The organism is Serratia sp. TSA_130.1, assembly GCF_052691795.1.
Window position 1 is genome coordinate 1,011,556 of sequence record NZ_JBQZFS010000002.1, and the last position, 56,213, is coordinate 1,067,768.

A 56,213-nucleotide genomic window follows, 5' to 3' on the forward strand; every position below is an offset into this window, starting at 1 on the left:
GGTTCACCGGGATCAGCTGATAATGCACCAGCTTCAGCTCGCCGTTGCGGAATTCGAAATCGGCGCGCCCGACGTATTTGCCCCACTCGTGCGCCTGCACGATCCAGGTGCCGTTCTGACGATCCGGCGAGCATGGCGTGCCCGGTACGTAATCCGCCTGTTTGCGGTTGTCACCGGCCATGCACACCGGATCCTGCGAGTGGCCGCCGACGATCATGTCGAGATATCCCGCCGGCAGGCTGCGCGCCATCTCCACGTCGCCCGGCGCGTTAGAGCCATGCTCGCCGTTGTCGTAGTGCCCCATATGGGTGGCGGCGATGATCACGTCCGGCTTCTCGTCCTTGCGCAGTTGCTCCACCACCTGCTTCGCTTCCTGCGCCGGCACGCGGAACTCCATGTCGGTGAAGTACTCCGGATTGCCTATCTTGGCGGTGTCGTCGGTCGTCAGGCCGATCACGGCAATCTTGATACCCTGCTTGTCGAACAAGGCGTAAGGCTTGAACAGGCGCTGGCCTGTGCTTTTCTGGTAGATGTTGGCGGACAAGAGCGGGAAGGTCGCCCACTTCTCCTGCTGGCGCAGCACGCTCAGTGGGTTGTCGAATTCGTGGTTGCCGATCGCCATCGCGTCGTAACCCACCAGGTTCATGCCGCGGAAGTCCGGCTCGGCGTCCTGCAGATCCGATTCCGGCACGCCGGTGTTGATATCGCCGCCGGACAGCAACAGCACACTGCCGCCCTGCGCCGCCACTTCGCGGCGAATGCCGTCCACCAGGGTTTTCTGCGCGCCCAGACCGTATTCACCGTGATCGTTCTGCCAGAAGTGACCGTGATGATCGTTGGTATGCAGAATGGTGATGGCGTAGGTCTTATCCTTTTCCCAGGCACTGGCGGCCCCCGACAGCAGCGTCAGGGATACGGCCAACGCGCATGCGGTGGTTTTCAGCGAAAAACGCATGGCGGATCTCCGTGTATTAAATGGCTTTTATGATGAGGGCGAAATTGTAGCGCGAATTAATGACAGCTGATTTCAATTTTTTGCGATGTGAGTCTGATTATTTCAGATATGGTAAAAATTGAACGCCCTGCCTAAGATGTCATCTCTGTGCTCAACAACTTATCAGGCTAATAATAATATGACCGACAGTAGCCAAAGCGCGATGCCGCCCGCCAAGGGCAGTACGGTAAAGAGGACCGCTTTCTCCATCCTTGGCGCCATCAGCGTGTCTCACCTGCTCAACGATATGATCCAGTCGCTGATCCTGGCGATTTATCCGATCCTGCAAGCCGATTTCCACCTCAGCTTCGTGCAGATCGGTATGATCACCCTGACCTATCAGCTCACGGCTTCCCTGCTGCAACCGCTGATCGGCTATTACACCGATAAACACCCGCAGCCTTACTCACTGCCTATCGGCATGGGCTTTACCCTGTCCGGCCTGCTGCTGCTGTCGGTGGCGAACACCTTCCCGCTGGTGCTGCTGGCAGCGGCGCTGGTGGGCACCGGCTCATCGGTATTCCACCCGGAATCCTCGCGCGTGGCGCGCATGGCCTCCGGCGGACGACACGGCCTGGCGCAGTCGCTGTTCCAGGTCGGCGGCAACTTCGGCAGCTCGCTCGGCCCGCTGCTGGCCGCGCTGATCATCGCGCCTTACGGCAAAGGCAACGTCGCCTGGTTCACGCTGGCGGCGCTGCTGGCGATCGTGGTATTGCTGCAGGTCAGCAAGTGGTACCAACATCAGCATCGGGCGGCGAAAGGGCAGCCGAAAAGCCCCGCAATGCTGAAACTGCTGCCAAAACGTACCGTCGCCTACTCGCTGGGCATTCTGCTGGTGCTGATTTTCTCTAAATACTTCTATCTGGCCAGTATCAGCAGCTATTACACCTTTTATCTGATACATAAGTTCGGCGTTTCGGTGCAGAATGCGCAAATTCACCTGTTCGCCTTCCTGTTTGCGGTGGCCGCTGGAACCATCATCGGCGGGCCCCTTGGCGACAAGATAGGGAGAAAATACGTTATTTGGGGCTCAATCCTTGGTGCAGCGCCATTTACGCTTATTTTACCCCATGCATCCCTGTACTGGACCGGCATTTTGACGGTGATCATCGGGATTATTCTCGCCTCAGCGTTCTCCGCCATCCTGGTCTACGCACAGGAGCTGATCCCCGGTAAAGTCGGCATGGTTTCCGGTTTATTCTTCGGTTTTGCTTTCGGTATGGGCGGGTTAGGCGCGGCAGTTCTTGGTTATGTCGCGGATTTGACCAGTATCGAGCTGGTCTACCAAATCTGTGCTTTCCTGCCGCTGATCGGCATTATTACCGCGCTACTGCCCAATATGGAGCATAAACCGCAATAACCCCGCGAACTGCCCGGATGAAAGTATTTATTCATCCGGGTTATCCTACGGATAAATCAATGTTATTTGGTTTATCTGGCACAAAACCCCCTCATTGACGCGCCTTAAGCGAAATCCTCTGCTTTTTTACAAAAAAGACCAAATTAGCCAAGCAAGCCGCGAACAAATGCAATAAACTAAATGTATCTTTTCGTAACTTTGTTGCGTTTCTCCCGTGCCGCGATGCATAGCCAGAAGGAGTATGGATGCATAATTCAACACCGCTCATCACCACCATCGTCGGAGGGTTAGTACTCGCCTTCCTCCTCGGTATGCTGGCGAACCGCCTGCGCATCTCACCCCTGGTGGGATATCTGGCCGCAGGGGTGCTCGCCGGCCCGTTCACCCCCGGTTTCGTCGCCGATACCTCACTGGCGCCGGAACTGGCGGAAATCGGCGTTATCCTGTTGATGTTCGGTGTTGGCCTGCACTTCTCTTTGAAAGACCTCCTCGCAGTAAAATCTATCGCCATACCCGGCGCCGTGGCGCAGATAGCCGTCGCTACCCTGCTCGGCATGGGGCTGTCCAAGCTGCTCGGCTGGGATCTGATCTCCGGCCTGGTGTTCGGCCTCTGTCTCTCCACCGCAAGCACCGTGGTGCTATTGCGCGCGCTGGAGGAGAGGCAATTGATCGACAGCCAGCGCGGGCAAATCGCCATCGGCTGGCTGATCGTCGAAGATTTGGCGATGGTGCTGACGCTGGTATTACTGCCCGCCTTCGGCAACATGCTGGGCAACGACAACGCCAGCAGCAGCCAGCTGCTGATGGAGCTGGCGCTGACCATCGGTAAGGTCATCGCCTTCATTGCGTTGATGATCGTGGTCGGCCGCCGCCTGGTGCCGTGGATCCTGTCGAAAACCGCCAGCACCGGCTCGCGCGAGCTGTTCACCCTGGCGGTATTGGCGCTGGCGCTTGGCATCGCCTACGGCGCGGTGAAGCTGTTCGACGTCTCCTTCGCGCTGGGCGCCTTCTTCGCCGGCATGGTGCTGAACGAGTCCGAGCTGAGCCACCGCGCGGCGCACGACACCCTGCCGCTGCGCGACGCGTTCGCGGTGCTGTTCTTCGTCTCGGTTGGCATGCTGTTCGATCCGATGATCGTGATTAACGAACCGCTGGCGGTGCTGGCGACGCTGGCGATCATCGTGTTCGGCAAATCCGCCGCCGCGTTCCTGTTGGTGAAAATGTTCGGTCACTCCAAGCGCACCGCGCTGACCATCTCCGCCAGCCTGGCGCAGATCGGCGAGTTCGCCTTTATTCTGGCAGGCCTTGGCATCGCGCTGGGCATGATGTCGGAACACGGGCGCAATCTGGTGCTGGCCGGCGCCATTTTGTCGATCATGCTCAACCCGCTGCTGTTCACCCTGCTGGAGCGCTATCTGGCCAAAACCGAAACCATCGAAGAGCAAATCCTCGAAGAGGCGGTGGAAGAAGAGAAGCAGATCCCGGTGGACATGTGCAACCATGCGCTGGTGGTCGGCTACGGCCGCGTCGGCAGCCTGCTGGGCGGCAAACTGGCCGAGGCGGGCATTCCGCTGGTGGTGATCGAGAACTCCCGCCCGCGGGTGGAAGCGCTGCGCGAGCAGGGTATCAAGACGGTGCTGGGCAACGCCGCCAATCCGGAAGTGATGGATCTGGCGCGGCTCGACTGCGCGCGCTGGCTGCTGCTGACCATCCCCAACGGCTATGAGGCCGGCGAGATCGTCGCCTCGGCGCGCGCCAAGCGGCCGAACATCGAGATCATCGCCCGCGCCCACTACGACGACGAAGTGGCCTACATCACCGATCGCGGCGCCAATCAGGTGGTGATGGGCGAACGGGAGATCGCTAACAGCATGCTGAACATCCTGCAGTTGGATACCCTGAGCGAAGAAGAAAAAATGGGGGGCTGCCCGATCTGAGGCACCGCGCACAAAAAAAGGTCCGGCATGCCGGACCTTTTCTTTTTCAGCGGGTTAACGCTCCCAATAGGACTCTTCCAGGCTGTCTTCGCGCTCCGGCAGGCCGCGAGTGAGACGCGGCGAATGCTGGTTCAACACCTGGTAGCTGACGCGGTTGGCGTATTTGCACACCTGCGCCAACGAAGAGTATGTCAGGTAACTGCGCACGTGCTTGCTCGAGTTCGGCACGTTGTGGCGGTGATAACCGTTGGCGGCGATATCGTGCAGCAACGCCGACAGCGCGCCGTCGCCGGCGCCGTTGGTGTTCATGATCTTCTCCGGCCCGCCCATATACGGCGCGATGTGCGAGTAAACGCGCAGCGGATGCTCACAGTGTTCGCGACGCATGGCGCGGCTGAACTCGTAGCGGTTGAACTCGGCGATATGCCCCGGCAACAGCGGGTGCTGGGTCTGACGCTTGTTGGCCTCTTCGGTGTAGCCCGCCATATACAGGCCGTTCGGCCCGGCGGTGCACAGTACCAGATCCACCCACTCCAGCGCCATGTCCGAGGCGGTCAGCGGATCGCTCAGCCCGGTCAGCTCCAGCGCTTCGTCTTCGTTCATCGCCAGAATCGTCACGTTTTCCTTCAGGAAGTCGCGCCACCACTGCGGGTTGTCGGCGATCACGTACTTGGTGCCCAGGGTCAGCACCACCGGCACATCGTGCTTTTTAGCGTATTTGATCGCCTGCAAGGTCGCGTCCTTTATCGGCTCCCCTTCCTTGCAGCGCACCAGATAAGAGCTCAGCACCAGCGCCGACGCGCCGGCGATCACCTCTTCAGGGATGCTTTCCGGGCGCAGCTGGTTCATCTGGCCGGGGTTGATGGCGAAGGTGCGCTCGCCGCTTTCGCCGATCAGCGTGAAACAGCGGCCGATGGCGCCGTCAACGCCCTGCAGATAGTTAAGATCGGTGCGGCTGGAGGTATTGCACAGATAACGGTAGGCGTAGCTGCCGATTTTCACGTTGCTGCACATCACGCCGAGCAGCACCGAGCGGTCGTCCGCCAGCACCGAATAGTTGTGCATGGTGTTGCCGATGGTGCCGCCGGCGAACTGATGGGTGACCAGGTTGTTTTCATTCAATTCCTGATACAGCGCCTCGGCGACGTCATCTTCGATCACCAGAGAGTGGCCCAGGCTCAGGCCGTAGCGCTGGACAAAAGCGTCGTCCACTTTCGCCTCGATATCCACCAGCGTCTGGTCGATGCCGACGATATACGAGGTGCTGATTTCACTTTCGGGCTGGGCCTGCTGCAGAAGCGGATCGCGGGCGCTCACCGGGAAATAGTGTTTGGACTTGCGTTTACCAGGAAATTTCATGTGATTGGTGGTGGCGGCGGTTTAACAAGCGGAGAATGTTAACACATCCCCGCCCGATCACGATGCACCTAATAGACAGATTATGGATGATTACAGACGCTGCGCCACCAACTGCTGCATCATATCGATATGCGCCGGCTCGTCGTTCAACGCTGAGATGTATTCAAACTTCTCGCCGCCGGCTTTAAGGAAGATCTCGCGGTTCTGCTCTTTAATCTCTTCCAGCGTTTCCAGGCAGTCCGCCGAGAAACCGGGGCAGATCAGCTGAATGTGCTTCACGCCCTGCGCCGGCAGCCCTTTTAGGGTCTCATCGGTATACGGCGTCAGCCAAGGCTCGCGGCCGAAGCGCGATTGGTACGTCATCATCACCCGCTCCGGCGTCAGCGGCAGCGTCGCGCTCAGCGCACGCAGCGTATCCTCGCAGCGCTGCGGGTAGTCGTCGCCCAGCCGCGCATAACGTTTGGGGATGCCGTGGAAAGACAGCACCAGCCGGTCCGGCTGGCCGTGCTCGGCGAACGAGCGCTCCACGCTTTGTTGCAGCGCGGCGATATAGGCCGGGTGTTCGGCGTAATCGCGAATGAAGGCCACCGACGGCAAGCGGCGATAGCCTTTCAGCACCCGCGCCACGCCATCCCATACCGCCGCGCTGGTGGAACAGGAATATTGCGGATAGAGCGGCAGCACCACCAGGTTGGTCACGCCCTGCGCCAGCAGCTTGTCGATGGCTTCCGCCAGGCTCGGCGAACCGTAGCTCATGCCCAGCTCCACCGGCGTATTCGGCATGCGCGCCGCCAGCGCCCGCTGTTGGCGGCGGCTGTACACCAGCAGCGGCGAACCCTCTTCCATCCACACCGACTGATAGAGTTTAGCCACGCGCGGCGAACGGATCGGCAAGATCGCGCCGTTGAGGATCGGCCACCAGATCAGCGGCGCCGTGTCGACCACGCGATCGTCACTGAGGAATTCCTTCAGATAGCGTTTGACCGCCGACGAGGTCGGCGCATCTGGCGTGCCCAGGTTCACCAGCAATACGCCGTGTTTCTCTTGCTTCATCTCAGTTCCCCTCATTTCCTTTCCGGCCGGCATTCCGTTCTGGGTCGGGATGTCAGCAGCCATTAATGCCGGCTATTGTAACGGAAAAGTCCTGCGTCGAAACCGATAACAGCAACAGGCTATGCCTGTGGGCATCTTCCTTGCGCCAGCTGCCATACCGCCGCCACATTGCGCGCCGTCACCTGCAGATTGCGATCGGCGTCCGCCAGCGCGTCTTCCAGCGTCACGATGCGATCGAGCACCGAAAACGCCGCATCGATGCCGTGTTGATGCACCACCGGATAATCCGGCGCCAGGCTGCCGGCAATGGCGATCACCGGCACGCCGTGACGCTTGGCTACCCGCGCCACGCCGATCGGCGTTTTACCGTGGACAGACTGGCTGTCCAGCCGCCCTTCGCCGGTGATCACCAAATCGGCATCGCGCACCGCTTCATCCAGGCGCAGGGTTTCAGTGACGATTTCGATGCCCGGCCGCAAACGCGCGTTGAGCATGCCGAGCAGCGCCGCCCCCATGCCGCCCGCCGCACCCGCCCCTGGCTGGCTCAGCACGGCGCGGCCGGTTTCCCGTTCCAGCAGTTCGCCATAGTGGTGCAACGCCGCATCGAGCTGCGCCACCATCTCCGGCGTCGCCCCTTTCTGCGGCCCGAATACCGCCGACGCGCCCTTTGTGCCGCACAGCGGGTTATCCACGTCGCAGGCGGCGGTTACGCTCACCCGCTGCCAACGCGCGTCCAGTCCGGCGAGATCAAGATGCGCCAGTTGCGCCAGCGCCGCGCCGCCCATTGGCAGCGGGCGACGATCCTTATCCAGCAATTTAACGCCCAGCGCCTGCATCATTCCGGCGCCGCCGTCGTTGGTGGCGCTACCGCCGATACCGAGAACGATCGCCTTCACGCCGCGATCCAACGCCGCCAGCATCAATTCGCCGGTGCCGTAACTGGTGGTGATGCGCGGATCGCGCCGGTTGGGCGGCGCCAGATGCAGCCCGGAGGCGGCGGCCATTTCAATCACCGCGGTTTCGCCATCGCCCAACAAGCCATAGAACCCCTGCACCGGCTCCCCCAGCGGGCCGGTGACCGTCACCTGAACGATTTCACCGCCGGTGGCCGCCACCATCGACTCCACCGTGCCTTCACCACCGTCCGCCATCGGCAGCTTCACGTAGTGCGCCTGCGGGTAAATCTGACGGAATCCCCGCTCAATGGCGTCGGCGACGCCGAGCGCGCTCAGGCTCTCTTTGAAAGAATCCGGGGCAATAACCACTTTTTTCAGCGTTTTCATCACTGTTCCTTATCCCGCCAGGTTAAATACGCCAAACATCAGCGCCGAGATTGCCGCGATGGTGAACCCCACCAGCGTTTCATACGGCAACAGCTTGAGCCGCTCGTGCACCGCCATATTGACGCTGCCGCCGGTGGCGTGGAAGAAGCTGCCGTGCGGCAGGTGATCCAGCACCGTGGCGCCCGCATGGATCATCGCCGCGCCGGCCAATCCGCTCACCCCCAGCTCAAGCAGCGTGGAGCTGAACACCCCGGAGGCGACGGCGGTGCCGGCAGTGGTCGAGGCGGTCGCCATCGACATCAGCGCGCCGGACAGCGGCGCCAGCAGCCAGGCCGGCAGCCCGGTGTGCGTCAAACCGGTAATCAAGACATCCTTCAGCGCCGAGTTGGCGATAATGCCCGCCAGCGTGCCGGTACCGAGCAGCATGATCGCCACCGGCGCCATGCGCGACAGGCCAGATACCATAAACTGATTGCACTGACGAATTCGCCCCATCAGCAGCGCGCCCGCCAAACCGCCGGCCGGCAGCGCGATCAGCGGATCGACGGCGATACCGGCGATCGGCCGCAGCGACAGCAGCAGGATCGCCACCAGCGGCGCGCTGATCGCCGCTGCGAAGCCCGGCCGCGCCCCTTCGGCATGCTGAGTCAACTCTTCAGCCATCACCCTGCCGCCTTTATCGCTCAGGCGACGCGCCAGCAGATAGGCCACCACCAGGCCGCACAGCCCCGGCACGATGCCGGCCATCATCACCGAGGTGAGCGGCACGTGGAAGTTGTCCGCCGCCGCGATGGTGTTCGGGTTGGGCGACATCACGTTGCCGGCCTTGCCGCCGCCGATCATCGCCAGCAGGATCGCCGCACGAGAAATGCCGGCCTTTTGGGCGATCGACAGCGCGATCGGCGCGACGGTGATCACCGCCACGTCGATAAACACCCCCACCGCCGTCAGGATCAGTGTAGCCACCGCCAGCGCCAGCAGCGCGCGGGTTTCCCCCACCTTGCGTACGATAGTTTCGGCGATGGTGTGCGCCGCGCCGGATTCGATCAGCACCCCGGCCAATACCCCCGCCGCCAGAATGCGCATCACGGCGTTGGTGATGCCCTGCGCCCCGCCGATCATCAGCGTCACGGTCTGCACCAGATCGGCGCCGCCGCACAGCCCGCCCGCCAGCGCGCCGGCAATCATGCCGTAAGCCGGTGGAACCTTGCGTAGAATCAGGACGATGGCGACGGCTAACGCCACCAGCGCCCCCAGAGTGGATACGGTTGTCATTGTTGTTTTCTCCGTGGTTGATGTGCAGGCCAACATATCCCGCGCGCCCGGCGTTGGCCTGAGGGGAAACAACAAAAAATCGCCGAAGGAACGGCGCGGAATTTGTGGGTTGGCACAACTCAGTCGTGCATCAGCATGCCGATATACAACCGCAGAGAGTCAGTTAATTGATTGATTTTCATACCGGTTATGGCTTCGATGCGCTGCAGGCGATAGCGCAGGGTATTGACGTGAATATGCAGCTGCGCGGCGGCCTGCGTCTGATCACAATTCTGCGAAAAATAGTGGCGCAGCGTGGCGCGCAGCACGCCTTTTTCATCCTGTTCCTCCAGCGTCCGCCAGGGGCGCCCCAGCTCTTGCGCTCGCCAGTCCTCCCCGAGATCGCACAGCAGCGACGGCAGCGGATAGTCGTGGTAGAACAGCGTGGCGTGGCGCAATTTCAGGCGCTGCGCCATCGCCTGGGTGGCGCGCGCGGTCAGGCTGGAGCGGTAGGCGCTTTGCGGATCGTCGTAGAAACCGCCGACGATCAGCCGCACCCGAAAGCGGTGCTTGAGCTGGTTTTGCAGACGCTGCGCCTGTTGGCGCTCCAGCTTCAGGCTCCACTCGCCTTGCGCCATGCTGGCCGGGCGCAGCAGGGTCATTTCATTGAAGCCGGTAATGGCGATCAACGCATCGCGCTGGGTGGCCTCCAGCTCAGCCAGCAGTTCGCGCAGCAGGTGCGGCTGCGCCTCTTGCAGCTCGACGATCCAGACGATGCGCGCCTGGCGCAGATCCAATCCCAGATACGCCGCCATCGCTTCCAGCGACGCCGTGTTCGGCTGCGGCTGCAACAGCTGGTTCGCCAGCTCTTCCCGGTAGCGTTTTTCCCACTGGTGCTGATCCAGCAGCGCCGCCTGCTCCACCATCATCTCCGCCGCCATTTTGACCAACTCGGCGTAGGCGCGCACCTCGGCCGGCTCGCCGGAAATGCCGATCACTCCCACCCGCTGATTGCGAAAGCTGAACGGCAGGTTGATGCCGGGCCGCACGCCCTTCAGGTGTTCGGCGGTGGCGCGGTCGATTTCCACCACCCGATTCTCCGCCAACGCCAGCACTGCGCCTTCATGGCGCTGGAACAGGCGCTGTGGGTTGCCGGAAGCGATGATCACGCCGTTGCTGTCCATCACGTTGACGGAATGGCTGATGATGCCCATCGCCCGCTGGACGATCTGGCGCGCGGTGGCTTCCGCCAGAAGTTTGGTCTGTCTGAGCATGCCCGGCTCCCTGCTGAGGATGAAAACGCAGGCTTGTTATACGCCATTTGGCGCGGGCGATTAACGGTCACGGCCGCAACAAGCCGCCGCGATCACAATTTAACGGGAAAACGGCAAAAAAAACGCCGGGCCACAGGCCCGGCGTCATGCACAGCCAGCTTGCTATCAACCGAGGATAGTCGCCAGCTCTGCGCTCACTTCGGCCACCTTGCGGGTGCCGTCGATTTTGCGGTATTGGGTGTTGCCCGCTGCCGCTTCTTTGCTGTAGTAAGAGATCAGCGGCGCGGTCATCTGATGGTATTCCACCAGGCGCTTGCGCACGGTCTCTTCCTGATCGTCCTTGCGCGTGGTCAGCTCTTCGCCGGTCACGTCGTCTTTGCCTTCCACCTGCGGCGGATTGAACTTCACGTGGTATACGCGGCCGGACGGCGCGTGCACGCGGCGGCCAACGATGCGGTCAACGATCAGCTCGTCCGGCACGTCGAACTCCAGCACGAAGTCCACGTTGATGCCGGCTTCTTTCATCGCGTCAGCCTGCGGAATGGTGCGCGGGAAGCCGTCCAACAGGAAGCCCTTGCGGCAATCTTCCTGAGCGATGCGCTCTTTGACCAGCGCGATCACCAGCTCATCGGTCACCAGCTTGCCGGCGTCCATGATCTCTTTCGCCTGCTTGCCCAGTTCACTGCCGGCCTTCACGGCTGCGCGCAACATATCACCGGTGGAGATTTGCGGAATGCCGTATTTCTCCATGATGAATTGAGCCTGAGTACCTTTACCAGCGCCCGGAGCGCCCAGCAGAATGATACGCATTGCGTAAATCCCCTTGCTATGTAGTTTTTATAAAATTGCGAAAACGCTCAACGATACCATTTCAGGGGGGGCAGGCTCAAGGCGCGCGAAGGAAATCGATTGCGGAACATGCAAAAATTCAAGCGAACAAAAGAGGGGAAAATGCGGGGAAAAACCGGAAATGCGCCCCTAACGGTGCCGTTAAGGGCGCATATAATCAACTTCAGGCGGACAGCAACTTGTTCATGCGGCGGATGAACAGGTTCGGATCCTCCAGCGTGCCGCGTTCAGCCAACAGCGCCTGATCCAAAAGCAGGTCGATCCACTCGGCGAAATGTTCGTTATCGCCCACGTCGGATGCGCGTTTGACCAACGCATGCTCAGGATTAAGCTCGAAAATGTACTTCACTTCCGGCGCCTGCTGGCCCGCAGCGGCGAACAGCTTGGCCATCTGGGTGCTCATCTCGTCGGCGTCGGTCACCACGATCGCCGGCGTATCGGTCAGGCGGTGCGTCAGACGCACATCCTTCACGCGCTCGCCCAGCAGGGTTTTCACGCGTTCGATGAACGGTTCCAACTGCTTCTCGGCCGCCTTCTGCTCTTCGGTTTCATCCGCCAGTTTATCCAGCGTTTCATCCGCCTTGCTGACCGACTGGAACGGCTTGCCGTCGAACTCGGTCAGGTAGCTCATCATCCACTCGTCGATGCGATCGGACAACAGCAGCACTTCGATGCCTTTCTTGCGGAACAGCTCCAGATGCGGGCTGCTCTTGGCGGCGGCGTAGCTGTCGGCGGTGATGTAGTAAATCTTTTCCTGCCCTTCCGCCATGCGGCCGACGTACTCTTCCAGCGACACGGTCTGTGCCGAGCTGTCGCCGTGGGTGGTGGCGAAGCGCAGCAGTTTGGCGATCGCTTCCTGGTTGCCGTTGTCTTCCGCCGGGCCTTCTTTCAGCACCAGACCGAACTGCTGCCAGAATTTCTGGTAGCCTTCGGCGTCGTCTTTGGCCAGCTTATCCAGCATCTGCAGCACGCGCTTGGTCAGCGCGCCGCGCAGGTTCTGCGTCACGCGGCTGTCTTGCAGGATCTCGCGCGATACGTTCAGCGGCAGATCGTTGGAATCGATCAGGCCGCGCACGAAGCGCAGGTAGTTCGGCATGAACTGCTCGGCGTCGTCCATGATGAACACGCGCTGCACGTACAGCTTCAGGCCGTGCTTGTGATCGCGGTTCCACATGTCCCACGGCGCCTGCGCCGGGATATACAGCAGGCTGGTATATTCCTGCTTGCCTTCCACCCTATTGTGGCTCCAGCTCAGCGGATCGGTGAAATCGTGGGCGATGTGCTTGTAGAACTCTTTGTACTCTTCGTCGGTCACGTCAGCCTTGCTGCGGGTCCACAGGGCCTGCGCCTTGTTGATCTTCTCCCAGGTGACGGTGCCGTCTTCTTCGTTCTTGCTTTCGATCTCTACCGGCAAGGCGATGTGATCGGAATATTTGCCGATCACCGAGCGCAGGCGCCAGGCGTCGAGGTACTCATCTTCGCCTTCGCGCAGATGCAGGGTGATTTCGGTGCCGCGGGTCTCTTTGGTGATGTCGGCGATGGTGTAGTCGCCTTCACCGGCGGACTCCCAGAACACGCCCTCGTCATCGGCGGCGCCGGCCGCGCGGGTGCGCACGGTCACTTTGTCCGCCACGATGAACGCCGAGTAGAAACCAACGCCGAATTGGCCGATCAGTTGGCTGTCTTTCGCCTGGTCGGAACCGATGGATTCCAGGAACGCTTTGGTGCCCGATTTGGCGATGGTGCCGAGGTTTTCGATCACTTCTTCGCGGCGCATACCGATGCCGTTGTCGGCAATGGTCAGGGTGCGCTGCTCTTTATCGAAGGACAAACGCACGCGCAGCTCGCCGTCACCGGCGTACAGCTCTGGCGCGGACAGGGCGCGGAAGCGCAGCTTGTCGGCGGCGTCAGAGGCGTTGGAGATCAGCTCGCGCAGAAAAATTTCTTTGTTGGAGTACAGCGAATGGATCATCAAATGAAGCAGCTGTTTTACTTCAGACTGGAACCCGCGGGTTTCTTGACCTTTCATACTCATTGATTACCTCAAAGACAATGGCTACCAAAATCGAACAATGAGGATCAGATGAGGGTCAGGGTCTTGTTTTTCAAGCGGACGGCGGGAAATTTTTGGCAAAAAACAATGGGGCCGGGCGGCCCCATCCGGGAAAACATCAGAACTTGATGGCGTGGCGCCCCGCCAGCGAATGCGACAGCGTGGTGCCGTCGACCATCTCCAGCTCGCCGCCCACCGGCACGCCGTGGGCGATGCGGCTGGCGAGCACGCCATACTGGCCACACATCTCGGCGATGTAGTTGGCGGTCGCCTCCCCTTCCACCGTCGGGTTGGTGGCGAGGATCACTTCGGTGATGCTTTCCTTTTCCAGCCGTTGCTCCAGGCGATCCAGACCGATATCGCCCGGCCCGATGCCGTCCAGCGGCGACAGATGCCCCATCAGCACAAAGTAGCGCCCGGCGAACTGGCCGGTCTGCTCGATGGCGTGGATATCCGCCGGGCTTTCCACCACGCAAATCTGGCCGTTTTGCTGGCGGCGCGGATTGGCGCAGATGGTGCAGACGTCCTGCTCGGTGAAGGTGCGGCAATCGGCGCAGTGGCCGATCTCCGACATCGCGCGCGTCAACGCCTGCGCCAGACGCATGCCGCCGCTGCGATCGCGCTGCAGCAGCTGAAACGCCATGCGCTGCGCCGATTTCGGGCCGACGCCCGGCAGGCAGCGCAGCGCCTCCATCAGGGATTCAAGGAGCGGGCTGGTTTGCATCAGAACGGCATCTTGAAGCCAGGCGGCAACTGCATGCCGCTGGAGACGGAGGCCATTTTCTCTTTCTGGGTCTCTTCGATGCGGCGCGCAGCGTCGTTAAACGCAGCGGCGATCAGATCTTCCAGCATCTCTTTGTCGTCTTCCATCAGGCTTGGATCGATTTCCACGCGGCGGCAGTTGTGCGCGCCATTGATGGTGACTTTCACCAGGCCGGCGCCAGATTCGCCGGTCACTTCCAATTTGGCGACTTCTTCCTGCATCTGCTGCATTTTTTCTTGCATTTGCTGGGCTTGCTTCATCAGGTTGCCCAGACCGCCTTTACCAAACATAGTCGTCTCTCGTCGCTAGGGCCGCGCACATCGCGCAGCGTTTAAAGGGGGCGAATACTCTCTTCATCCAGATCCGCGTCGAAGAATCGGCGTAGCGTCTGAATGTTGGTATCCGCTTCGATGGACTGGCGCGCCTGCGCCAGCTTTTCCTCATAGATGGCTTGTCGCCATTCCAGCGGGGTGCGCTCCGCCGGATTATCGTCCTCCACTACGGTCAGCTCGATCGGGCTGCCGTACAGCTCACCGAGCGCGTCGGCCAGCGTCTTCTGCGCCGAAGGCGAATTCAGATGGCGCTGCGAAGACCGCAGATGGAGGCTAATCTTGCCCGGCTCCGGCTGCTGCTTGAAGGCGTTCAACGCCAGCTGCTGCACCAGTTTCGGGATCTTCAGCTTATCGATTTCCGCCGCCCAGGCGTCGCGCTCCAGCGACTCCACCACCAGCTTGGCGGCCAGCTCCGGCGTTTTCTCGTGCTCCAACGCCGTGCGCAGCGCTTTCGGCGTCGCCAGCGGTTCCGGCGCCGCCTCGGGCTCGGTCTGCGCGCGCCAACGATAGGCTTCCGGTTTCGCCGGTTTTTCCGGCACCTTCTTCTCCGCCAGGCGCTGCTGGCTGCGCTCGGTCACGGAAGCCAAACGCCCCAGCGCCGAGTTTGCCGGCCGCGCTATTCCTGGCGCCGCCGGCTCATTCTTTTTTGGTGTGGATGCTCCCTGCTGCCGTTGCAGCTGGGACCGCGCTTTCAACAGCTGGGCGGTGGCATCCGGTAAAGGAGTCGATGATTGTCGCTGCGGCGCGGCCGGCTGCCCTAGCGGCGGCGGCGCGTCCTGAAACTGCGGCGGCTGTGGCGATGCGGCCTGCTGCGGCTGCGCCATCGGCGCCGGCGCGGTCTGCACCAACGCCACCGGCTCCGGGATCACCGCTTTCGGGTGAAACGCCAGCGCGCGCAGCAGGGTCATCTCAACCCCCATGCGGCGATCCGGCGCATAGGCCAGCTCTTTGCGGCCCACCAACAGCGTCTGATAATAGAGTTGCACATCGGCCGGCGGCAGGGTGCGCGCCAGCTCGCGCAGCCGTTGTTCCACGGCGGCGTAGTGGTTGTCGAGCATCGAAGGCAGCAGTTGCACCATCGCAATGCGATGCAGCAACGCCAGCGTCTCCACCAGCAGGTTTTCCCAATCCACGCCGCGCGAAGCGGCCTGCGCGACCTGCGCCATCACCTTTTCACCGTCGGCGCTGACCAGCGCTTCGAGGATCGCCAGCGGCTGCTCGTCATCGAGCGTGCCGAGCATCTGGCTGACGGTTGCGGCCGTCACCTGCCCCTGCCCCATGGCGATCGCCTGATCGGTCAGGCTCAGCGCATCGCGCATGCTGCCGTCGGCGGCGCGCGCCAGCAGCTGCAGCGCGCGGGCGTCGCTGGTGATCTGCTCCGCCGTCAGCACAGTTTCCAGCTGCTGGCGGATCTGATCGACGTCCAGCGCTTTGAGGTGAAACTGCAGGCAGCGGGAAAGAATGGTCACCGGCAATTTTTGCGGATCGGTGGTGGCCAACAGGAATTTGACGTGCGGCGGCGGCTCTTCCAGCGTCTTCAGCAACGCGTTGAAGCTGTGGCGCGAGAGCATGTGCACTTCATCGATCAGGTAGACCTTGAAGCGGCCGCGCGCCGGCGCGTACTGGACGTTGTCCAGCAGATCGCGGGTATCTTCCACCTTGGTTCGGGAAGCGGCGTCGATCTCGATCAGATCGACGAAGCGCCCCTGCTCGATCTCGCGGCAGTTGTCGCATTGGCCGCACGGCGTGGCGGTGATGCCGGTTTCACAGTTCAGGCCTTTGGCCAGCAAGCGGGCGATGGTGGTTTTCCCCACGCCGCGCGTGCCCGAGAACAGATAGGCGTGATGGATCCGCCCCAGCGAGAGGCCGTTGGCCAGCGCGGTCAGGACATGTTCCTGGCCGACCACGTCTGCGAACGTTTGAGGGCGCCACTTACGGGCGAGAACCTGATAGCTCATTAATACCGGAGAAGTCGAGTAATCTGGAGGGTCATGCTAACACAGCCCCGCGGCAATCCGCGAGGCCGTTGTGCCCAAGGGGCGATGCCGCATCAATGACCGGCGAAGTCCACCAGGCAGTAGCAGTCGATGCCCAGCTTGTTCAGACGCGCTTCTCCGCCCAGATCCGGCAGGTTGATGATGAACGCGGCGTCTTTCACTTCACCGCCCAGACGGCGGATCAGTTTGGTGGTCGCTTCAATGGTGCCGCCGGTCGCCAGCAGATCGTCCACCACCAGCACTTTGTCGCCCGCGGTGATGGCGTCGGTGTGGATCTCCAGCTTGTCGGTGCCGTACTCCAGCTCATAGCTTTCGCTGAGCGTGGCGCGCGGCAGTTTGCCCGGTTTGCGCACCGGCACGAAACCGACGCCCAACGCTAACGCGACGGGCGCGCCGAACAGGAAACCACGCGCTTCGGTACCCACCACCTTGGTCACGCCCGCTTCGCGATAGCGCTCAACCAGCAGCTCGATGCTGGCGGCGTAGGCCAACGGGTTTTCCAGCAGGCTGGTCACGTCGCGGAACAGGATGCCCGGCTTCGGATAATCCGGGATGGTTTTGATACTGTCTTTAATAAACTGAAGCTGCTGCGCAGTAGCGGTCATAATTGTTGCCTGATAAAACTGCCTGAAAACCGGCGCGCCGCTCACCCGCCGCCCCCGGGTGAAACACACCGGAGAAAAAATGGCAGGCGATCCGCGCACGAAAACGCCCAAATCTATGCAAACTGGCGGACAAATGCAACTCTCCCCTGCATCTTTCAACCCGCAGCGTTGTTGACCGCACGCATTACTTACCTAAGTAAGCTCCCGGGGATGCCTGCGTTTGTCGCCTGGCTGCGGCTTGAAAGCTATTGAGGAGTTTAAGGTACAATCAGCGCTGTTTTTGTTGCGGCAGATCAATAACCGGCAGGCGCAGCATAAAGGTCAGCAAAATGGCCAACATCAGCAGCAACAGCCCGCGCACCCACCAGATTTTCACCAGCCACAGCGAACAGGCGAAGGTCAGCACGATCACCAGCACCGCTTTCCACTTCGCCCCCGGCGGCAGCGCGCGATGCTGCTGCCAATGGCGCAGATAAGGGCCAAACCAGGAACGGTACAGCAGCCAGTGATGAAAGCGCGGCGAAGAGCGGGCGAAGCACCAGGCGGCCAACAGCAGGAACGGCGTGGTCGGCAACAGCGGCAACACCACGCCCAACGTCGCCAGCACCACCGCCAACCAGCCCAAAATGATCAATAACCCACGCGTCATGCGGTTCTTCGCTCCTCAATCGGTTGCGGCTTACTGTAGCATCGGCGCCGCGCCGGCGGAATATGCATACGGCGCTTGTTTCAGGACGGCTTCGCGGGCAAGCTTACGCCTGTTGAAATCAAGAGGGAGCTTATGTGAGCACTCAGCGTCTATTACAGGTGTTGGCACAGCAGATTGCGGCGCTGGCGGCCGAAGTCAGCCCGCGCGGCGACGCCCCGATCCCGCAGGCGCGGTTCGACGCCGCCCTGTTCGCCAACCGCGGCACGCGGCTGCGCGACTACCTGGCCGAAGTGGAGAAAAACTTCGCCCAGCTGCAAAACGCCGCTAACGACAGCCGCGCCAGCCAGGTGGCCTTTCTGGCCGAAAAACTGGTGGCTCAGATCGCCGCCCTGCAGCGCGAGCTGGCGACCCAGGCGCTGCGGCGCAAGAATCAGCCGAAGGAAGCCCCCGAGGTCGATCTCTACCACAAGCTGGCCGAGCATCAGGATTACGAACGCCGGCTGATCGCCATGATTCAGGATCGGGAAAGCCTGCTGGGGCGCCAGACCACGCTGGCGGCCCAGCAAAAGCTGCAGCACGAGCTGGCGGCGCTGGAGGGGCGGCTGATGCGCTGTCGTCAGGCGTTGGCGCGCATCGAGCGCAATATCGAGCGCAAAGAAAACGGTTTTTGAAGATTTATCACAATATTTTAATGATTATTCCCCGGTTGCGCGCCGGGTTCACTATACTCTGCCGATACCCGAGTTATTCATCCCATTAATTAAATAAGCGCAGGTGCTATGTCTCTGGAAAACGCCTCACCCGAACTGCAGCTGGCGGTAGACTTGATTTACCTGCTGGAATGCAACGAGATCGATCCGGCCACCGCGCTGGCGGCGCTGGATATCGTCAAACGGGATTATCAGGAAAAGCTGCAGCGCGCCGGCGTCACCTCTCCCTATCTGCCTGCCGGACAGTAACCGGGGACAGCGCCGCTGTCCCTTTCGCCTCTCATTGCTTATCCGCCGCCGTCTGGCCGCCGTCGTCCGGCGACAGCGTTCTTTTCACTTCCTGCACTTCATTGCCCTGCTGGTTATGCAGATACACCTCCAGCTGGTTGAAGGCGATGTCGATGCCGTTTTCCCGGCACAAGCGGTCGATTGAGCGATTCAGTTCGTCCACCGTGTAGCTGCGATCGCGCAGTTCCCGCACATAGAGCCGCAGTTCGTGATCCAGCGTGCTGGCGCCGAAGTTGAGGAAGAACACCTGCGGTTCGGGATCGGTCATCACCCGCGGGTTGTCGTGCGCCGCCTGCAGCAGCACCTTTTTCACCTTGTCGAGATCGGAGCCGTAGGCCACGCCGACCTTGATCAGCACGCGGGTGATGGTATCGGACAGCGACCAGTTGATCAGCCGCTCGGTGACGAACGCCTTGTTCGGAATGATCACCTCTTTGCGATCGAAGTCGGTAATGGTGGTGGCGCGAATGCGGATCTTGCTGACCGAACCGGAGAAGGTGCCGATGGTGATGGTATCGCCGATGCGGATCGGGCGTTCGAACAGAATGATCAGGCCGGAGACGAAGTTGGCGAAGATCTCTTGCAGGCCGAAGCCCAGCCCGACCGTCAGACCGGCGGCCAGCCATTGCAGTTTGTCCCAGGATACGCCGAGCGATCCCAGCGCAACCACGGCGCCCACGGCGGTAATCAGGTAAGTGAGCACGGTGGTGATGGCGTAAGACGCCCCCTGCCGCAGTTGCAGCCGCGACAGCACCACCACCTCCAGCAAACCGGGCAAGTTGCGGGTGAGCACGTAGGCGACAATCACTGCGGCGATCGCCACCATCATGTTGCCCAGCGTCACCGCCTGCGACACGCTGCTGCCCGCCACGGTGCTGGTGTAATGCCACAGCGTGATGCTGTCCAGATAAGCGATGACCGTCACCAGATCCGACCAAATGGCGTAGAAGGCGCTGGCGAAAATGGCGAACAGCACCAGGGTGGTCAGGCGCAGCGACTGCTGGTTGATCTGATCGAGCGCCAGCGGCGGCTCTTCCACCACCGGTTCGCCGCCTTCGGCTCCTTCTTTCGCCACGTTTTGCCGCCGCGCCAACGCGCGTCGGTAAGCCAGACGCCGCGCCGCCACGCTCAGGCCGCGCAGCGCGGTCAGGTATACGATATTCCACAGGAAAAACAGATACAGGCTGTCTATCCAGCGGCTGGCCAGCCGCAGCGTGGTATAGAAGTAACCGGCGAACATCAGCCCCAGCAGGATCAGCGGCGTGGCGGCCAGCGCGGTGACCACCACCAGCCGCACGGCGTGCGAGCCCTTTTCACGCCAGCTGTCGCGGCACAGCGGGAACACCAGCACCGTGAGCAGCGCCAGCGTCAACATCACCACGATCTGGCCGATCACGTCTTCCACCAGACGCAGCGGCGCTTTCTCGCCCAATACCGACCAGAAGATCAACGGCTGCAGCGCCAACCCCAGCCGCAGCGTCTGACGGCGGTAATGCGCGCACAGGTTGGCGCCGAAGTTGAAATGCCGCTCGGCGATGCCGCCCGGTTTCAGCATGCGATAGCTGAAGCCGAACACCAGCCACGACAGCGCCAGCTGCTGCGACAATGCCCATATAAAGTCGCTGATGCCGAAATCCGCGCGATACATCCAGAAACCGACGCCGAGGAGTAACGCGGCGCCGGGCAACACTTTCAGCAAGGTCAGCGCGATGGCCTTCGGCGTGTGCAGTTGGCCGTCGCGCTTAAGTTGCCCCACGTCGTTGGCCAGCTTTTGCAAATGGCCGTCGATCAGCCGGTAGCGCCAGCGCAATACCCCGATCGCCAACAGCATCGGGATCAGGAACACCAGCGCATTCAGCCCGCCCTGCACCAGCTTGCCGCCGTCGAATTTGAGATCGAGACCGGCAATCTGATCGCGCACCGCCTCCGGCATCGCCTTCAGCCACGCCAGATCGACCGGCTTGTTGCTGTTAACCCAGAAAATCTGCTGGGTCAGCGTATCTTGCAGCGAACCGTAAACGCTGGTCAGCTGCTGCTGATTGATCTGCAGGTTGATCGACAGCGACAGCTGGTTGCTGAGCTGCTTGTTCAGCTGATCCAGCAGTTCGCGGCGCATATCGACGATCTCGTTTAACGCGTCGATCACCTCCGGGCCGGCCTTTTCCTTGCTTTCGGCCACCAGCTGGTTGATGTAATCCTCTCCCTTGAACAGATCGTCGCGTTGCTGATTGATATCGAACTGCTCCAGCCGCAAATCGGCGATGCGCGTGTCCATATCCGCCAACAGCGTGCCCTGCGGCAGGCTCTGCTGCTGCTGATACAGGATGCGCGACAGCACCAGGCTGCCCTTCAGCACCTGGATCTGTTCTTTCAGGTTACGCTCCGCCTGCAGCCCGCGGTCGAGCCAGTTTTTGACCCGAATGTTCTGCTGGAACAGGGTGTTGCTCTCTTCGGTGGCGGCGATCAGCCGCTGGCTCAGCTGGCGGTTGACGTCCAGTTGCTTGCTGACCAGCTGATCGTGCTGAATATCGGTGGCGTCTTCCGGGTTCTGCGCCTCTTTGGCGGTCTTTTCAGACAGCGTCAAACGTTTGCTGTTGACGATCTCCTGCAGCAACTGTACCGAGCGATCCAGCGCGTCGATATGCGCCGTGGTGTAATCACGCTGTTTTTGCAGCAGATCCTGCAGCGTGGTATTGGCTTCCAGACTTTTGCGCTGCAGCTCCAGCTGCGCGTTGAGCAACGCCTGCTCGGTGGTCAGCATCACCTGCTGGCTGTTGCGCAGCGAATCTTGCCCCGGCGTCTGGCCGCTGAGCTGGCTGCGGATCTCCTGCAGGCGCTGCGAAGCGGCGTACATGGTGCTTTGTACTCGTTCAGGCTGGGTTTGCAGCGACACCAGTTGGCTGTTGTAAGTAGAGAGGCTCTCCTGCGCGCTTTGCAGCTCGTCGAGCGTTTGATACAGCCGGCTTTCCAGCTGACGCAGCGACAGCGGCAACAGCGCGGCGCGCGCCGCCGCATTGTCTACCGGCTGCTTCAGCGCATCCAGTTCGGCGGTCACCTGATTGAGCTTCGCCGGCGCCTGCTGCACCTGCTGTTTAAGCTGCGCGGCGTCCTGCCGATTGCGCTCGATGGCGTCCAGCAGCTCCAGCGTGCGGGTTAAATCCTGTTGGGACAGCTTTTCGACCGGCGTCAGGGCTTTTTGCTTGCTCAGCGCTTCCAGCTGGCTTTGCACTTCGCTGCGCTGCGGCAAATCGCCGTTCAGCGCCGCCTGCGCCGGCGAGCTCAGCGCGCAAATCAGGAAAAGGAGTGTCGCGGCGGCGATGCGCCGCCGGCATGCGCCGACAAACGAGCGCGGCGTCAGAGAGGGCAGAGTCAACCAGCGATGCATGATTTAGCTTCGGATCGGTTAAGAAGCCTGAAGATTATCACGATCGCCGGCGGGCAACGAACAACAAAAACGTTGCCGATGATGTCCCGTTGTCGCGAAATCAGAAAGTGAGCACTTTCTCCGCCGCCAGCGTCCACTGCGCCAGTTCGACCAGCGTGCCGATCTCCACGCCGTCCGCCAGCGGCAAGCGGCTGACGCCGCGCGCGTCGGCGCAGGTCTTGCACAGCTTGACCGGCACCTGCTGCGCGGTGAGGATCTCCAGCATCTGCTGCAGATGGTATCCTTCGTGCGGCTGCTGTCCTGCCAGCCCGGCCACCACCGCGTCGGACATCAGAAACAGCCGCAGGTCGAGACTGCTTTGCTGCTCTTTCAGCGCGATGGCCAACCGCAGCGCATTGAACAAAGATTCATGGCCATAGGCGGCGCCGTTGGCGATGAGAACAACTGATGACATGAAATCTCTCCTTATAAAGGAAGGCGGTCGACGTCGGGGTTGAGGCGCAAGGTGGGGCAAAACTGCAGCATCTCCAAAAACGCATCGACCAGCGCTTCGGCTTCGGCCCGCAGATCGAAACTTTCCGGCATAAACAGCCAGTTTTCCATCAGGCCGGTGATATAACCGCGCAGGATGATCGCCGCACGGCGAGTATGCAAATCGGCGGGCAATTGCTCGTGGTGAATGCAGTTATACAGCACCGCTTCGATGCGTTCGTAGCCAGCGAGGTACAACACCTTGCGCGAATCCAGCAGCGGCATCATTTCACCGACAAACTCGCATTTGTGGAATATAATCTCCATCAACGCCCGCCTGCGGCCGTCTTCAACCGTAGACGTCAGAATGTAAATCAGAATTTCCCGGATAACCCGCAGTGGATTATCGGGAAACTTTGCCTGATACTCTGTTTCGAGCTGGTCAATTTTCGGCTCGGTAGATTCCCAAACTTCATTAAACAGGTCTACCTTATTCTTGAAGTGCCAGTAAATGGCTCCACGCGTAACCCCGGCAGCGGTGGCAATATCTGTCAGTGACGTTGCAGCAACGCCACGTTCAGAGAACTCTCTCACCGCAGCATCGAGGATTTGCTGCCGGGTTTCTTGCGCCTGCTGTTTGGTTTTTCGTGCCATGGCATTGTTATTTAGGGGGAGTGTGATTTACATACATTCGCGAATGTATGTACCATAGCACGCACATATAATTAACGCAGCAATGGGTTTTAAAGCTTGTGATCCATTGATCATTTTGAAATCGGACACTTGAGGTTTTTCTATGAACAAAAACAGAGGGTTAACGCCTCTGGCGGCCGTTCTGATGCTTTCAGGCAGCTTAGTGCTAACAGGATGTAACGATAAAGAAACCCAACAGCAAGGCGCCCAACAGCAGGCTCCTGAAGTGGGCGTAGTCACTTTGAAGGCCGAGCCTCTCAATATCACTACCGATCTTCCTGGCCGCACCGCTGCGTATCGCATCGCCGAAGTTCGCCCTCAGGTCAGCGGCATCATCCTGAAGCGTAACTTCGTTGAAGGCAGCGATATCAAGGCCGGGACGTCTCTGTACCAAATCGATCCCGCGACCTATCAGGCCAGCTACGACAGCGCGAAAGGCGATTTGGCCAAAGCGCAGGCCAGCGCTTCCATCGCGCGCGTGACGGTAAACCGCTACAAGCCATTGCTGGGCACCAGCTACATCAGCAAGCAGGACTATGACAACGCCGTGTCCACGCTGCAGCAAGCGGATGCCGCCGTGGTGGCCGCCAAGGCCGCCGTGGAAACCGCGCGCATCAACCTGGCGTACACCAAGGTGACCTCTCCGATCTCCGGCCGCATCGGCAAATCCGCTGTGACCGAAGGCGCGCTGGTCAGCAACGGCCAGGCAACCGCCCTGTCCACCGTGCAGCAGTTGGATCCGATGTATGTCGACGTCACCCAGTCGAGCACCGACTTCCTGCGCCTGAAGCAAGAACTGGCCAGCGGCGCGCTGAAGCAGGAAAACGGCAAGGCCAAAGTGAAACTGATGCTGGAAAACGGCACCGAATACGCGCAGGAAGGCACGCTGGAGTTCTCCGACGTCACCGTCGATGAGACCACCGGCTCCATCACCATTCGCGCCCTGTTCCCTAACCCGAACGATACGCTGTTGCCTGGCATGTTCGTGCGCGCCCGTCTGGACGAAGGCGTACGCAGCGATGCATTGCTGGTGCCTCAACAGGGCGTCACCCGCAACCCGCGCGGCGACGCGACGGCGTTGGTGGTAGGGGCAGACAACAAAGTTGAGCTGCGCACGCTGAAGGCGGACCAGGCGATTGGCGACAAATGGCTGGTTACCGATGGCCTGAAAGCCGGCGATCGCGTCATCGTCACCGGCCTGATGAAAGTGCATCCGGGCGCGCAGGTAAAAGTGCAGGAAGTTGACACTCAGGCGCAAAAACAGCCGCAGTCTGAAGCGCAGAAGTCATAAAAAGGAGCCTGTAATACATGGCTAAGTTCTTTATAGACCGCCCAATTTTCGCCTGGGTAATCGCCATCATCGTCATGTTGGCGGGGGTGCTTGCAATAATGAAACTGCCAATCGCGCAGTATCCCACTATTGCACCGCCGGCGGTGAGTATTTCCGCCAACTACCCGGGCGCAGATGCCAAAACGGTGCAGGATACCGTCACACAGATTATCGAACAGAACATGAATGGTATCGATAACCTGATGTACATGTCCTCCACCAGTGATTCCTCTGGTAGCGTCACCATTACCCTGACGTTTGAGTCCGGCACCGATCCTGACATCGCGCAGGTTCAGGTCCAGAACAAACTGTCGTTGGCCACCCCGCTGCTGCCGCAAGAAGTTCAGCAGCAGGGCCTGAAAGTAGAAAAATCCAGCAGCAGCTTCCTGATGGTGGCCGGCTTCGTTTCCGACGATCCGAACATGACTCAGGACGATATTGCGGACTACGTGGCGTCCAACATCAAGGACCCGATCAGCCGTTCGTCCGGCGTGGGTGAAGTGCAGCTGTTCGGTGCCCAGTACGCGATGCGTATCTGGCTGGATCCGAACAAGCTGAACAACTACCAGCTGACGACCACGGATGTGACCTCCGCCATCACCGAGCAGAACAACCAGATCGCCGCAGGCCAGCTGGGCGGCCTGCCGCCGGTGCCGGGGCAGCAGTTGAACGCCTCGATCATCGCGCAGACCCGTCTGACTTCGCCGGAAGAGTTCGGCAAGATCCTGCTGAAGGTCAATACCGACGGTTCCCAGGTGCGCCTGCGCGACGTCGCTCACATCGAGCGCGGCGCGGAGAGCTATGCCGTTACCGCGCGTTATAACGGCAAGCCTGCCGCCGGCCTGGGTATCAAACTGGCGACCGGCGCCAACGCCTTGAACACCGCCAAAGGTGTGAAAGACGAGCTGGCCAAGATGGCGCCATTCTTCCCGCAAGGGATGAAAGTGGTTTATCCGTACGACACCACCCCATTCGTTAAGATCTCTATCAACGAAGTGGTGAAAACGCTGATCGAAGCCATCATCCTGGTATTCCTGGTGATGTATCTGTTCCTGCAGAACTTCCGCGCGACGCTGATCCCAACCATCGCGGTGCCGGTGGTGTTGCTGGGGACCTTTGCGATCCTCGCGGCGTTCGGCTTCTCGATAAACACCCTGACGATGTTCGGCATGGTGTTGGCGATCGGCCTGCTGGTGGATGACGCCATCGTGGTGGTGGAAAACGTCGAGCGCGTTATGTCCGAAGAGGGGCTGCCGCCGAAAGAAGCTACCCGTAAATCGATGGGCCAGATCCAGGGCGCGCTGGTGGGTATCGCCATGGTGCTGTCGGCGGTATTCGTGCCGATGGCGTTCTTCGGCGGTTCAACCGGCGCTATCTATCGCCAGTTCTCGATCACCATCGTGTCCGCGATGGCGCTGTCGGTGCTGGTGGCCTTGATCCTGACGCCGGCGCTGTGCGCCACCATGCTCAAACCGATCCCGAAAGGCGATCACGGGGTTAAAACAGGCTTCTTCGGCTGGTTTAACCGCATGTTCGAGAAGAGCACGCATCACTATACCGACAGCGTGGGCAACATTCTGCGCAGCACCGGCCGCTACCTGATCATCTACCTGCTGATCGTGGTTGGCATGGGCCTGCTGTTCCTGCGTCTTCCTTCTTCGTTCCTGCCGGACGAAGATCAGGGCATCCTGTTGACCATGGTGCAGTTGCCTGCCGGTGCCACCGAGTCCCGTACCAACAAAGTGCTGGAAGAAGTCTCCGACTACTTCCTGAACAAGGAAAAGGACAACGTGGTTTCGGTGTTTACCGTCGCGGGCTTCGGCTTCAACGGTAACGGCCAGAACAACGGCCTGGCATTCGTCAGCCTGAAAGACTGGGGTGAGCGTCCAGGGGCCGGGAACAAGGTGGAAGCGATCGCGGGTCGCGCCATGGGCGCCTTCTCGCAGATTAAAGAAGGCCTGGTGTTCCCGTTCAACCTGCCGGCGATCATCGAACTCGGTACCGCAACCGGCTTCGACTTCGAGCTGATTGACCAGGGCGGCCTGGGGCACGAGAAACTGACCGAAGCGCGTAACCAGCTGTTGGGCATGGTTGCTCAGCATCCGGACGTGCTGGTGGGCGTGCGCCCGAACGGCCTGGAAGATACGCCGCAGTTCAAACTGATCGTCGATCAGGAGAAAGCCAAGGCGCTGGGCGTCAGCATCACCACCATCAACAGCACGCTAAGCACTGCCCTGGGTGGCTCGTACGTCAACGACTTCATCGACCGCGGTCGCGTGAAGAAGGTGTATGTACAGGCAGACGCGCCGTTCCGTATGCTGCCGGAAGACATCAACAAGTGGTACGTGCGCGGTACCAGCGGCCAGATGGTGCCATTCTCCGCCTTCTCTTCGGCGAAGTGGGAATACGGCTCACCGCGTCTGGAACGCTATAACGGCTTGCCGTCGATGGAAATTCTGGGCCAGGCCGCACCGGGCAAGAGTACCGGTGAAGCGATGAATCTGATGGAGCAGCTGGCGTCCAAACTGCCAAGCGGCATCGGTTACGACTGGACCGGCATGTCCTATCAGGAACGTCTGTCGGGCAACCAGGCGCCGGCGCTGTACGCCATCTCGATTCTGGTGGTGTTCCTGTGTCTGGCGGCGCTGTATGAAAGCTGGTCCGTGCCGTTCTCGGTCATGCTGGTATTGCCGCTGGGGGTTATCGGTGCGTTGTTGGCCGCGACGATGCGCGGCATGAACAACGACGTGTACTTCCAGGTGGGGCTGCTGACCACCATAGGTCTATCGGCGAAGAACGCCATCCTGATCGTGGAATTCGCCAAGGATCTGATGGAGAAAGAAGGCAAAGGTCTGATCGAAGCGACGTTGGAAGCGGTGCGTATGCGTCTGCGTCCAATCCTGATGACGTCCCTGGCCTTCATCCTCGGGGTTCTGCCGCTGGTTATCAGCAGCGGCGCAGGCTCCGGCGCACAGAACGCGGTAGGTACCGGCGTAATGGGCGGGATGATCACCGCGACCGTATTGGCGATCTTCTTCGTACCGGTGTTCTTCGTGGTGGTTCGCCGCCGCTTCAGCAAGAAGAACGAAGACCTGGAACACAGCCACCCGGTAGAACATCACTGATCGTTCAGTGAAGGGATCTCTACCCGATAATCGAAAAGGCCGCGCATGCGGCCTTTTTCTTTTGCTTCAGTTGCTTAATGCAAACCGTTCTCATTAATTCACTCGTGTGTGCAATTTACGCTTGATCGTGATGCCCGGTCGGCGCATAATTGTTGTTATAGTATAACATTACATGAGAGAGCCATTATGAAACCCGGCATCCATCCCGATTATCGCACCGTGGTGTTCCACGACGTCAGCGCCAACGCCTACTTCAAAGTGGGATCGACCATCAAAACCGATCGCACCATCGAGCTGGACGGCGAAAGCTGGCCGTATGTCACCCTCGACGTCTCTTCCGCTTCGCATCCGTATTACACCGGCAAGCAGAAAGACTATTCCAAAGAAGGCAGCACGGCGCGCTTCCAGCAGCGCTTTGGCCGCTTTATCGGCAATAAGTAACAAGGAACCCCCATGCAGGTATTGAGTTCATTGCGTTCGGCGAAAAATCGCCACCCGGATTGCAAAGTCGTGCGTCGTCGTGGCCGCATCTATGTGATCTGTAAAAGCAATCCGCGATTCAAAGCGGTACAGGGACGTAAGAAAAAGCGTTAACTCCAAAGTGTCATCTGTCGCAAAGCCCCGTTGCTGCTCAACGGGGCTTTTTTTATGGCGAGAAAGTACCTGCAAGCTGCCCCCGCCGGCAAGCGGGGGCGGAGATTACTTCATGCTGCTCAGCAGCGCGTCGACATTGTGCTTGAACGCCTGCTCATAGGTGGCCGCCGGGCCGCCCACGCGCGAGAGCGCTTCAGGGTACAGCTCGCCGCCCGCCTTGGCGCCGGTGGCGGCGGCAATCTGTTTCACCAGCCGCGGATCGGTCTGGTTTTCGATAAAGTAAGCGTTAACTTTTTCCTGTTTGATTTGCTTGATCAGGCCGGCCACATCGCTGGCGCTGGCTTCGGCCTCGGTGGAAAATCCGACCGGCGCAAGGAAGGTGACGCCATACTCTTGCCCAAAGTAACCAAAGGCATCATGGCTGGTGAGCACCTTACGTTTCTGCGGCGGCACAGCGGCGAACTGGGTTTTGGCCCACAGATCCAGCTTTTGCAACTGCTGAATGTATTCGGCGCCGCGCTGGCGAAAATAGTTGGCATCCTCGGGATCGGCGGCGATCAGGGCGTTCATCACGTTAGTGGCGTACTGCACGCCGTTTTTCATGCTGTTCCAGGCGTGGGGATCGGTAATCGGTTTGCCGTCCTCCTCCATTTGGCGGGTGTTGATGCCCTGTGACGCGGTAATCACCTGTCCTTTATAACCCGAAGCGCTGACCAGGCGATCGATCCACCCTTCCAGCCCCAGGCCGCTAACGAACACCACGTCGGCCTGCGCCAACGTCTTGCCGTCCTGCGGTGAAGGCTCGAAGCTGTGCGGATCGCCATCCGGCCCCACCAGTGTGCTAACCTTGACGTGATCGCCCCCTACCTGTTTAACGATATCTCCCAGAATGGAAAAGCTGGCGACGGCGTCGACGGTCTTCGCCATCGCCAATGGGCTGGCCAGCAGAGCAGCGACCGCCAGCGATATAGGTAAACGTTTCATATTTTCTCCTTGCAAATGGCACTTCTCAACGGCGCGCAAAGGCGTAAATGCCTCCACGCGTTCCAAACAGGATCGAGACAAAGAAGATGACGCTGGCGCTGAGCACGATCGCCGGACCGGCAGGCAGCGAAGCGTAGTAGGACCACACCAGCCCAGTCAGGCTGGACAGCGCGCCGATGCCCATCGCCACCGCCAGCGTCTGCGGCAGATTGCGCGCCCAGAAGCGTGCGCTGGCGGCGGGCAGCATCATCAGCCCCACCGACATCAGGGTGCCGAGGATCTGGAACCCCGCCACCAGATTGACCACCACCAGCGCCAGAAACAGGCCGTGGATCAGCGCCAACCGGCGTGGCGCGTTGACGCGCAGAAAAGTGACGTCGAAAGATTCGATCACTAACGCGCGGTACAGCGCCGCCAGCGCCAGCAGCGAAACCGAGGCGATAGCACCGACCATCAGCATCGCCTGCGCATCCACCGCCAGAATCGAACCGAACAGCACGTGCAGCAGATCTACGCTGGAACCGCGCAGCGAGACCAGCGTGACCCCCAGCGCCAGTGAGCCCAGATAGAATCCTGCGAAGCTGGCATCTTCTTTTAACGGCGTGCGGCGGCTCACCAGGCCGGACAGCATCGCCACCGCCAACCCGGCGATAAAGCCGCCCACCCCCATCGCCACCAGCGACATGCCGGAGATCAGATAACCGATTGCCGCGCCGGGCAACACCGCGTGGGACAACGCATCCCCCACCAGGCTCATGCGGCGCAGCAACAGAAACACCCCCAGCGGGGCGGCGCTGAGCGACAGCGCCAGACACGCCATCAATGCGCGTCGCATAAAACCGAAAGAGAGAAAAGGGTCGATAAGCCCATGCAACAGCATCATGGCGCCACCACCCGCAGGCTCGGCTGCCGTTCGGCGGCGAGATACCGCGGCACCTGTTCCAGCACGCGCTCGGCCGCGCCCCAATGACACGCCTGCGGGGTCAGCAACAGCACCTGCCGAAAATGCTCGGCGACCATCGACATGTCATGCAGGACGGCGATCACCGTTCTCCCCTGCTGGTGCAGCTGCGCGATCACCTGCAGCAGGATCTGCGTAGTGGCGCTGTCGATGCCGGTGAAGGGTTCATCCAGCAGGATCAACCGCGCCTGTTGGACCAGCAGGCGCGCAAACAGCACCCGCTGCAGCTGGCCGCCGGAGAGCTCACCCACCGGACTGTGCGCCAGCGCGCTCATGCCGACGCTCGCCAGCGCCTCATTAACCTGGCTCGCCGCACGCTGGTTCATACCGCCGAACATGCCGCTTTGCGGCCAACATCCCATCGCCACCAGATCGCTCACCGCGATCGGGAATTGCCGATCCAGCTCCGCCTGCTGCGGTAAATAAGCCTTGCGCGGCGGCTTTTCACCGCTAAAGTCCAGGCGACCCGCCACAGGCGGCAACAAACCGGCGAGCGTTTTCAGCAACGTCGATTTCCCTGCCCCGTTGACGCCCACCACCGCGGTTAACGAACCGGCGCTAAACTGCCCGCTCAGCGGCGGGAAAAGCGGCGTGGCGCCATAGCCTATCGCCAGCTGACGTAATGAAATCATGGCAGCGACACCGCCCAAAAAATGCCGAGCCACAGCAGAGTCAACAAAACGATAGCGCCCGCACAGCGCACGGCCGCGGAGGTGGTGAACAACGAATTCAGTGACGACGCGGCGTCATTTTGCGAAGTGGGAATCAAGGGAATAACCAAAGCAGCAGATTTATAGTTACAATATAACATCACAATTAATGGTATGTCTCAAGCGTTGCCGGACTCATTAATGCAACGGAACGTAACAGCTCGTCGCGCAGCAGGTCTCCCCCCTCGCCCCCTTATCAAACTCAGGGATATTCCCGTTCGACGCAAATGTTGGCGGAAGGTAAAAAAACAGCGGTAAATCGAAAAATTTACCGGCGCGAGTGGAAAAGGAGTAAGATGAGCAGATAACATTGTTGTTGGTCGAGATTAATGCTTGTTACCCTTGCCTGTAACCTGGACGTCAACGCACTTTCTGTTAAAAAATTAAAGAAAGTGATTAATGACAATATTGCGGAGTTAGTGCCGCCGCTGACCAGCGGACTCAGTTTTTATTCTGAAAGCGCACGCTATGCCGAAGATTCATTAGAAATACTTGATATAGTGCAACAAGGTGACAACGATTATTCAATGAGTTATCGCTATAAGTGGGGCATTTTTAATGCTTGCCTGGATATCAACAGCGAAGACACGATCAGCGATAGCGTCCGGTTCCGTGTGGCGCAACGGGGTTTAATCTTCGACATCATTGATAACTCACGCCCATCAACCGCGGATGAATTGTAAGTTTACGTAATAACTGCAGGCCAAACGCGAAAAAATGATTTATATTCATTTTACGGGAAGTTTATTTAACCACCGTTAAGCTGCCTCCGTTCATGATGTAAATCAGCTTACTCACATAGTGTTATCAACACCGCCATTAAGACTTACGGAGGGGATGATATGGATGAGTATTCGCCTAAGCGACACGACATTGCTCAACTCAAATTCTTGTGCGAAAATTTGTATGATGAAGGTATCGCCACCCTGGGAGACAGCCACCACGGGTGGGTCAACGATCCGACATCCTCCGTCAACCTTCAGCTTAATGAGTTGATCGAACATATCGCTTCGTTTGTGATGAGTTATAAAATTAAATACATGGACGAATCCGATTTGTCGGAGTTAGTCGAGGAATATCTCGACGATACCTATACGCTGTTCAGCAGCTACGGTATCAATGATTCCGACCTGCGCCGCTGGCAAAAAACCAAGGCGAGATTATTCAGAATGTTCTCAGGAGAGGACATCTGTACGACAATGAAAACTTAGGGGATAATTATTCCCGAGCTATTTTACGGTTATTAAACTAAAAGGCCACCATGACTAAAACCGACTATCTGATGCGTTTACGTAAATGCACCACGATTGATACTCTCGAACGTGTTATTGAAAAAAATAAGTACGAGCTTTCCGATGATGAACTGGAGCTGTTTTACTCAGCCGCCGATCATCGTTTGGCGGAGCTGACCATGAACAAGCTGTATGACAAAATCCCCACCTCCGTTTGGAAATATGTCAGATAATCAGCCCCCAACGCGTTGAGCCGATGCTTTTATCGGCTTCAATGTTCAAGTTGAATAGGTCATTTTCCTATTGACAACGAAATGTTAATTACACTCATCTTTGCCGTTAATAATAAATAGCAACAATTCTCGGTTAATGTCCGGGGTATTACGCCTTAACGCTATTCACGCGTGAAGATGCTCGCCTCACATTGCCTGTGTGGTGCAAATCGCGGCGAATATCCCTGAGGCCATCGCTGCCACGCCGCCGCGCCGGGCGGCGTGAACCATCACCGCCAGGCTCAGAGCATACGGCGCAAAATCGCCCGCCGGGCGAAACAGTGATGCTTAATCACCGCCGCGATGTGCAGTACAATCATGGCCGACAGCGCGATGCATGAATAACGGTGCACGGCGAAAAAGAAACGATTAACCTCAAGATTCGCAATCGGACGGGGGAAATCGATCGCGCCGAAAACCGCAAAGCCGTGCTCCAGCATAAGAAAGCCGCTCAGCAACACCACGAAAATCAGCAGGTAGAATATTTCGTGCAGCAGATGCACCAACCCCTTCTCGCGCCCTTGCAGCATATCGCCATAAGGCACTTTAGGCCGGAAAAAACGCCAGATAAAGCGCGCCGCCATCAGCGGTGTCAGCACCAAGGCCAACGACATATTGGTCACGGAGAAAAAGGCGAAGATGCGCGCATCCGTCATAAAATGCAGTGAATAACCCACGATCATGACGTAGATCATCACGGCGGCAATGCCCCAATGCAGTAACCGACTGAAAAGATCGTAACGGGCAGGTTCGTGTGACATAAAGCTCCTTTAAAAGCGGCCATCATTGGCCGCTTGACTATCCGATTCGCACTTACTTTTTCACGACCCAGGCGTCCTGCCAGTTGGATCCCACGCCCGGCTCAAACTGAGTCGCGCCGCTGTTCCACTGCATGCAGTAACCGCTGTAAGGGAAAGGTTTGCACTGATAAACCTTGCCGTCTTTCGGTTGCAGCACCGTGGTGCCGGCGGTGTATTTACTCAGCGCGTTCGGGAAGACGAAGTTGTAGTCGCCATTGCCGCCACCGCCGGTGGATTCAGCTTCCAGATTGAAGTTTTCGATATCCGGCTGAATGCTCTGCCCATTGTCGTTGCTGGCGATCACTTTCAGCATGTGATGGCCCTCGCTGACGTTGTTCAGCGCGACGGTCAGCGGCTGGCTGGCGTCTTCCAGCGTCTCTTTCACGTAGCCTTTTTCCGTCTGGCCGTGATCGTAAACGCGCGCTTCAACGGTCAATTTGCCTTTAACCTCGGCATTGAAGGTCAGCTGAGCTTTACCGTCCTTGATCTTGGTGCTGGACAGGTTGCCGATGCGGATCTCTTCGGTGATAGTCGGCGTTTCTTCCTCATAGGAGATCACCACGCTCTTCATCGTGCTGCCTTGTTTGGCAAAGACCGCATTATTGCCAAACACCGGATTGACGTTGCCTTTACCGTCTTTCACCCCGGCACGCACCGCTTTCTGTTCGGCGTTGATCTTGCTGGCCAACGCGTGGCTCCAGCGGTTTTTGTCGGTCAGCGCCTCACTGTCGATCGCCAGCTCGGTTTTCATCGTCAGCACTTCACCGTCCGCATCGAAGAAGCGGGCGATCACCTTGTCGCCAACCTGCAGGTTTTTGCCGGTGAGAGAGCCTTGCAGCTGCTTGCGCCATTCGGACACGACGCCGTCGTCCTCGAAGTTGACGTCAACCACCTGATAGAAGCTGTTCACCGTGTCATTGATTTCCCACACGCCATAAATCACCTGATAGCCGGTTCTCTCCGGCACCACGCACTGGTGCACTTCGCGATCTTTTGGCGCCTGAGCATGGCCATCGACTTCACAGAACGGCTCTTTTTCGAAAGCCTCGCGCGACAGCGGCTTATTCACGTCCCAGTCTTGTTTGGTGATGTAATAACGCCAGTTATTGGTTTTGTGCTTGGCGGTGTGGTACCAGGTGAACGTCTGCGGTCCCGGCTTCATGGTGTTCAACGCCCAGACGTTGACGCCCTGACGATCCAACGGCTCGAACCCGCCCACCCCGCCGCTGGCCAGCTGGCCGTCGCGCGGCGTCGCGCCGCCAGGGAAGCCGGAAACCTGCTCGACGCTCTGCGGTTCCCACTGCGCTCGGCCGCAGTCGGTGTTGCTGCCCAGCTTGCACTTGTAAGCGCGGCTCTCGGGCACTTCGATATAACCGTGCGACCAGGCGGCCGAGGAGGCAGTGAGCGCTGCCATCATCAGGGCGATTTTGGATAATTTCATTACGACTCCAGTTAAATTTATTGGATTCCAACTGAGTGAGAAGAAACTCAAAGAGATGCGGCGATACCGCGAGAGGAATAATAAGTAGAAGCCCTGAACGCCCGGCACTTAGAATGCATTAAAATAATAAAACCTAATGCCGTCAGAATATTAAACCGCATGATAAAGGGTTAACATATTCCTGACCTCGTAAAGCGCCGCCATGCGGCGCAAGAAAATACCGACACCGCGCCAATTAACTCCACAGGGAAAATAACGTGACATTGAAAAACATCGCCACGGCGTTCATGGCATGCCTGCTGTTATCCGGCTGTCAGCACGCCGCCAAATCGGCCCCTGACGCCGCCATCCAGCGCGACCAGCTGTCATCGCTGGTCGGCGCCGGCCAGTTTCTGAGAGAACGCTGCAACCGCGCCGATATCCCGACCAACGACCCACTCGCGGCGGCGGCGTTGCAGGCGGCGGAGAGAAAAGGCTGGGCGCCGGCGCTTAATCGCACCCAGTTGCTTGATGCAGGCAAAAACGTCGCCGCGCAGCTGGAGGCCGACGCCACGCCGTTGCAAGAGAAGTGCAGCGGACTCAACCGAACGCTGGCGCCGTTTTTAGCCCAGCTCCGTTAACCCGCCAGCGGTAGCGCAAGCCACTGGCAGGCTACCGCGCCGGCGCCCGCCGCCGCCAACCCCGGGCCGAAAGGCAGGGGCTGTGCCCCATCGCCGCCGCGCCACACCCGCAGCAGTAGCCACAGCAGGCTACCGATGGCGGCAAACAGCAGAATCGACGGCAAAACGGCATAGCCGCCCCAGGCGCCGAGCGCCGCCAGCAGTTTAAAATCGCCGTATCCCAGCCCCTCGCGGCCGGTCGCGAGACGAAATCCCCAATACAGCAGCCACAGCGTCAAATACCCCGCCAGCGCGCCGATGACCGCCGTCGGCAAAAATGCCGGGTGCGCCAGGCAATGCCACAACAGCCCGGCCCACAGCAGCGACAGCGTCAGGCAATCCGGCAACAGCTGACGCTCGCTGTCGATCGCCGCCAAGGCCAGCAGCAATGCAGCAAACGCTAACATGAAAACCCAATCCACACCGATGCCGACGCGCCAGGCCAGCGTTATTCCCATTAGCATCAGCAATAGCTCCACCAGTGGATAACGGATGGAAATAGGCGTGCGACAATAACGACAGCGACCGCGCAACAGCAGCCAACTTAATAAAGGAATATTATCGAGCGCCGGTATTTTCATTGTGCAACACGGGCAGAATGAACGCGGCAAAAAGAGATTAAATCGTTCGGCCTGCGCCATTTCCATTTCGCGCTCAAGCATGACAGGCAGCCGATAAACGACCACATTGATAAAACTGCCGATGCACAGGCTCAACACGGCGCTAAATAGCAGCCAGTGTTCATCGGCCACTGCGTTTATTGCGGATAGCATGGCTCTCTGGATCCTCTATTGTCGTCGCGTGGGTGACATCCCGGTTGCGCCGTTACCCGCAGTTGGCTGATTTGCACCACGCCCGGCGCCTGCCCCGCACGTTCTGCGGCGAGTGAGAGCACGCGGATCCCGTGCTCGCGTTGCAGGGCGGCCAGCCACGGCAACAGGCGTTCAAACGGCACCGGTGGCAGCGTGACCCGCACATCCGCTTCACTTTCCGTCAGTTCGGCGATGGCGATGCGATATGCCAGCGCACTCTGTCGCAGTCGCTCCGGCAGTTGCTCGCGCGCGGCGGCGCTCTGCGGCAAACGCGCCTGCAATTGTTGGATGACGCGCGCCTGCTCCCGCAGCGCCGCCAGCCGTTGTGCGTTTTTTTGCGCCTGTGAAAATTGATACAGGCAGTAGCCGCAGGCCATCAGCATCAACAGGCTTAACAGCACTGCCCGCCGCAGCGCCTTATCGCGCCAACCGATGTTCATCGCTCACCTCTCACCGTCAGGATCGCCTGGTTAGGCGCGCTTCCCTCGCTGAACGTCATGCTGACGCCACCGTCGTTGACCGGCGCCGGCAGCGGCGCGTCGTTTCTGTTTACCGTCACCACCAAACGATCGTCGGCGGCGTCGAAAGCCAGCGCCTGCAACTGCGGAGGTTCCCAGACAGCAAGCGCCTCGGCCGCGTAGGGCAACAGCCTGAACAGCTGCGGCGCATTCAGGGTGTCTTGCATACGCCGTGCCCACGCTTGCGCCGCCCGTTCGGCGAACGCCGGCGCGGTCTCGCCACTCGGCAGCAGGCGCTGAGTCAGCGCCGTTATCTGGCTTTCGCTCTGTCTGGCCATTAATTGGTGATGCAAGCCCCCCACCAGCAGCGAACCGCTGAGCAACAGCATCGCGCAGGCGGTCTTATCGGGCAGACGGCGCGGCCAGCGCACGCCCGGTTTGAAACGCCCCTGCAACAGCGTGGATGTGCTGTTCCAGGCCTCTTCCGCCAATCGCCACAGCGGATCCTCATCGATACGCGCCGTTTCCCAGCCCGCCGGCACCTCTCCGCCACTGTGCAGACACCAATCCGGCGTCGGCCACGGGACGCTGTCCCCCCAGGCATCGGGCAACTGCATGCCCTGCATGCCCCCCGTTCGGAGCAGCCAGTGTCCGCGCCAGCGCAGTGCGCTGCATTGGTTCGGCAACGGCAACGCCAGCACGTCGGGCAGCAGGGCATCGACGCGAATGCCGCAGGCGTTGAGGCTATCAACCCACCCTTGCATCTGCGCCAGCGCAACGCCGGCGATAGTGAAATCGCGCTGCACCTTGCCCAGCACCGCCCAATGCATCTGCTCGACATCGGTCAACAACCCGGTCTCATGGGAGTACGCCAGCGCCAGCGGCGTCGCCTGCCGGGCCTTGCCCTGGAATGTCGTTTGTCTCAGCACCACATGACGGGCAGGCACCAGCACCACGACCCGGCTGCCCTGCGCCATGGCCGCCAACTCACTACCGCCTTCGGCCAGATCGAGGCGGGCGGCAAAGCGGCAGCGCGTCTCGCCGACGCGGCCCCAGCGCACATCGGCCATCGCATCCTCGTCCAGCGCGATAAGCAGGATGGTGTTCGCCATCGTTTACCCTTCCCCTCTGTCGAACCGACGTCCGCTGACCGTGACGCCTGACGGGCCCGGCTGCAACGCGCTGACCAGCCGATAGCGTCCGTCGTTCAGCCTAAGCTGCAGCTGCGCAATCCAGCGGTTATCGTCGAAAATAAGTCGCTCGCCAAGGCCATCCTCGCCCAGCGCCTGCAGCGCTTTTTCCTGCGACAAAAACGCCAGCGTCTGCCAGCCCTGCGGCGGGCGGGCCGCCAGCAGCCCCCGCATCCGCTCATCGCTCAGCGCGTTCATCAACATCGCCCGCAGCAGCGGCAGCTGAGCTTCGTTCACGGCGTCCGGATTGAGGCGCAGCTCGGCATCCGGCGCCGCACAAAGCAGCGGCGCAAGACGCAGATAAAGCTCGCGGTCGATGCCGGCCAGCTCCCGCAGCTCGCTGACATCCCCCATCAGATACCCTTCGCCATAGGCTCTGGCGACGATCGCATCGGCAATCGCGCCCGCCTGGGCAGCGGCGATCCCCTGATTGTTCAATAGCAGCATGAATATTCGCCTCTCCTTATTGGGGGTTCCCCCCTCGCTATCGCCGACATCCGCCGGGCCGGCAGCGCGGATCAGGGCGTTGAGGTTGAAACAGGCGTCAACGCGGCGCAGACGTATCGCCACTTCCCCCTCTTCGGTGCGCATGCTGAAGGTCACCCCTGATGCCCCCCACGCCTTCCGCTGCTCTCCCGCCTGCTGCAGCCGCTGCCGGGCGTAGCTCTCGCCGCCCAGCAGCAACCATTTCGCCCTCAGTCGATCCTGTTGAGACTGGGTGCGCACCAGCGAACGCTGCCAGTTATCGTTGATATTGACCGCCACGATCGCCATCAGCGACATCATCAGCAACACCATCAACAGCGCCATACCGCGTTGTTTATTCATAATGGCCTCGCGGCAGGCAACGTGACGATGCGCCGGACTTCCCCCAGCGCGGGGGTGTCGATGGCGATTTCCACCGCCTGCGGCAGCAGCCCGCCGGCGCGCCAGGCCGTCAACCATTCGCCCTGCCGGTAAAAACGCAATTGGAACCGCGTCACCTCAGACAGCAGCAGCACGCTGCGCGCCGCCGCCTGCGGGCTGCTCAAATTCGGGTAACTGAGGCGTTCGAGCCGCCCCTGCCGGTAGCGATACGCCACCCGCTCCTGCGTGGCGCGCGGCAATCGGGCCTGGGGGTTCGGCCAGCCGTTTCGGATCAGCAACAGCTGAAAATCGCCGCCTTCCTCTCCCGCCGTCTGCAGCACCGCAAACTCCGGCGCCGCCGGCCAGCGTTTATCGCCGGTCGGCGCGCGCGCCTGCGCCTGCGTCAAATCGCGCTCGACGATCGCCAGCGCCCGTTGCAGCTGGGTCAACTGCGTCGATTTGCGCTGGGTGATTTCGTCGTTTTTCAGCACGCCTCTGAAGACCGTCAATGCGGTGAGCGACAGCATGGCGAACAGGGCGATGGCCAACAGCATTTCCACCAGCGTAAAACCCCGTTGCAAAGCGCGCTTCACAACAACGCCCTGTAGGTGAGCATCTCCACCAGCGCATTGCGATCCTGCGGGTCGCGCCTGACTTCAATCGCGATCGCCCGCATCCCGGCGTCGCTGGTCTCCCGCCCGCGATAGCGCCAGTGCCAGGTTTCACCGGCCATTACCGTGGTGCCCGAATGCCAGGCGAGCGTCGGTGGGCGGGGCTCGAGCTGCAGCAGCGTCAGCTGGTTGTCCGCCACCCACAGCGCCACGGTCTTGGCTTCGATCGCGCTCAGGCTACGCACCTGGCCGCCGGTGCTGTTGATCAGCGCCAGACAGCCGATGGCGAAGATCATCATGGCCACCATCACTTCCAGCAGCGTCATGCCCTGCTGGCGTCTCATTTTCCGCGTCATCGCAACGAATGTCCGTCGTTTCAAATACAAAGTAACCGGGCGCCTGCAATCGCCACAGACACTTGCCCTGGGATAGCTCCACGCTGAACGCCGTGGTTTCGCCCCCCGGATACAGCCACACCTGTGGCAGCGCCGCCTCTGCGGCGAGCGCGACGGTTTGCCCTTCAACGCTCAGCCGCAGCGCGACGCCGTCCGGCAGAGCGTACTGCTCCCGGCTCTCCCGCCCCGCTTCGGCGACGCTGCGCCAACCGCCGTCATCGAACGCCACGCCATACCTCACCCCTTCGCGCTCGGCCCGCTCGGCGAGGGCATTCAGCCAATGGCTCAATCGCTCTCCCTGCTGCGCCAACGGCTTCTCATCCGCCGGAAAACTCAGCATCACCAGGCCGCTGGTCACCCCCAGCAGCAGCAATACCAACATGGTCTCCAGCAGCGTAAAACCGCGTATGCGCCTCATGGCGCGTCGGCCACCCAGTTACCGATGTCATCATCGGTATCGGCGACACCGTCCGGCCCCAGCGTGAACACATCCAGCTTGCCATGGCGCCCCGGGTTGCGCAGACGATACGCTTGCCCCCAGGGGTCTTGCGGCAAGCGGCGGATATAACCGTCTTCGGGATAATTCCTTGGGATCGGTGCCAGCGTCGGCCGGGTCACCAGCGCCGCCAGCCCCTGCTCCGCGCTGGGATAACGGCCGTTATCCAGCTTGTACATATCCAGCGCGTTCTCCAGCGCGACGATATCGCTGGCGGCCTTTTGCCGATCGGCCTTCTCCTTGTTACCCATCAGGCTTGGGATGGTCAGGCTGGCCAACAGCCCCAGAATGACGATCACCACCATGATTTCCAGCAGCGTGAACCCACGCTGCCGGGACCTGCGCATATTGCTGATATGACTCACTTTACTCTCCATTAATGGCATGATTAGCCGACCATATTATTGAGCTGCAATATCGGCTGCAGGATGGCCAGAATGATAAACAGCACCGAACCGGCCATCGCGATCACCAATAAAGGCTCAAACAGCCCCAGCGCCAGCGTGATTTGCCGGCTGAAGGCCTCCTGCTGCATCGCCGCCGCCCGTTCGAGCATCATGTCCAGTTCGCCGCTGCGCTCGCCGGACATGATCATGTGTCGCATCATCGGCGAGAACAGCGCGGTGCCTTCAAGCGACGGCGACAATCCTTCCCCCTCTCGCACCCGCTCCATCGCCGCCAGCAGGCGCTCACGGGCAGCCTCGTTACCCAACACGCCGGCGCTGATGCGCATCGCCTCCAGCAACGGCACGGCGCTGGCGTTCAAAATGCTCAGCGTTTTGGCGTAGCGCGCGGTATTCACCGCCAGCGACAGTTTGCCGACCACCGGCAGCCGCAGGATGAACGCATGCCAGCGTGCGCGCCGCGCCGGATCCCGCAGGCGATAACGGAAAGCGCCAAAGCCCGCCAGCGCCGCCATCAACACCGCCGCCCCCCATTGGCGCAATCCGTCGCTGGCGCCAAGCAGCATCCGGGTCGACAGCGGCAAGGTCTGCTTCATATGCACAAACTGTTCGATCACCTTCGGCACCACTGCCGTCAGCAAGATAGCCACCACGCCAATCGCCACCGCCGTCAGCACCATCGGGTACACCAACGCCTGCACGATCTTGTTCTTCATGTGCTGGCGCTGTTCGACATAGTCAGCCAGCCGTTCCAGCACCGGCCCCAGATGGCCGGCAATCTCACCGGCCGCCACCATGGCGCAATAGAGACGGTCAAAAATCTGCGGATACTGCCCCAGCGCCTGCGCCAGCGGGAAACCCTCCAGAATGCGCTGCCTCACCTGAGTCAACGCCGCCTGCAGGCCTTTTTTCTCCGTTTGCCGCGCCACCGCCATCAGCGCCTCTTCCAGCGGCAGCGCGGCAGACAGCAGCGTCGCCAGTTGCCGGGTGAGCAGCGCCAGATCGCCGCTGCTCACGCCGCCCATCCAACGGCCGGCGAGCAGGCCGGCAAGAGCGGATCGCCTGCGCGCCTGCACCGCCAGCACCTGCCACCCCTTCTCACGCAGCCGATCGCGGGCCTGGCGCAGAGAATCCGCCTCCAACACGCCACGCCGGGCGCGCCCCTCACGATCGCAGGCGCGATAATCAAACTTCATCGCCATCCCCTTCGCGCGTCACCCGCAACACTTCTTCCAGGCTGGTCTCTCCGGCGCACATTTTGGCGATCCCATCCTGGCGCAGCGGCTGATAGCGCTCCCCGGCCAGCCTGGCGATGTCCAGCTCACCGTCGCTACGGTGGATTGCCCTGCGCATCGGTTCATCCAGCACCAACAGTTCATGCAAACCGATTCGGCCGCGATAGCCCTGCCCGCCGCAGGCCTCACATCCTATCGGGCGCCAGCAGGTCAGCGCCCGCGTCGACGCCAGCCCCAGTTGGCGCCGCTGCGCGTCAGGCAGCGCATAAGGCTCGCGACAGTGCGGGCAAAGCCGGCGCACCAGGCGCTGCGCCAACACGCCGCTCAGCGAGCTGGAAAGCAAAAACGGTTCAACGCCCATGTCCCGCAGCCGGGTCACGGCGCCGATCGCCGTGTTGGTATGCAGGGTCGACAGCACCAGATGCCCGGTCAATGAGGCCTGCACCGCGATCTGCGCCGTTTCACCGTCGCGGATCTCGCCGATCAACACCACATCGGGATCCTGACGCAGCAGCGCGCGCAGCCCGCGCGCGAAGGTCATGTCCACCTTGGGGTTCACCTGCGTCTGCGCGATGCCGGCCAGTTCATACTCGACGGGATCTTCGATCGTCATGATGTTGCGCTGTTCGTCATTGATCTGGTTCAGCAAGGTATAAAGCGTGGTGCTCTTGCCCGAACCGGTCGGGCCGGTGACCAGAATAATGCCGTGCGGCTGGCGGATCAGGCGCAGCAACGCCTGTTGGTGCGCCGCCGCCATGCCCAGGCTGGGCAGTTCGAGCCGCACGCCCTGTTTATCCAACAGGCGCATGACCACGCGCTCGCCGTGGCTGGCCGGCATCACCGACACCCGCACGTCGATCGCCCGCCCGCCAACCTTCAGCGCCATGCGCCCATCCTGCGGCACGCGCTTCTCGGCGATATCCAGCTTCGACATGACCTTGATGCGCGACACCAGCAGCGCCGCCAGCTTGCGCTGCGGCGCCAGAATGCGGCGCAGCGCGCCGTCAATACGAAAACGGATCACCAGCTCGCTCTCGTAGGTTTCGATGTGAATATCGGAGGCGCGCTCTTTGATCGCCTCACTCAGCAAGGCGTTAATCAGGCGGATAATCGGCGCATCGTCCTGTTCGTCCAACAGGTCTTGCTGCTGCGGCAGCTCTTCCGCCAACGCATAGAAATCCAGTTCGCCGCCCAGATCGTCGATCATTTTCTGCGCCTGGCCGCTTTCCCGCTGATAGTGCGCCACCAGCCGTTGTTCAAAGGCCTCCGTGTCCAGCCGGGCCAGCGTCGGCTCACCGGGCAGGCAGCGGTACGCCTCCATCAACGCGGCCTGGCGGGTCTCGGGGTGACAATACAGTTGGATGCCGCTCTGCCCGTCGACGGCCAGCACGCCATGCTGCCGCGCCCAGCCAAAAGGCAGCCGCGGCCCCACAGAACGGGGCTTCACGGGCGCGCTCCGCGCGAATAAAACGCCTCGATACGCGCGACGGTGGCGAGGAACGCCCGATTGTCGATCGCCTTCTTATCGCCGGCGATCTCGCTGCGCAGTGCGTTATTCAGCTCACGATCGTCCTGCTGCTCGGCGTCGAACTTGCCTAACTTGCGCTGGCTCTGCCGGGCATACCCCTCGGAACTGCGAATGATGGTCGGGCGGATAAACAGCATCAAATTACGCTTGCTCGCTTTGGTGGCGTTCGAGCGAAACAGCGCCCCCACCAGCGGGATCTTGCCCAGGATCGGCACGCTGCTCTCCAGCTCCGAGTTGGACTTGTCCAGCAGCCCGCCCACCACCACGGTCTCACCGCTGTCCACCAGCACCGTATTGTTGACCGTGCGGATATTGAAGGTCGCCCCCAGCGAATCCGGCGTAGCGCCGGCGCTGTCGGCAACGCTGGAGACCTCCTGCTCGATCTGCATCAGCACGGACTGGCCCTGATTGATCTGCGGTTTGACCTTGAGCTTGATGCCCACCGTTTTGCGCGACACGGTATTGAAGACGTTATCGCTGTTGGTGGTTTGCGAACCGGTGAGGATCGGTACATCCTGGCCGACGCTGAACTCCGCCTCGGCGTTATCGAGCGTAACGATGCTCGGCGTAGCCAGGATATTGTTTTGGTTGTTGCTGGCGATGGCGGACAGCAATACGCCCCAGTTGCCGCTGTAGAAACCGGTCATCAGGCCGTTGGCCTTGCCGAACACATCGCTCATGCCGTTTTCGAACCCCGCCGAGATGCCGGGCGCCTGGCCGGCGAACTGCGTGCCGCCGCCGTATTTGTTGGCCCACTGCACGCCGATGTTCAGCCCCTGCCCATCCTGCACCTCGACGATCACCGCTTCGACCAGCACCTGCGCGCGCCGTACATCCAGCTTGGCGACCACCGCCTCCAGATCGCGCATCACGTCCGGCGCGGCGGTGATGATCAGCGCATTGGTCTGCTCATCGGCCTTGATCACCACATTTTTCAACAGCGCCACGTTGGCGGCGGCGCTCTCTTTCTCGTTTTGCAGGCCCGCGCTCACGCCGGTCAGCACCTCGACCAGGCTCTGCGCCTTGGCGTATTTGAGCGGAATGACCTGGGTATTGCCTTGGGTGACACTCTTGTTATCCAACTGCTCAATCAGTTCTTTGGCGTGTTCGCGGGCCCGATCGTCCCCGGCGATCATCACGCTGTTGGTGCGCTCATCCGCCACCAGCCGCAGCGAGCCTGCCCCGGCCATACGCCGTTTACCCTCTTCGCGAAACAGTTCGTTCACCATCCGCGCAATCTCCGGCGCCGCCGCATGCTTCAGCGCGAAGGTCTCGACCTGATTGCCGTCGTCCTGATCCATCTCCCTGACAAGGTCGAGCAGGCCGTTGACCACCCCGGCTCGGCCGGTGATCAACAGCGCATTGCCCTGCTCGTAATGCGCCACGCTGCCCACGCCGATGCTGTCGTTAAGCTGGCGCAAGATCGGAGAAACGTCTTTGGCCGCGATATTGCGCAGCGGCACCACGCGCATCACCACTTCATCCCCTTCGGCGATCGCCTCGCTGCCGCTTTGCGACAGCGCGGCTCTTTTTCCCTCTTTGGCGGCGATCACCTTCAGGACATTGTTGGGCATGCCGATGACCGTATAGCCGTAGACGTCCAGCACATTGAGAAAGAACTGGTAATATTGCTTCTCGTTGAGCTGTTCGTAGCTGCGCACCGTAACCTTACCTTTCACCGCCGGATCGATAATGATGGTCTTGCTCAGGTTTTTACTGACCGTATTGATAAATTCCTGAATGTCCGTGCCTTTGAAATTGGCGGAGAATTGCTCCGCATGCGCCAGGCCCCCCAGGGCAATCATGACGGCCACCGCCGCTAACGCGCGCCATAAACCGGCGCTCCAGCCTGCGCGGGAACGAAAAATAAAATGCGTCATCACAGTGTTGCCTTATGCTGTAAAACACCCCACGCCGAAGCGGCGCGCCGGCTACTCTTTAAACGTCAGCGCGGCGTAATAACCGTTTTCATCGAGCAGTATTTTGTTTTTTAATATCCGCACGATAACGGCATTGCTGCCGACCAGCCGGTCGCCAACGCCATACCCGGTTTGCTTACCGCCATGTTCCACGATAACCAGGCTTTTTTCGGCGTTATCACTGAACAGCAGACCGGTTATCTTGCCGAGCGTCGCGGCCTCCGGCGCGTTAGCCAGCAGCTCGGCGCCGATCGTCCACTCGCCGACCTTATACCCGCGCGCCTTTTCGCCGCTTTTCGCCGCCTGATAGCGGCCAAACCAGTGTGCGTCGTTAATTTTCTCGATGTCATCTTCCTGGGGAAAGACGCCATGGCGCACTTGCTCACGCCCACTTTCAAGGTGCGGCTCAACGGGTTCGTTATTCACGGTTATCATTCGCCACACCTGAGAAAGCATGAACGTCAAATTAGCCAGGAAGAAAAGTAGAATAAAAAAGTCTATCAACCGCTTGCTCACTGGCCCCCCGGTTATTCAACGGCGCCAACGCTAAGCGGAAATGCCCAACACCATCGCCACGGAAAACAGCAGCGTGATGGCCAGCGCCACTTTATAATTCACGGCGTCCAGCCACGTTCGCCGCTGTTTATTAGCCGCCGGTGCCAAGCATTGCTCCCGCGTATTCGCGCGTTCGCAGGCCTGGAAACTCAGCATCACGCCAAATCGGGGAATGGTTTTGATCACCTCGCCCGGAATACCGTGGCGGGAGAGCAAAGCGCGGCATTGGAATATCATTTGATAATAGTTATTGTCGCTGATGGTCTCATGGTTGCAGAACCAGACTGCGCGAATAATGTCATTTTTCTTATAGATGCCACTCAACAGGCACAGCATGAAACGCCGCTGCAATTCGGTCATTTCGATGAGCACATTCTCTTTTTTAAATAACAGCGTCTTTTCATTGTTGTTTAAGATCACCAACTCATTTTCCAACAGAGTCTCGTTCAGGGCAATGCTATGTATGTCCATCTCTCGCCTATCAGTTTAATGAAGTCCAAAGGCTCCCTGTGCCATTACCTTTGCACGCATGCGGCAGATGCATTTTCAACGCAAATAAGTGATTCGCCGTGTTAAGAGCCGGCTCAATTAATCATGTTAAAAATATTCATGCAACTTATTTATTTAAAATAAACAATATAAAATTAATCTAACAAAACAACACAAACCTAAAGCCATTAAGTCATTTAAAAACATGGTGATAGAAGAATTTATAAAATAAGTGAACCGCCATTAAATTCGATTAGTGATGCGAAAAATAGACAATGACCGATAATAACTCATGTTATTAGTTGTGCGCTAAAAAGACGGCGGAACGCTATAAACGGCAAATAAAATACATCTTTATCGGAGGGGCAATAAAGTAAACGTCAGGATTCAATATTGCATAAGAACATCGGCGAATAGGCATTGCTAAACATCAACGTGTTTTTATCAATGCTGCGAATATGATAAAACGTCGACTCATTGCTGAAAAAGTAGGTATAAATCTCTTCCGGCAAGGTATCACGCGGCGAATAGTTGACCTCGCCATACTGAAAGCGATAAAAACTCCCCTGCGAAACATAGCTGAAGTTAACCCGCCGATTGACGAAGTATTTCTTTTCACCGTCGTTGGCTAACCCCGACAGGACCATCACGCCCTTATCGCCGGACAAAAAGATGTAGTTTATTTTCAGCGACAGCTGAATGTCGTTATGGGCCGCCTGCGCGTCCAGTGAATTGAAATAATTGAACGTGGCGTTCGCTTCACAGGAAAAATCACTGAAGTCATGATGGCTGCGTATCAGGGAATACATCACGCTGCCGGTCAACACGCACAGGCCGACCAGCGTGGCTGACAGAATATTTAACTTTTTTTCCATGCCCGAATGTACTCGCTCTCACAGTTATGCAAAACAGCCGCACTGTCCTTCGTGCATTTGGCGATAAACTGGCGTCCGCTGTCTTCATTGGCATTTTGAGAACGGTTAACCTTGGTAATGACGACCTCGCCGGATCGGCAATGCCGGCCATACAAATCTTTCCTGACCAGAAACTGCAAGTAGCCGTCCTGGTGATTCGCCAAAAAATGGCCGGCATAGTAGATCGGGCAACCGTTCACCGTGCCGACGTAGGACAATACCTGCTTCTTTTCACTGTCGCGATGGTGCTTGTAATAGATGAAACACAGCGCCAGAAAAGATAAGGGTACGACGATCGATAAACTGCGCAGCAGAATAAAAAAATAGTGATGGGTGTTTTTTGTCGTTGCGGCAGGTGACGCCAACGTCACTGAGGCATCGGCAAGCTGAGGAGGCTCGGGTAAATCAATCCGCAGTCGGTCGACAGGTATTATTCGATTAAGTCTATACCCCTTTTTGGATAGGGTAACGATGAGGCGCTCGTTGAAACCGACAGACGTCAATGCGCGTCGGGTCAGGCTGATATATTGATTTAACGTCGCGGAAGAGGCGCTCAAGCCGTGATCGGTCCAAACCTGCTGCAACAGCGTCTCGCGACTCACCGTCTCATGGCCGTGTTCAAGCAAGCATTTGAATACTCTGGCATTGACGCTGGATAAGAAAACTTCCCGCCCCTTCTTTAAACTTTTCAATGAACCGTTTTCAGTATTAAATGTAATATCTTTATCAATGATATAAATCATGTTTAGCCTGACAGCGCACACGGGTTATTATTTAAACTTATTGAGCCAGTTCGACGACCGCCGCTAAGCGCGGATAGTTTTTTCGCACAGAGAAAAAACAATACTAACGTCATCCCAACAGGTGCGCAACTTTAAGAATTTTCCCCATCTCTCCATCCTTATTTGTCCCACAAATGGCGGTATACGCGTTATTTTTTCGCCGTCATCGGATCTGTTGGCAACAATACATTTCTATCAGGGGGATAAAGGCTAAAACGGTGCAGATGACACGCTTCGCGATCGCGACGTGAAAGTAACGCCTGTTCAGCGTATCGACTTGATGAATAACGGGGAAGAGCGTTTTGCGGGACGCAAATGGGTGGGGACCCTGCCAGCTACATCCCGGCACACACGTCACCTGCTGCGGCTGCTTCCTTCCGGACCTGACCGAGTTCACAAGTTAGTGTTGCGGGAGAACCAACAGGGCCCCCATTGACGGCTTCTGTACTCCGAAGCGGTGGGCATTATCGGCGATGCCCCATCAAATAGCAAGCCAACCCGGGCCAACCGCTGTTTTCTTGCCCACCTGCATTGTGGCACACTCTCCGCCTGGGTTTTGACTCGCGCAGGAACTGCAACATGCAACCAGAAGACGCCTCTTTCAGCCAGCGGGTATTCCATATCGTGGCCGCTATTCCGTACGGCAAAGTCACCACCTACGGTGAAGTCGCCCGTCTGGCCGGTTCGCCGCGCGCCGCGCGTCAGGTCGGCGGCGTGCTGCGGCGTTTGCCGGAAGGCAGCACGCTGCCGTGGCACCGCGTAATCAACCGGCACGGGCAAATCTCGCAACAGGGGGAGGATTTTCAACGGCAACGGCAGGCATTGCTGGCGGAGGGGATTATTTTCGGCCCGCACAGCACGGTCGATTTCGATCGCTACGGCTGGCGCTGGTAAAACAAAACAGCCTTTGGCCGAAGCGCAAAGGCTGTTGATTGGGTCTTGCCGTACCGCAGCAGAATTACTGCATCGCGCTTGGCGCAGCCTGCATCGGCACGCCCTGCACCGGAACCAGCAGCAGATCGGCGCGGGTGCCGTTGCGGTTAACCACTTCCTGGATCGTGTCGGTAATGAACATCAGTCGCCCGTTGACCGTCACCGCCGCGCTCAGAATGATGCGCGCATTCGGTTGGATATCAGACGGGTTGTACGGCAGCGTAAAGTTGAACGGCGCTTGTTGCCCTTCGGTACGTATCGCGCGCTGTGCAATCACTTTGGACGGCGCATCCGCCAGCGAGGCATCAGAGAGGGTGACAGTCAGTACGGCGTCCGGCGGCAGCGCAATGCGCTGACGTATATTAACCGAACCTGTCACCGCCGGCCCCTGAATCTGCGTTTGCGCAGCCGCCGGGTTGCCGGCCGCCGGTGTAGGCACATCAGCACTCTTTTGCGCGCATCCTGCCAGCGTGATCGTCAGTGCTGCGGCACCGCCTACGATTTGCCAGAGTTTCATGGATCGGTCTCCTTTTTTATTATCAACACGTTGGTGGCTTTCACCACCTCACTCATTAAACTTAGCACAAAACACTGATAAATCCACTTTGCCCCGCCTATTAATCACTTAGCCAGCCCAATGCGCTCACTATTAAGAGCATTCTCATCGGCCCTTTAACGCAAGATATTGACGCCGCGCCGTGATATTCCGCACACTGCGCAAAATGATTATTAGAAAGGTAACAATTTTATGAGCCAGGCATTGCAAAACCTCCTCGATCTGTTGGATCTGGAGAAAATCGAAGAAGGGCTGTTCCGCGGCCAAAGCGAAGATCTGGGGCTGCGTCAGGTGTTCGGCGGGCAAGTGGTCGGCCAGGCGCTGTACGCCGCCAAACAGACGGTGCCGGACGAGCGCAGCGTGCACTCGTTCCACAGCTACTTCCTGCGTCCGGGCGACAGCAGCAAGCCGATCGTCTACGACGTAGAAACCCTGCGCGACGGCAACAGCTTCAGCGCCCGTCGCGTCAGCGCCATCCAGCACGGCAAACCTATCTTCTATATGACCGCCTCCTTCCAGAGCCCGGAAGAAGGTTTCGAGCACCAGAACCAGATGCCGGACGTGCCGCCGCCGGAAGGGCTGCTGTCCGAATCAGAGATTGCTCAGAAGCTGGCGCCGATGTTGCCGACCAAAGTACGCGAAAAATTTATCGGTCAGAAGCCGATCGAAATGCGCCCGGTGAAATTCCACAACCCGTTGAAGGGCAGCGTGGAAGAACCGCATCGCTACGTGTGGTTCCGCGCCAACGGCAGCATGCCGGACGATGCGCGCATCCACCAATATCTGCTGGGCTACGCATCGGACTTTAACTTCCTGCCGACGGCGCTACAGCCGCACGGCGTCGGCTTCCTCGAGCCGGGCATGCAGGTGGCCACCATCGACCATTCGATGTGGTTCCACCGCCCGTTCCGCATGGATGATTGGCTGCTGTACGCGGTGGAAAGCTCCTCCGCCTCCGGCGCACGCGGCTTTGTGCGCGGCCAGATCTACACCCGCGACGGCGTGCTGGTCGCCACCACCGTACAGGAAGGGGTGATTCGCCAACGCGACGCCTGATTTGCGGCATAAAGAAAGGGGCGATGTTTCCATCGCCCCTTTTTGCTTCATCATTATTTTCGTATTTAGCGCACTGCCCTGCTTCGAGTCTTACTGGTTGTAGGCGCTCTCGCCGTGGCTGTTGACGTCCAACCCTTCGCGCTCCTGCTCTTCCGGCACTCTCAGCCCCACCATCGCGCCCGCGATCTTGAAGGCGATAAAGGCGGCGACGCTTGACCACACCAGCGTAATCACGACGCTCAGCAGCTGGATCCACACCTGATGCCCCATCGTCACCCCTTCGGCATAGCCGGTGCCGCCGAGGGAAGAAGCGGTGAACACACCGGTCAGCAGACAGCCGACGATGCCGCACACGCCGTGCACGCCGAACACGTCGCAGGTGTCGTCCACTTTCAGCCATTTCTTCAACGTCACTACGCCCCACAGGCCGGCGACGCCCCCCACCAGGCCGATGATCAACGCGCCGCCCACGCCCACGGTGCCCGCCGCCGGCGTAACGGCAACCAGCCCGGCGATCATGCCGGAGCAGGCGCCCAGCAACGAAGGCTTGCCGCGCAGCACCCACTCGGCAAAGGTCCAGGACAGAATGGCGCCCGCAGTAGCCACCACAGTGTTCAGGAATGCCAAGGCCGCGATGCCGTTAGCCGCGCTGGCGGAACCGGCGTTAAAGCCGAACCAGCCGATATACAAGATGGACGCGCCGGTAAACACCATCGGCAGGTTATGCGGTTTGAACGCCTCTTTACCGAAGCCGGCGCGTTTGCCGAGCAGATAGGCGCCGATCAGCCCGGCGCTGGCGGCGTTGATGTGCACCACGGTGCCGCCGGCGAAGTCCAGCGCGCCGTCGGTGGCCAGATAGCCACCGCCCCACACCATGTGTGCGATCGGCAGGTAAGACAGGGTGAACCACAGGATCGCGAAGATCAGCACCGCCGAGAAGCGAATGCGTTCGGCGAAGCCCCCCACCACCAGCGCCACGGTAATGCAGGCGAAGGAGGCCTGGAAAGCGACGTGGATCATCTGGCTGATGCTGCCGGTGACGCTGTCGATGCCGATGCCTTTCAGCATCGCCGTCTGGAATCCGCCGAACACCGCATTGCCTTCGCTGAACGCCAGGCTGTAGCCATACAGCACCCACAGCACGCAGACCAGCGCGAAGGTGACGGTGACCTGCGTCAGCATCGACAGCACGTTTTTGCCGCGCAGCAGGCCGCCGTAAAACAGCGCGATGCCGGGCAGCGTCATGAACAGCACCAACGCGGTGCAGATCATCATAAAGGCGTTGTCGGCCTTATCGGCGACCGCCGGGGCGGCCAGGGCCAAAGAAGGAACCAGGGTTACCGAACTCAGGCCCAACATGGATAACAGTCTTTTCATTATCAATCATCCCCATCACTTAACTGAGTTCGCGGTTACAGTGCCGATTCGTCGGTTTCGCCGGTGCGAATACGGATCACGCGTTGCAATTCGGCAACGAAAATTTTGCCGTCGCCGATTTTGCCGGTGTAGGCGGCTTTGCTAATGACATCAACCACTTCATCCAACTGATCGTCGGCGATGGCGATATCGATTTTGACCTTGGGCAGGAAATTGACGTTATATTCGGCGCCGCGATACAGCTCGGCGTGCCCTTTCTGGCGGCCAAAGCCCTTCACTTCGGTTACGGTCAACCCCTGAATGCCCACGGAGGACAAGGCCTCGCGCACGTCCTCCAGCTTGAACGGTTTGATTACCACGGTCACCAGCTTCATATTGCCTCTCCACGAATTAAGCCCAAACTCACCCCGGTACGCCTCATATGTAGCAAGGGCTGTGCCAAATTTTATTTTGCATGGCGATTCAGCGGATTAGCGGGCACGCGGGCACCATCAGACCGCGGCGCCATACCGATACCCTGAATTGATTAAATATCGCGCACTGATTTGGTGCGCATCGCGTCGAAAAAGTGCAGAAAGGGGGCATGGCGCAGGCGGGTTGCCTGCTTGTGGTGCGTGGGAAAAAAAGAAGGGCCGCGATCGCGGCCCATGCTCAGGCGGGTTGGCTCTCTTCGCGCACCGCTTCCGCCAGCTGCTCGCCCGCCAGCTGCAGCTGGTACATCTGGTAGTAGCGCCCCTGCTGCGCCAGCAGCTGCTGATGGTTGCCCTGCTCTACCGCCTGGCCGCGATGCAGCACCAGGATGGAATCGGCATCGACGATCGTCGACAGCCGGTGGGCGATCACCACCAGCGTGGTGTGCTCGCGGATCGCTCGCAGCGCGCGCTGGATCGCCTGTTCGGTGCCCGAGTCGATATTGGCGCTCGCCTCGTCGAGGATCAGGATCTGCGGCGCCTGCACCAATACCCGCGCCATCGCCAGCAGCTGTTTCTGCCCGACCGACAGGTTATTGCCCTGCTCCCCCAGCCGGGTATGGATACCCTGTGGGAAGCCGCGCACCAGACTCGCCAGCTGCACCGTTTCCAGCGCCCGCCAGACGGCTTCTTCATCGATGTTGCGCCCCAGCGTCACGTTGGCCAGCACCGAATCGGCGATCACCACCGGATCCTGTTGCACCATCGCCACGCCCTGGCGCAGCGTGCGGTGCGACAGGCTGGAGAGCGGACGGCCGTCGAGACGCACTTCCCCTTCGCTGACCGGGTAATAGCCCATCAGCAGGTTAGCCAGCGTGCTCTTGCCGCTGCCGGTATGGCCGACCAGCGCCACGAAGCCGCGTGAGGGCACCGCCAGCGAAATATGCTGCAGCACCTTTTTATCCGCACGGTAGGCGAAGCTCAGATCGGTGATGTCGATGCTGCCGCTGGCCAACGGACGATCGTCTGCGCCGTAGCTTTGCTGGCTGCGATCCATCAGTTCGAAAATACGTTCGCCGGCCACCACCGCCTGCTGCAGGATCGACTGTTGTGACGTCAACTCGATCAGCGGTTCGTTCAAACGCCCCAGGTAGTTGATGAAGGCATAGAGCACGCCGACGCCAATCACGCCTTCGCCGCTGAAGCCGAACAACATCAGCAAACCGCACAGCACCAGCGCCGAAAACAGACTGAGCAGCGGCCGCAGAAGAAAACCGTCGAGCCGCAGCGTCTGCATGCGCGCGAGATAGTGCGATTGGCTGGCGGCGCTCATGCGTTCGCCGAAGCGCACCTGCTGGCGGAATTGCTGGATCACGCCCATGCCGTTGATCACTTCGTTGAAACCGTCGTTGATGTCCGCCAGATAACTGCGCACCCGGCGCACAATCGGCGTGCTGTAATATTGATAGATGCCCATCACCACGAACACCGCCGGGAAGATGCAGATAGCCACTAACGCCATGCGCCAGTCGAGGCTGAACATCGCCACCAGCATGGCGCCGATCAGCGCGGCGCTTTTCAGCACCGTGGAGACCACCATCACGTACAGGTCCTTGATCACTTCGGTGTCGTTGGTGACGCGCGAGATCAATTGCCCGACCGGTTGCGTGTCGAAGGCGCTGAGCGGCTGGCGCAGCGCGGCGTCCATCACGTCGGTACGCAGCCGCTGCACCACGCCTACCGCCGCCTGGTTGAACAGCAGCGCCTGGAAGTAGTGCAGCGCCGCCGCCAGCAGCTCCAGCAGAATGTAGGCCGCCGCCAGCCCGCCGACAATCATCAGCGGCAGTTGCCCTTTGGCGACGTAATTATCGATAAAATAGCTGACCAGGATCGGCCCGGCGACTTCCGCCGCCGCCGCCACCCACAGCATCAGCACCGCCACCCCCAGCGGTTTGCGGTACGGCGAGCCGTAGGCCAGTAGCCGCTTCAGCGTCGGCCACAGCTTTTGCACTTTATTCATCGGCCAACGCCTCCTCACCGTTTTCCGGCGCTTCGTCCAGCGCCGCTTCCAGCTGCTGATAACGGTACATATCGCGATACCAGCCCGGCTGCGCCGCCAGCGCCGCCGGATCGCCGCGCTGCGCCACGCCGCCGTGCTGCATCACCAGGATTTCGCTGGCTTCGGTCAATGCCGACAGCCGGTGCGCGCTGATGATCACCGTGCGATCTTGCCCCCAGCTGCGCAGGTTGTGCAGGATCTGGTGCTCGGTACGGCCGTCCACCGCCGACAACGCATCGTCGAGGATCAGGATCTCCGCATCCAGCAGCAACGCGCGCGCGATGGAGATGCGCTGTTTCTGGCCGCCCGACAGCATCACGCCGCGTTCGCCCACTTCGGTGTCATAGCCCTGCGGCAGCCGCAGAATGTCCTCATGGACGCTGGCCAGCCGCGCCGCCTGTTCAATCTGCGCCTGCGTCGCCCCCGGCTGGCCCAGCGCGATGTTGTTCGCCACGGTATCGGAGAACAGGAACGGCGTCTGGCTCACCACCGACAGCCGCGAACGCCAGTCGTCGAGCCTGACCTGCGGAAGCGGCAGGCCGTGATAGCGGATCTGCCCTTGGTCGACGTCGAACTGACGCTGGATCAGCGACAGTAATGTCGACTTACCGGCCCCGGTCGGCCCGCACAGCCCCAGCATCTGCCCCGGCTTCAACGTCAGCGCCAGGTCATGCAGCGCCGGGTGCGGGTTTTCCGGGTAGTGGAACGCGCGGATATCCACCTCCAGCACGCCGCGCCCGGCTGGCAACGCCTGCGGGCCGTCCTGCACCGCCGGCGCCTCGTTGAGCAGGCTGCGGATACGGCTGTAGGCCGCGCTGCCGCGCTCGACGATGTTGAACATCCAGGCCAGCGCCAGCATCGGCCAGATCATCAGGCCGAGGTACATCACAAAGCTGGTCAGTTGCCCGAGCGTCAGCGAACCGTTCACCACCATCCAGCTGCCGCCGCCGATGGCCAGCAGGTTAGAGGCGCCGATGGCGATATAAATGGTCGGATCGAAGCGCGCATCCACCCGCGCCACGTGCATGTTCTTGGCGCCGGTCTGCGCCGCGACGTCGGCGAAGCGGTTGGATTGGTGATCCTCCAACCCGAAGGCCTTGATCATGCGGATGCTGGTCATGCTTTCCTGCGCCTGATCGTTGAGGCTGGAAAACGCCGCCTGCGCCGATTTAAAGCGCTGGTGCAGCTGATCGCCGTAATATTTGATGGCGATCGCCATCAGCGGCATCGGGATTAACGCCAACACCGTCAGCTGCCAGCTGATTTGGGTGCTCATCACCACCAGCACCACCAACCCCATCACCAGCGAATCCACCAGCGTCAGCACGCCTTCACCGGCGGCGAACACCACGCGATCCACGTCGTTGGTGGCGCGCGCCATCAGATCGCCGGTGCGGTGGCGCAGGTAGAACGCCGGGTTCTGCCGACTGAGCTGACGGTAAAAGTTTTCGCGCAGCTCGACCGCCAGTTGGTAGGAAGCGCCGAACAGCAGCACCCGCCACACATAGCGCAGCAGGTAAACGACGATCGCGGTGCCGATCATCAGCCCGAGCCAGGCCAACAGCACGCCGGTAGACATCTGTTTTTCGGTGACGCCGTCCACGATGATGCCGACCAGTTTAGGCGGCAGCAGTTGCAGGATGGCGATGACGATAAGCAATACCACCGCGCCCAGGTAGCGGCGCCACTCCCGGCGGAAGTACCAGCCGATTTGTGCAAATAATCTCACGCAGTTTGATTCCAGGGTTTTATGAGGTTTGTCTCTTTTTCC

The 56,213-nt window shown here is 59.9% G+C and carries 55 protein-coding genes, 1 other RNA gene and 1 other annotated feature (1 of these 57 running past the window's edge); of the genes, 14 read left to right on the plus strand and 42 right to left on the minus strand.

Annotated elements, in window-relative coordinates; all coding sequences use genetic code 11:
* A protein-coding gene (ushA, locus tag ACUTQY_RS11730) for a bifunctional UDP-sugar hydrolase/5'-nucleotidase UshA (protein ID WP_033651116.1) crosses the window boundary here: on the minus strand, positions 1–955 show its 5' portion. Its footprint begins 698 nt before the window's first position; the window shows 955 of its 1,653 coding nt (coding positions 1–955); it begins with the start codon at positions 953–955; its stop codon lies beyond the left edge, outside the window.
* A gap of 178 nt (positions 956–1,133) precedes the next feature.
* Here ushA and ACUTQY_RS11735 point away from each other — a divergent pair, with 178 nt between their 5' ends.
* Positions 1,134–2,354, plus strand: coding sequence for an MFS transporter (locus tag ACUTQY_RS11735; RefSeq protein ID WP_046688379.1), 1,221 nt, complete (start codon positions 1,134–1,136; stop codon positions 2,352–2,354).
* 245 nt (positions 2,355–2,599) lie between these two features.
* Positions 2,600–4,291: a YbaL family putative K(+) efflux transporter gene (gene ybaL, locus ACUTQY_RS11740; RefSeq protein ID WP_004940247.1), complete on the plus strand. Its 1,692-nt coding sequence runs from the start codon at positions 2,600–2,602 to the stop codon at positions 4,289–4,291.
* A gap of 54 nt (positions 4,292–4,345) precedes the next feature.
* On the opposite strand, the gene ACUTQY_RS11745 is transcribed toward ybaL, so the two are convergent.
* From ACUTQY_RS11745 to ACUTQY_RS11800, 12 genes are all read right to left on the minus strand, one after another.
* Positions 4,346–5,650, minus strand: a complete 1,305-nt coding sequence (locus ACUTQY_RS11745) for an inosine/guanosine kinase (RefSeq protein ID WP_033642118.1) — start codon at positions 5,648–5,650, stop codon at positions 4,346–4,348.
* Positions 5,651–5,740: 90 nt separating this feature from the next.
* Positions 5,741–6,703, minus strand: coding sequence for a ferrochelatase (hemH, locus tag ACUTQY_RS11750; protein WP_046688378.1), 963 nt, complete (start codon positions 6,701–6,703; stop codon positions 5,741–5,743).
* A gap of 119 nt (positions 6,704–6,822) precedes the next feature.
* A complete protein-coding gene (locus tag ACUTQY_RS11755) occupies positions 6,823–7,986 on the minus strand; it encodes a glycerate kinase (protein WP_046688377.1) in 1,164 nt (387 codons plus the stop codon).
* Between the two features lie 9 nt (positions 7,987–7,995).
* Complete coding sequence (locus ACUTQY_RS11760; RefSeq protein WP_033651112.1) at positions 7,996–9,261, minus strand: GntP family permease; 1,266 nt, start codon at positions 9,259–9,261, stop codon at positions 7,996–7,998.
* 119 nt (positions 9,262–9,380) lie between these two features.
* Complete coding sequence (locus tag ACUTQY_RS11765) at positions 9,381–10,514, minus strand: sugar diacid recognition domain-containing protein (protein WP_033651111.1); 1,134 nt, start codon at positions 10,512–10,514, stop codon at positions 9,381–9,383.
* Between the two features lie 165 nt (positions 10,515–10,679).
* Positions 10,680–11,324 carry an adenylate kinase gene (gene adk / locus ACUTQY_RS11770; RefSeq protein ID WP_004940261.1) on the minus strand — a complete coding sequence of 215 codons (645 nt, stop codon included), beginning with the start codon at positions 11,322–11,324 and terminating at the stop codon, positions 10,680–10,682.
* A gap of 202 nt (positions 11,325–11,526) precedes the next feature.
* Positions 11,527–13,392, minus strand: a complete 1,866-nt coding sequence (gene htpG, locus ACUTQY_RS11775; RefSeq protein WP_038628970.1) for a molecular chaperone HtpG — start codon at positions 13,390–13,392, stop codon at positions 11,527–11,529.
* Positions 13,393–13,534: 142 nt separating this feature from the next.
* Complete coding sequence (gene recR, locus ACUTQY_RS11780; RefSeq protein ID WP_004940263.1) at positions 13,535–14,140, minus strand: recombination mediator RecR; 606 nt, start codon at positions 14,138–14,140, stop codon at positions 13,535–13,537.
* On the minus strand, positions 14,140–14,469 hold the full coding sequence (locus ACUTQY_RS11785; protein ID WP_004940264.1) for a YbaB/EbfC family nucleoid-associated protein: 330 nt from the start codon (positions 14,467–14,469) through the stop codon (positions 14,140–14,142). Before ACUTQY_RS11785 ends, recR begins: the two co-directional genes overlap by 1 nt.
* Before the next feature lie 41 nt (positions 14,470–14,510).
* Complete coding sequence (dnaX, locus tag ACUTQY_RS11790; protein WP_042783807.1) at positions 14,511–16,469, minus strand: DNA polymerase III subunit gamma/tau; 1,959 nt, start codon at positions 16,467–16,469, stop codon at positions 14,511–14,513.
* Positions 15,114–15,178 (minus strand) — a sequence feature (DnaX frameshifting element). It overlaps the preceding gene by 65 nt.
* A gap of 92 nt (positions 16,470–16,561) precedes the next feature.
* Positions 16,562–17,113 carry an adenine phosphoribosyltransferase gene (apt, locus tag ACUTQY_RS11795; protein ID WP_019454166.1) on the minus strand — a complete coding sequence of 184 codons (552 nt, stop codon included), beginning with the start codon at positions 17,111–17,113 and terminating at the stop codon, positions 16,562–16,564.
* Between the two features lie 268 nt (positions 17,114–17,381).
* Complete coding sequence (locus tag ACUTQY_RS11800; protein ID WP_016928835.1) at positions 17,382–17,762, minus strand: DUF454 family protein; 381 nt, start codon at positions 17,760–17,762, stop codon at positions 17,382–17,384.
* Positions 17,763–17,896: 134 nt separating this feature from the next.
* On the opposite strand from ACUTQY_RS11800, the gene priC reads away from it, so the two are divergent.
* Together priC and rsmS are read left to right on the plus strand one after the other, a co-directional pair.
* Entirely contained in the window at positions 17,897–18,433 is a 537-nt protein-coding gene (gene priC / locus ACUTQY_RS11805; RefSeq protein WP_033642112.1) for a primosomal replication protein PriC, read from the plus strand.
* Positions 18,434–18,541: 108 nt separating this feature from the next.
* On the plus strand, positions 18,542–18,721 hold the full coding sequence (gene rsmS / locus ACUTQY_RS11810; RefSeq protein ID WP_016928837.1) for a pleiotropic regulatory protein RsmS: 180 nt from the start codon (positions 18,542–18,544) through the stop codon (positions 18,719–18,721).
* 31 nt (positions 18,722–18,752) lie between these two features.
* Here rsmS and mscK read toward each other — a convergent pair whose 3' ends face one another.
* From mscK to acrR, 3 genes are all read right to left on the minus strand, one after another.
* Complete coding sequence (gene mscK / locus ACUTQY_RS11815; RefSeq protein ID WP_046688376.1) at positions 18,753–22,145, minus strand: mechanosensitive channel MscK; 3,393 nt, start codon at positions 22,143–22,145, stop codon at positions 18,753–18,755.
* A 100-nt stretch (positions 22,146–22,245) separates the two neighbouring features.
* A complete protein-coding gene (locus ACUTQY_RS11820) occupies positions 22,246–22,599 on the minus strand; it encodes a DsrE/DsrF/TusD sulfur relay family protein (protein ID WP_042783805.1) in 354 nt (117 codons plus the stop codon).
* 11 nt (positions 22,600–22,610) lie between these two features.
* On the minus strand, positions 22,611–23,270 hold the full coding sequence (acrR, locus tag ACUTQY_RS11825) for a multidrug efflux transporter transcriptional repressor AcrR (RefSeq protein WP_033642109.1): 660 nt from the start codon (positions 23,268–23,270) through the stop codon (positions 22,611–22,613).
* Positions 23,271–23,412: 142 nt separating this feature from the next.
* Here acrR and sdeX point away from each other — a divergent pair, with 142 nt between their 5' ends.
* The 4 genes from sdeX to ykgO all read left to right on the plus strand — a co-directional run bounded on the left by sdeX (position 23,413) and on the right by ykgO (position 28,358).
* The gene (gene sdeX, locus ACUTQY_RS11830) at positions 23,413–24,600 is read left to right on the plus strand and encodes a multidrug efflux RND transporter periplasmic adaptor subunit SdeX (protein ID WP_033642108.1); all 1,188 of its coding nucleotides are present in this window, start codon (positions 23,413–23,415) and stop codon (positions 24,598–24,600) included.
* Positions 24,601–24,617: 17 nt separating this feature from the next.
* On the plus strand, positions 24,618–27,764 hold the full coding sequence (gene sdeY, locus ACUTQY_RS11835) for a multidrug efflux RND transporter permease subunit SdeY (RefSeq protein WP_033642107.1): 3,147 nt from the start codon (positions 24,618–24,620) through the stop codon (positions 27,762–27,764).
* A gap of 186 nt (positions 27,765–27,950) precedes the next feature.
* Positions 27,951–28,205 (plus strand): type B 50S ribosomal protein L31, encoded by a 255-nt coding sequence (locus ACUTQY_RS11840; protein ID WP_004940303.1) that lies wholly within the window; start codon positions 27,951–27,953, stop codon positions 28,203–28,205.
* 12 nt (positions 28,206–28,217) lie between these two features.
* Positions 28,218–28,358 carry a type B 50S ribosomal protein L36 gene (gene ykgO, locus ACUTQY_RS11845; RefSeq protein ID WP_004940304.1) on the plus strand — a complete coding sequence of 47 codons (141 nt, stop codon included), beginning with the start codon at positions 28,218–28,220 and terminating at the stop codon, positions 28,356–28,358.
* Positions 28,359–28,463: 105 nt separating this feature from the next.
* On the opposite strand, the gene ACUTQY_RS11850 is transcribed toward ykgO, so the two are convergent.
* The 3 genes from ACUTQY_RS11850 to ACUTQY_RS11860 are packed head-to-tail and all read right to left on the minus strand — an operon-like array spanning position 28,464 to position 30,935.
* On the minus strand, positions 28,464–29,342 hold the full coding sequence (locus tag ACUTQY_RS11850) for a metal ABC transporter solute-binding protein, Zn/Mn family (RefSeq protein WP_042783804.1): 879 nt from the start codon (positions 29,340–29,342) through the stop codon (positions 28,464–28,466).
* 25 nt (positions 29,343–29,367) lie between these two features.
* Positions 29,368–30,225, minus strand: coding sequence for a metal ABC transporter permease (locus ACUTQY_RS11855; RefSeq protein ID WP_046688374.1), 858 nt, complete (start codon positions 30,223–30,225; stop codon positions 29,368–29,370).
* Positions 30,222–30,935, minus strand: a complete 714-nt coding sequence (locus ACUTQY_RS11860) for a metal ABC transporter ATP-binding protein (protein WP_046688373.1) — start codon at positions 30,933–30,935, stop codon at positions 30,222–30,224. Before ACUTQY_RS11860 ends, ACUTQY_RS11855 begins: the two co-directional genes overlap by 4 nt.
* A 407-nt stretch (positions 30,936–31,342) precedes the next feature.
* On the opposite strand from ACUTQY_RS11860, the gene ACUTQY_RS11865 reads away from it, so the two are divergent.
* The 3 genes from ACUTQY_RS11865 to ACUTQY_RS11875 all read left to right on the plus strand — a co-directional run bounded on the left by ACUTQY_RS11865 (position 31,343) and on the right by ACUTQY_RS11875 (position 32,478).
* Positions 31,343–31,696: a hypothetical protein gene (locus ACUTQY_RS11865; protein WP_046688372.1), complete on the plus strand. Its 354-nt coding sequence runs from the start codon at positions 31,343–31,345 to the stop codon at positions 31,694–31,696.
* 159 nt (positions 31,697–31,855) lie between these two features.
* Positions 31,856–32,224, plus strand: coding sequence for an Hha toxicity modulator TomB (tomB, locus tag ACUTQY_RS11870; RefSeq protein ID WP_004940312.1), 369 nt, complete (start codon positions 31,856–31,858; stop codon positions 32,222–32,224).
* A 50-nt stretch (positions 32,225–32,274) separates the two neighbouring features.
* Positions 32,275–32,478, plus strand: coding sequence for an HHA domain-containing protein (locus ACUTQY_RS11875; protein ID WP_004940313.1), 204 nt, complete (start codon positions 32,275–32,277; stop codon positions 32,476–32,478).
* Between the two features lie 281 nt (positions 32,479–32,759).
* Here ACUTQY_RS11875 and ACUTQY_RS11880 read toward each other — a convergent pair whose 3' ends face one another.
* Positions 32,760–33,278, minus strand: a complete 519-nt coding sequence (locus tag ACUTQY_RS11880) for a cytochrome b (protein WP_033651103.1) — start codon at positions 33,276–33,278, stop codon at positions 32,760–32,762.
* 52 nt (positions 33,279–33,330) lie between these two features.
* Positions 33,331–34,758 carry an N-acetylglucosamine-binding protein GbpA gene (gbpA, locus tag ACUTQY_RS11885; protein WP_046688371.1) on the minus strand — a complete coding sequence of 476 codons (1,428 nt, stop codon included), beginning with the start codon at positions 34,756–34,758 and terminating at the stop codon, positions 33,331–33,333.
* Between the two features lie 257 nt (positions 34,759–35,015).
* Here gbpA and gspS point away from each other — a divergent pair, with 257 nt between their 5' ends.
* Entirely contained in the window at positions 35,016–35,378 is a 363-nt protein-coding gene (gspS, locus tag ACUTQY_RS11890) for a type II secretion system pilot lipoprotein GspS (protein WP_052752709.1), read from the plus strand.
* On the opposite strand, the gene ACUTQY_RS11895 is transcribed toward gspS, so the two are convergent.
* The 16 genes from ACUTQY_RS11895 to ffs all read right to left on the minus strand — a co-directional run bounded on the left by ACUTQY_RS11895 (position 35,375) and on the right by ffs (position 48,474).
* On the minus strand, positions 35,375–36,190 hold the full coding sequence (locus ACUTQY_RS11895; RefSeq protein WP_046688370.1) for a prepilin peptidase: 816 nt from the start codon (positions 36,188–36,190) through the stop codon (positions 35,375–35,377). The two genes, gspS and ACUTQY_RS11895, sit on opposite strands and share 4 nt — an antisense overlap.
* Complete coding sequence (gene gspM / locus ACUTQY_RS11900) at positions 36,175–36,669, minus strand: type II secretion system protein GspM (RefSeq protein ID WP_046688369.1); 495 nt, start codon at positions 36,667–36,669, stop codon at positions 36,175–36,177. Before gspM ends, ACUTQY_RS11895 begins: the two co-directional genes overlap by 16 nt.
* Positions 36,666–37,799: a type II secretion system protein GspL gene (gene gspL / locus ACUTQY_RS11905; protein ID WP_046688368.1), complete on the minus strand. Its 1,134-nt coding sequence runs from the start codon at positions 37,797–37,799 to the stop codon at positions 36,666–36,668. The genes gspM and gspL overlap by 4 nt, the downstream gene beginning before the upstream one ends.
* Positions 37,800–37,802: 3 nt before the next feature.
* Entirely contained in the window at positions 37,803–38,705 is a 903-nt protein-coding gene (gene gspK, locus ACUTQY_RS11910) for a type II secretion system minor pseudopilin GspK (protein ID WP_046688367.1), read from the minus strand.
* On the minus strand, positions 38,702–39,316 hold the full coding sequence (gspJ, locus tag ACUTQY_RS11915) for a type II secretion system minor pseudopilin GspJ (RefSeq protein WP_042783795.1): 615 nt from the start codon (positions 39,314–39,316) through the stop codon (positions 38,702–38,704). Before gspJ ends, gspK begins: the two co-directional genes overlap by 4 nt.
* Positions 39,313–39,678: a type II secretion system minor pseudopilin GspI gene (gene gspI / locus ACUTQY_RS11920; protein ID WP_072022489.1), complete on the minus strand. Its 366-nt coding sequence runs from the start codon at positions 39,676–39,678 to the stop codon at positions 39,313–39,315. The genes gspJ and gspI overlap by 4 nt, the downstream gene beginning before the upstream one ends.
* Entirely contained in the window at positions 39,572–40,147 is a 576-nt protein-coding gene (locus ACUTQY_RS11925; RefSeq protein WP_069100187.1) for a prepilin-type N-terminal cleavage/methylation domain-containing protein, read from the minus strand. The genes gspI and ACUTQY_RS11925 overlap by 107 nt, the downstream gene beginning before the upstream one ends.
* Positions 40,144–40,572, minus strand: a complete 429-nt coding sequence (gene gspG, locus ACUTQY_RS11930; protein WP_033644207.1) for a type II secretion system major pseudopilin GspG — start codon at positions 40,570–40,572, stop codon at positions 40,144–40,146. Before gspG ends, ACUTQY_RS11925 begins: the two co-directional genes overlap by 4 nt.
* A gap of 41 nt (positions 40,573–40,613) precedes the next feature.
* Positions 40,614–41,825 carry a type II secretion system inner membrane protein GspF gene (gspF, locus tag ACUTQY_RS11935; protein ID WP_084710326.1) on the minus strand — a complete coding sequence of 404 codons (1,212 nt, stop codon included), beginning with the start codon at positions 41,823–41,825 and terminating at the stop codon, positions 40,614–40,616.
* Positions 41,815–43,311: a type II secretion system ATPase GspE gene (gspE, locus tag ACUTQY_RS11940; protein ID WP_046688364.1), complete on the minus strand. Its 1,497-nt coding sequence runs from the start codon at positions 43,309–43,311 to the stop codon at positions 41,815–41,817. The genes gspF and gspE overlap by 11 nt, the downstream gene beginning before the upstream one ends.
* Positions 43,308–45,272: a type II secretion system secretin GspD gene (gene gspD, locus ACUTQY_RS11945; RefSeq protein ID WP_084710318.1), complete on the minus strand. Its 1,965-nt coding sequence runs from the start codon at positions 45,270–45,272 to the stop codon at positions 43,308–43,310. Before gspD ends, gspE begins: the two co-directional genes overlap by 4 nt.
* 51 nt (positions 45,273–45,323) lie before the next feature.
* On the minus strand, positions 45,324–45,827 hold the full coding sequence (locus ACUTQY_RS11950; protein ID WP_046688363.1) for a type II secretion system protein N: 504 nt from the start codon (positions 45,825–45,827) through the stop codon (positions 45,324–45,326).
* A gap of 30 nt (positions 45,828–45,857) precedes the next feature.
* Positions 45,858–46,301: a winged helix-turn-helix domain-containing protein gene (locus tag ACUTQY_RS11955; RefSeq protein ID WP_226772955.1), complete on the minus strand. Its 444-nt coding sequence runs from the start codon at positions 46,299–46,301 to the stop codon at positions 45,858–45,860.
* Positions 46,302–46,735: 434 nt separating this feature from the next.
* Positions 46,736–47,230, minus strand: coding sequence for a FidL-like protein (locus ACUTQY_RS11960; RefSeq protein ID WP_033642090.1), 495 nt, complete (start codon positions 47,228–47,230; stop codon positions 46,736–46,738).
* Entirely contained in the window at positions 47,215–48,012 is a 798-nt protein-coding gene (locus tag ACUTQY_RS11965) for a winged helix-turn-helix domain-containing protein (protein WP_046688362.1), read from the minus strand. The genes ACUTQY_RS11960 and ACUTQY_RS11965 overlap by 16 nt, the downstream gene beginning before the upstream one ends.
* Before the next feature lie 365 nt (positions 48,013–48,377).
* Positions 48,378–48,474, minus strand: an RNA gene (ffs, locus tag ACUTQY_RS11970) — signal recognition particle sRNA small type.
* Between the two features lie 156 nt (positions 48,475–48,630).
* Between ffs and ACUTQY_RS11975 the strand changes: the two genes are divergently transcribed.
* Positions 48,631–48,945: an MGMT family protein gene (locus tag ACUTQY_RS11975; protein ID WP_033642088.1), complete on the plus strand. Its 315-nt coding sequence runs from the start codon at positions 48,631–48,633 to the stop codon at positions 48,943–48,945.
* Positions 48,946–49,009: 64 nt separating this feature from the next.
* On the opposite strand, the gene ACUTQY_RS11980 is transcribed toward ACUTQY_RS11975, so the two are convergent.
* Positions 49,010–49,501: a YbaY family lipoprotein gene (locus ACUTQY_RS11980; RefSeq protein ID WP_033642087.1), complete on the minus strand. Its 492-nt coding sequence runs from the start codon at positions 49,499–49,501 to the stop codon at positions 49,010–49,012.
* Between the two features lie 231 nt (positions 49,502–49,732).
* Here ACUTQY_RS11980 and tesB point away from each other — a divergent pair, with 231 nt between their 5' ends.
* The gene (gene tesB / locus ACUTQY_RS11985; RefSeq protein WP_033642086.1) at positions 49,733–50,596 is read left to right on the plus strand and encodes an acyl-CoA thioesterase II; all 864 of its coding nucleotides are present in this window, start codon (positions 49,733–49,735) and stop codon (positions 50,594–50,596) included.
* A gap of 90 nt (positions 50,597–50,686) precedes the next feature.
* Here tesB and amtB read toward each other — a convergent pair whose 3' ends face one another.
* The 4 genes from amtB to smdA form a co-directional block, all read right to left on the minus strand.
* Positions 50,687–51,973 (minus strand): ammonium transporter AmtB, encoded by a 1,287-nt coding sequence (amtB, locus tag ACUTQY_RS11990; RefSeq protein WP_033651092.1) that lies wholly within the window; start codon positions 51,971–51,973, stop codon positions 50,687–50,689.
* A 35-nt stretch (positions 51,974–52,008) separates the two neighbouring features.
* Positions 52,009–52,347, minus strand: coding sequence for a P-II family nitrogen regulator (gene glnK / locus ACUTQY_RS11995; protein WP_004940327.1), 339 nt, complete (start codon positions 52,345–52,347; stop codon positions 52,009–52,011).
* A 277-nt stretch (positions 52,348–52,624) separates the two neighbouring features.
* Positions 52,625–54,403 (minus strand): multidrug efflux ABC transporter permease/ATP-binding subunit SmdB, encoded by a 1,779-nt coding sequence (gene smdB, locus ACUTQY_RS12000; protein ID WP_445583267.1) that lies wholly within the window; start codon positions 54,401–54,403, stop codon positions 52,625–52,627.
* Positions 54,396–56,171 (minus strand): multidrug efflux ABC transporter permease/ATP-binding subunit SmdA, encoded by a 1,776-nt coding sequence (gene smdA, locus ACUTQY_RS12005; RefSeq protein WP_046688360.1) that lies wholly within the window; start codon positions 56,169–56,171, stop codon positions 54,396–54,398. Before smdA ends, smdB begins: the two co-directional genes overlap by 8 nt.
* Positions 56,172–56,213: the final 42 nt, after the last annotated feature.

Excerpts from the sequence above, each read along its gene's own strand:
- ACUTQY_RS11865 (WP_046688372.1), top strand. The coding sequence starts at position 31,343 with ATGCTTGTTACCCTTGCCTGTAACCTGGACGTCAACGCACTTTCTGTT.
- ACUTQY_RS11965 (WP_046688362.1), bottom strand. The coding sequence starts at position 48,012 with ATGATTTATATCATTGATAAAGATATTACATTTAATACTGAAAACGGT.
- ACUTQY_RS11840 (WP_004940303.1), top strand. The coding sequence starts at position 27,951 with ATGAAACCCGGCATCCATCCCGATTATCGCACCGTGGTGTTCCACGAC.
- ACUTQY_RS11880 (WP_033651103.1), bottom strand. The coding sequence starts at position 33,278 with ATGTCACACGAACCTGCCCGTTACGATCTTTTCAGTCGGTTACTGCAT.
- ACUTQY_RS11925 (WP_069100187.1), bottom strand. The coding sequence starts at position 40,147 with ATGAGGCGCATACGCGGTTTTACGCTGCTGGAGACCATGTTGGTATTG.
- sdeX (WP_033642108.1), top strand. The coding sequence starts at position 23,413 with ATGAACAAAAACAGAGGGTTAACGCCTCTGGCGGCCGTTCTGATGCTT.
- dnaX (WP_042783807.1), bottom strand. The coding sequence starts at position 16,469 with ATGAGCTATCAGGTTCTCGCCCGTAAGTGGCGCCCTCAAACGTTCGCA.
- gspG (WP_033644207.1), bottom strand. The coding sequence starts at position 40,572 with ATGCGCAGGTCCCGGCAGCGTGGGTTCACGCTGCTGGAAATCATGGTG.
- ACUTQY_RS11765 (WP_033651111.1), bottom strand. The coding sequence starts at position 10,514 with ATGCTCAGACAGACCAAACTTCTGGCGGAAGCCACCGCGCGCCAGATC.
- htpG (WP_038628970.1), bottom strand. The coding sequence starts at position 13,392 with ATGAAAGGTCAAGAAACCCGCGGGTTCCAGTCTGAAGTAAAACAGCTG.
- gbpA (WP_046688371.1), bottom strand. The coding sequence starts at position 34,758 with ATGAAATTATCCAAAATCGCCCTGATGATGGCAGCGCTCACTGCCTCC.
- tomB (WP_004940312.1), top strand. The coding sequence starts at position 31,856 with ATGGATGAGTATTCGCCTAAGCGACACGACATTGCTCAACTCAAATTC.
- gspD (WP_084710318.1), bottom strand. The coding sequence starts at position 45,272 with ATGACGCATTTTATTTTTCGTTCCCGCGCAGGCTGGAGCGCCGGTTTA.
- ACUTQY_RS11735 (WP_046688379.1), top strand. The coding sequence starts at position 1,134 with ATGACCGACAGTAGCCAAAGCGCGATGCCGCCCGCCAAGGGCAGTACG.
- gspL (WP_046688368.1), bottom strand. The coding sequence starts at position 37,799 with ATGGCGAACACCATCCTGCTTATCGCGCTGGACGAGGATGCGATGGCC.
- adk (WP_004940261.1), bottom strand. The coding sequence starts at position 11,324 with ATGCGTATCATTCTGCTGGGCGCTCCGGGCGCTGGTAAAGGTACTCAG.
- glnK (WP_004940327.1), bottom strand. The coding sequence starts at position 52,347 with ATGAAGCTGGTGACCGTGGTAATCAAACCGTTCAAGCTGGAGGACGTG.
- ACUTQY_RS11745 (WP_033642118.1), bottom strand. The coding sequence starts at position 5,650 with ATGAAATTTCCTGGTAAACGCAAGTCCAAACACTATTTCCCGGTGAGC.
- tesB (WP_033642086.1), top strand. The coding sequence starts at position 49,733 with ATGAGCCAGGCATTGCAAAACCTCCTCGATCTGTTGGATCTGGAGAAA.
- ACUTQY_RS11975 (WP_033642088.1), top strand. The coding sequence starts at position 48,631 with ATGCAACCAGAAGACGCCTCTTTCAGCCAGCGGGTATTCCATATCGTG.
- ACUTQY_RS11960 (WP_033642090.1), bottom strand. The coding sequence starts at position 47,230 with ATGGAAAAAAAGTTAAATATTCTGTCAGCCACGCTGGTCGGCCTGTGC.
- sdeY (WP_033642107.1), top strand. The coding sequence starts at position 24,618 with ATGGCTAAGTTCTTTATAGACCGCCCAATTTTCGCCTGGGTAATCGCC.
- gspF (WP_084710326.1), bottom strand. The coding sequence starts at position 41,825 with ATGAAGTTTGATTATCGCGCCTGCGATCGTGAGGGGCGCGCCCGGCGT.
- ACUTQY_RS11800 (WP_016928835.1), bottom strand. The coding sequence starts at position 17,762 with ATGACGCGTGGGTTATTGATCATTTTGGGCTGGTTGGCGGTGGTGCTG.
- ACUTQY_RS11860 (WP_046688373.1), bottom strand. The coding sequence starts at position 30,935 with ATGATTTCATTACGTCAGCTGGCGATAGGCTATGGCGCCACGCCGCTT.
- ACUTQY_RS11980 (WP_033642087.1), bottom strand. The coding sequence starts at position 49,501 with ATGAAACTCTGGCAAATCGTAGGCGGTGCCGCAGCACTGACGATCACG.
- gspM (WP_046688369.1), bottom strand. The coding sequence starts at position 36,669 with ATGAACATCGGTTGGCGCGATAAGGCGCTGCGGCGGGCAGTGCTGTTA.
- ACUTQY_RS11760 (WP_033651112.1), bottom strand. The coding sequence starts at position 9,261 with ATGACAACCGTATCCACTCTGGGGGCGCTGGTGGCGTTAGCCGTCGCC.
- acrR (WP_033642109.1), bottom strand. The coding sequence starts at position 23,270 with ATGGCACGAAAAACCAAACAGCAGGCGCAAGAAACCCGGCAGCAAATC.
- mscK (WP_046688376.1), bottom strand. The coding sequence starts at position 22,145 with ATGCATCGCTGGTTGACTCTGCCCTCTCTGACGCCGCGCTCGTTTGTC.
- amtB (WP_033651092.1), bottom strand. The coding sequence starts at position 51,973 with ATGAAAAGACTGTTATCCATGTTGGGCCTGAGTTCGGTAACCCTGGTT.
- hemH (WP_046688378.1), bottom strand. The coding sequence starts at position 6,703 with ATGAAGCAAGAGAAACACGGCGTATTGCTGGTGAACCTGGGCACGCCA.
- ACUTQY_RS11850 (WP_042783804.1), bottom strand. The coding sequence starts at position 29,342 with ATGAAACGTTTACCTATATCGCTGGCGGTCGCTGCTCTGCTGGCCAGC.
- gspK (WP_046688367.1), bottom strand. The coding sequence starts at position 38,705 with ATGAATAAACAACGCGGTATGGCGCTGTTGATGGTGTTGCTGATGATG.
- apt (WP_019454166.1), bottom strand. The coding sequence starts at position 17,113 with ATGACCGCTACTGCGCAGCAGCTTCAGTTTATTAAAGACAGTATCAAA.
- ACUTQY_RS11785 (WP_004940264.1), bottom strand. The coding sequence starts at position 14,469 with ATGTTTGGTAAAGGCGGTCTGGGCAACCTGATGAAGCAAGCCCAGCAA.
- ACUTQY_RS11895 (WP_046688370.1), bottom strand. The coding sequence starts at position 36,190 with ATGCTATCCGCAATAAACGCAGTGGCCGATGAACACTGGCTGCTATTT.
- ybaL (WP_004940247.1), top strand. The coding sequence starts at position 2,600 with ATGCATAATTCAACACCGCTCATCACCACCATCGTCGGAGGGTTAGTA.
- ykgO (WP_004940304.1), top strand. The coding sequence starts at position 28,218 with ATGCAGGTATTGAGTTCATTGCGTTCGGCGAAAAATCGCCACCCGGAT.
- smdB (WP_445583267.1), bottom strand. The coding sequence starts at position 54,403 with ATGAATAAAGTGCAAAAGCTGTGGCCGACGCTGAAGCGGCTACTGGCC.
- ACUTQY_RS11820 (WP_042783805.1), bottom strand. The coding sequence starts at position 22,599 with ATGTCATCAGTTGTTCTCATCGCCAACGGCGCCGCCTATGGCCATGAA.
- ACUTQY_RS11875 (WP_004940313.1), top strand. The coding sequence starts at position 32,275 with ATGACTAAAACCGACTATCTGATGCGTTTACGTAAATGCACCACGATT.
- recR (WP_004940263.1), bottom strand. The coding sequence starts at position 14,140 with ATGCAAACCAGCCCGCTCCTTGAATCCCTGATGGAGGCGCTGCGCTGC.
- ACUTQY_RS11755 (WP_046688377.1), bottom strand. The coding sequence starts at position 7,986 with ATGAAAACGCTGAAAAAAGTGGTTATTGCCCCGGATTCTTTCAAAGAG.
- gspI (WP_072022489.1), bottom strand. The coding sequence starts at position 39,678 with ATGAGACGCCAGCAGGGCATGACGCTGCTGGAAGTGATGGTGGCCATG.
- ACUTQY_RS11855 (WP_046688374.1), bottom strand. The coding sequence starts at position 30,225 with ATGATGCTGTTGCATGGGCTTATCGACCCTTTTCTCTCTTTCGGTTTT.
- rsmS (WP_016928837.1), top strand. The coding sequence starts at position 18,542 with ATGTCTCTGGAAAACGCCTCACCCGAACTGCAGCTGGCGGTAGACTTG.